This window comes from Mariniflexile sp. (genome assembly GCF_052728615.1).
On the sequence record NZ_JBFVFE010000004.1, the window covers coordinates 1 to 57671 of the forward strand.

Consider the following 57671-nt stretch of genomic DNA (forward strand, 5'->3'; position numbering starts at 1 on the left):
TATTATATTTCGCAAATCCATAAATAATATATTTATCATAAAGATAATAAATTTCTACAACATTCTAAAACATAACCTTGATAAATTAAATCCCGAAATTTTTAAAGCTAAAGTTTGAATTGTTTGTGTCAAAAAAATTTACGATTTGTGAATATTTTTGTAAAAAATATCGTAAATTCATAAAAAACACAACAACATGAAAAAAATAATTACTCTGTGTGTGTTGGTTTTCATCGGAACCAATCTACAAGCACAAATGAAAGATGTAACAGTAACATTACAACCAACTGCTAGCTATACTTGGTTCGACAACAACACAGCCATTGAAGACGGTGTGATGTTTGGAGGAAGACTAGGTTTTGGATTTGGCGAAGCTATTGAACTGAGAGGGATTTACGAAAAATCCAACGACTTAAAGAATACAGTAAGCGGCTTTGATTTTTTTTCAGACAACTTTGTAAACAACTTTAATTCTAGAAGTGTGGATGTTGAACGCATTGGCGGCGAATTTAAAGCCAATATCCCTACACGGGGCACTTTCGTTCCCTTCTTAACCTTAGGGGCAGGAGTGCAAACGTTAACTGTTGATATTGCTGCAACAGATGCCCCGAAAAACGAACAAGAATCAAAACAAATTTATGCAAACTTGGGTCTAGGCACACAAATTAGACTTGGCGATAGGTTGTTTCTTAATTTAGAAGCAAAAAACACTGTTTTTAACATGAACCCTGGCTCTGTGCTGTATCAGGAAGGACAAGATCAAAGCGATATTGAAGATTGGCTTGGTGACAATAATAAAACCAGAACGTATAACTGGTCTGTATTGGCAGGTTTACAGTTTTACTTGGGCGGTCGTACCCCTGGAGAATTCAGTGCGTTGGATAGAGCTTATTACAACAAATTTTCGGGCGGTTTAGGTGGCTTTAAGTTAATTATAGAACCTGTTGGTGCGTACATTAACTTTGATGATGACACCAATTTGGCAGATGCTTATTTTATTGGTGGCAAAGTTGGCTTTGATTTGAATCAATATGTAGGATTGAGAGGTTACTACTACCAAGCGACCAGAAATGAAAAAATATCTACCGACTGGCAAGATATGGCCATGTATGGGGGTGATTTTATTGCCAATTTAAACGTGGCGCGTGGTGTGGTGCCTTATATTACCCTGGGTGGAGGTTACTTAAATGTGTATGATAATTATGTTGGCAAAGATGGGCTAAACGGTGCCTCTTCAGGTTACTTTGCAAAAGGTGGCTTAGGTTTAAACATACCAATCAGTAGAAATTTGGAAATTTTTGGTGACGCCAATATGATGTTTACTTCCCAAAGGGCCGATGAGGATTTGCAAAACACGATTGACCCAGACGAGCTTAAACAACACACTTTGTACAGTGTAGGAGTTCGTTTAAAATTAGGCAATAGAACTAATGACACCGATGAAATTTTACAGAGAAGAATAGACCAAAGAGTAGATGATAGAACACAAGTTTATCAAGATAGAATTGATAGTTTAGAGTCTGAACTGGCTGATGCTTACAAAAATAACGATGCAAAAAAAGCAGTTGCCATTATTGAAGAGAAAAAAGATTTGGAACGCGAAAAAGACAATGCTGCTCAAGAAGCTAAATACAATGTAAGTCCAGAAGCTAAAAATGCTGCTCAAGAAACTAAATCCAGCATTAAGAAAACAGTGAAAGAATCTAGGGTTGAAATGACACCTAAAGAACTTGAAGATTTAATTGAAAAAGTGATTCAAGGTGTTGATGAAGAAACGTATAGACCTCAAACCACTGAAGAACGAATGGATCGTTTAGAACGATTGCTGTTAGAAATAAATACAGGAACTTACAGAGAAAATCTTTCGCCTGTTCGTCAAGAAGATGCTTCCCAACAAATTTTAAATAAATTAAATGAGTTGGATAGAAAAATTGACACAAACACAAATAAAATCAACAGCTTAGGTAATAATACTGGGAATAATCAAGATAAAACGTTGATTATTGGTTCAGGACAACAATCTACCACACCTGCACCCCAGATGATAGGTCAGCCATCGAATACTAAAGTAATAACCGATACTGATGGCAACACAACTGTGAAATCTGGAACTTCAAATGAAGGTGTGGCAACTGGGTGGGTAATAAATGAAGGCATGTCCATATTTACAGGAGCCGCCTTAGCGGATGATGTGGCTATGATTATTGGCATAAGAGGCAACTATGCATTTACCAATTCCCCTTTTAAGTTTATGCCCGATCTGTACTTAGCTCCAGGAAAAAATACCGGGTTTGGAGTAAATGCCAATGTTGTGATTCCTTTTGATGTAGATGCAGGCATTATTTTACAACCTTATGTGGGTCTAGGCCTTGGTTATAACGATGTTGCAGGAGAAAGCACTTTTAGTCCCAACTTTGTTCTTGGAACTTCTTTTAATGTCATGGGAGGCAAATTATTTGCAGATTATACCGCCCATAACTTTGTAGATATACATATAATTTCTGTGGGTTATAAATTTCAATTTTAAAAAGATGTTACATTTAAACACCATAAATAAATTATTATTAGTACTTACCCTATGCACATTAGTGCCTGTAGGTCTGTTCGCCCAAAGCGAAAACACTACTGAACAGGCTACTGAAAAAAGTACTATTGTAATGACAGAATCTGAACTGAACTCTTTTTTAAGTACTATAGCAGAGGCTAGACGTTACCAGCTAAAAGAAAGAGAAAATAGAAGGCGTAAACAAGATTTAGCTGATTTAAGGTTAAAATACAACCAGCGCTCAGAACAGGAAACGCGATACGATAATATTTCAAATGAGCAAATTTTAAGAGAATTACGTTATTTAAACCAAAGAATTGACAATTTAAGTTTAAATAATAAGTTACCATCTATGGGCAGGGATAATTCAACCATCATTATGCCCAGTAACCCTAACCTTGCTCCCTTGTATCCTCAAAACGACGGAAACCCAACAATGATTATTCCTTCAAACAACGATAAAATAAAAAAGTTACAAAATCAAATTGATTCGCTAAAGAATATTGAAACCAATAAACCCATTAAAAACAGCATTTCTTTAACTGATAGTTTGAATAATGTGAATATAAAGCTTAAAGGTTTAAGGCAGCATTTGGATAGTTTGGAATCAAAAATGATGCATGCTGATAAGGCAGCGGCTAAAAAGAAAGAGTCACCAGAAAAAAAATCTTATTTTAAACAACAAGTTTATTTTGGCAACAATTCAGCAACATTAAATGCCAACTATTTTAGCCGTATTCAAGATCTGACCCAGATTTTGGTTAAATATCCTGAGGCAAAAATAATGCTGGAAGGATGGGCAAGTCCTAAAGGAAATGCCAGTTACAACAAACAACTTTCCATGCGTAGAGCGGAAGCAGTAGAACAAGCATTTATTAACAATGGCATAGATCCAAATCGTATTATCACTTCTTTTAGGGGTGAAGACAAAACATCTTCAGACCAGCATGCCCGTCGTGTAGATATGGCTATAATTGTGAGGTAAAAATTTTTAATGATTTTTAGAGGCTGTCCCACAACTCGTGGAATAGCCTCTTTTTTTTGGGTTCTTGTAGGAAAAAATGTGTGTTATAAAAGATAGTTTTTTGTTTACCAACGTTTTTATTACTTCAAGTGTGCAAAATTAAACTTGTCAACCCATAAAAACACAATTACACAAAAACTTTCATGATTTTGTAAACTTAAAAGTTTAACCTAAATCAACAATTGTTACAGATAAATTGCAAAACCACTAACTTAACTTTAAGTTTTTTAGCAATCTCACAATTAAAAAAGGATATTACAAAAAAAAGCGTTTAGTCTATTTATTCTGTATATATTTGTCGATATAAATAAGAACAATGCTGAATAACAACAATAATAATTTCAATAATCCTAATTGTTAGGACGGGGAGGTTATTGTTTAAAAAATATATAAAGCCTTCCAAATACGGAAGGCTTTTTTTTGAATAAAAAATTTCTTAAAACCTAGAACGAAAATAGAAATTTTACATTCTGCCCCACCCAAAATTGCTGAACGGCAATTTCGACCTCCCCAAAAGCGAGGTTTAAGCGGAAATCCCGAGGCTTTGCCTTCGGGAAATTATTAAATTAAAAATTAAGGCATGAGCAAAATGATGACAGTGGACGTATTGTCGAGTATTAAAGGAGCACAACCCAGTGCCGCGGTGAACAAGTTGTTTGATGTGATAAAAAACGCACAATCCACAAATAATGCTTTTAATAACAATCATAATAATAGCGTGTCTTTAGATGATTTGAGAGCCGATGTGGTGATTGAAAGTTCTGCCATCGAAAAACAAATCATCATCGAAAATTTCCCGAAATCAAAAAATGGTTATTTGGTGGTTTCTAAAGTTATAGAAGAATAATTATGGAGTCTCAAATACGAAAAATCCATCAACAATTGGTAAACAAGGATATTTCTTGTACCTCCTTAATTAAGGATAAATTAAGTTTACTTAAACCGAATTCCAACAACACCGTAAATGCTTTACTGGATACGTTGGCTTTAGAATTGGCTGCCAAAGTGGATGCCAAAATTGAAAAAGGCGAAACCATTGGTTTATTGGAAGGCATTCCGTTCGGCATAAAAGATGTGTACATGGTTCAAGGTACCTATACCACAGCGAGTTCCGATTTACTTAAAAATTACAAAGCGGCTTATACAGCAACGGCCATTCAAAAATTGTTGGATGCTGGCGCCATACCAATCGTAAAGGAAAACTGCGATAGTTTTGGCCATGGTTCCTCTAGTGAAAATACCATTTTTGGAGCGGTTAAAAACGCTATACATCCTGGGTTGGTTGCAGGTGGTTCCAGTGGTGGTTCGGCAGTCAATGTTGCTAAAGATTATACGGTTTTTTCCATTGGTGGCGATACGGGTGGATCGGTGCGTCAACCTGCTGGTTATAACCATGTTTACGGATTAAAACCAACTTACGGACGTATTTCGCGTTTCGGATTGATGGCGTATGCGTCATCAACAGATTGCGTGGGCCCGATTGCAAAATCCATTGAAGATATTCGCATGGTATTGAACGTGATGAGTGGAAAAGACGTTAAAGATCAAACGACTTACGCTTCCGCGGAAATAAGCGAAGCCAGTATTCTAAATTCAAATGCCATTAAAACCATTGGATATTTCAAAAATTTCATTGAAAGTGAAGCGATTGATCCTAAAATTAAATCTGATTTTTTAAATTCTATTGAAAAAATAAAAGCCAAAGGCATTCAAGTAAAGGAACTGGATTTCTTTAAATCGGATATTTTGGTTTCTACGTATTATACCTTGGCGATGGCTGAAACGGCTTCTAATTTATCACGGTTGGATGGCAGTAATTACGGCAATCGTATTGAAGATAAAAACCTTAAAGAATCGTATGCTGTTACACGTTCTGAAAATTTTTCAGAAGAAACAAAACGACGTATTGTTGGTGGAAACCAAGTATTATCCCAAGGGTTTTCAGATGATATTTATTTAAAAGGATTGGCTTTAAGAGATGCTATTTCATCCAATTTTGAAAACGATTTTAAAGAGGTTGATATCATTCTTTCTCCCGTAACTCCGGGAACACCGCCGAAAATTGGCGACAGTTTAAAAGACCCGCATGCTATGTATTTAAGCGATGCCTATACGGTTGGTTTTAGTTTAGGCCAATTGCCTACGTTGGCCGTTCCTCAAGGCACAGAAACAGGCCTGCAAATAACGGCAGCAAAAAATAATGACGAACTCGTTTTGAAGTTTGCCAACTTCTTAAAAGACACGATATCATGAACCTGGAACAATTAGACGCCGCTTTAAAAGCCCATGATTTAGAATTGGTTATCGGACTGGAAACCCACGTGCGGTTAAACACAAAAACCAAGCTGTTCTGTTCTTGCCCAAACCAAGAAATAGACGCACCAAACCAAAACATCTGTTCTGTTTGTACTGGACAAATGGGCGTTTTACCTGCCATTAATAAAGAAGCGATTACAAAGGCGATTTACTTCGGAAAAGCGGTAAAATCGTCTTTTGAAAACGAAGTGATTTCTTGGGACCGGAAGCATTACGAATACCCAGATAACCCAAAAAACATTCAAATTACGCAGTTTCACAACCCGGTAATTCCAGACGGACAAGTGTCTTGTTTCCGTAATGACGGAAGCCAGTTTACCGTTAATTTAACACAAGTTCACATTGAAGAAGATGCGGCCAAATTGATGCATGAAAAAACGATTTCGTTGGTCGATTTTAACAAAGCCGGTGTGCCGTTAATTGAAATTGTGACCGAACCTTGTATTCGCCATATTGAAGATGCTTCAACTTATGCGCAGTACATCCAACGTATTGTCCAGAATTTAAAAATTTCCGAAGCAAACCTTGAAAAAGGCGAGTTTAAATCGGATGTATCGGTATCACTTCGCAAAAAACACAGTTACGAACTAAATCCGCGTACCGAAATTAAAAACTTGAACTCCTTCAAGTTTATGGTCGAGGCTTTAAAGGAAGAAGTTGAAAAACAATTCAACTATTTTGTGGAGCATAAAGAGTTTAGACCCGACCAAACCACTGTTCTTTGGGATGCCGATTTAAAGCAGACCAAAACCATGCGCAAAAAGGAATTTGAGGCCGATTACCGTTTTATTTCGGAACCTGATTTACCGTTTGTAAACATAAAAGCTGCTGTTGAATCCATTCAAGTGGATACCAGAACGCTTCCTTTTGCCGTAGAATCTATTTTGATAAACGGCGGCGTGTTGCCACAGGATGCAAAGTTTTTTACTGCCGATTCGTTACGTTCCAGCACATTTGTTACTATAAACAACGAACTGAAAGATCCTTCTTTTGTTGCGAAAACATTAGTGAACAATATCGGTGCCGACGAATATGCCGACATCCATAGCATCGAGCATCTTATTGAAATTTTTCAACTTTTTAAAGATGAAAAAATTACCTCGGTATTGGTTCAAAATGCCATTACGGCGTATTTAAAAGATAGAAATTTTGACTACAACGCTTATTTTGAGGAAAACACCATTTCCGAAGAAAAAATTCAGGATGCTATTGCCAAAGTCGTTTCAGAAAATGAAGCCATTGCCAATGATATTAAATCAGGAAACCAAGGAAAAGCTGGAATTCTGGTTGGAAAAGTGATTGAGATTATAGGTAAAGGGGCTTCGGGGAAAGTGATTCGTGAGGGGATTCTAATACAAGTCCAGAGTTCAGGGTTTAAAGTTCCAAGTTCCTTCCAAACGGCTAAACAACAAACAACCAACAACAAACAACCAACAACTAAACAGCAAGAAGAAGTCCTTCCACAAATTCCTATCGTAATCAAAGAGGAATACCGAACGCACGTAATCACCGTTATTTCTGAAGCTAATATTTCTGAAAAAGTAACGTTTGCAGGTTGGGTTTCCAGTGTGCGCGATCATGGTGAATTGATTTTTATCGATTTACGCGATTCCAGCACCGAGATTTTCCAAGTGCGTTTAAGCAGGGAATCGTTCCCGAATTTGGATGAACTGGTAAAATTAAAACCCGAGTCGGTTATTTGCGTTTCAGGAACCATTGTACAGCGTAGCGAAGACGATTACAACACTGCTTTACGAACCGGAAAAATAGAATTGGAAGCTTACGAACTGGATATTTTAAACCTATCGAGAACTTTGCCTTTCGAAATAAAACGTGCGACAAAAACCAACGAAAACATACGTTTTCAATACAAGTATTTAGACCACAGAAACGACGAAGTGCGACGTGTAATTGTAAACCGCCACAAGGTCATCAAATTATTGCGCGATATTCTGGACGCCGAAGATTTCCTCGAAATTGAAACCCCTATTTTAAGTGCGGGAACCGATGAAGGCGCGCGCGAATTTATTGTTCCAACCCGTAAGCAACCTGGTGCGTTTTATACCTTACCACAAGCGCCACAGCAGTTTAAACAAATGTTGATGGTAAGTGGTTACGAAAAGTATTTCCAGATTGCGCGTTGTTTTAGGGACGAAGATTCCCGTGGCGATCGTCAACCCGAATTCACGCAGTTGGATATGGAAATGGCGTATGCGAGTATGCAACAAATCATCGATTTAAACACCAAAATGTTTAATGAAGTGGTTACAAAAATATATGGCAGTAAATGGATATTGCGTCCGTTTGAAGTGATAACCTACCAAGATGCCATGGATTTTTATGGTTGCGATAGGCCCGATTTGCGTTTTGGCTTAAAACTTCAAGACATTACAAACATTGTAAAAGAAACTACCTTCCAAGTATTTAGCAAACCCATTGAAGAAGGCGGCATAGTAAAATGTATTAAAGTGTCTGCGGAAGAGCAAGGCAACAAACGTTTATCTAAAGGGCAAATTGAAAAACTGACAGGCATAGCACAACAACACGGTTTGGGTGGATTGGCTTATATTATTGTAAATGAAAACGATTTACAATCGCCCATCATTAAATTTTTGGGTGAAGATATAGCTGCGGACATTATAAAAGCCACAAACGCGCAAGTGGGCGACATCGTATTTTTCTCGGCTGCCGATTATGCCACGGCTAATAAAGCTTTGGATGCCGTACGTCAGGAACTTGGTAAAATGCTGCATTTAATCAATGCAAAAGAATTACGTCCTGCTTGGGTAGTTGATTTCCCGATGTTTGAAAAAACAGATGAAGGCCGTTGGACCTTTACCCACAACCCATTCTCTATGCCTGCGGTGTATGATATTGACAAACACATGAATGGGAAGGAAGACGACATAGGAAGCATCATTGCCCAACAATACGATTTAATATTGAACGGTTACGAAATTGGTGGTGGTTCGGTGCGTGCACACAAGCCAGAAATTTTGGAAGCTACCTATAAAAACATGGGTTACAACAAAGAGGAGATGCTAAAAAGCGTGGGCACCATGTACAAAGCCTTCCATTATGGCGCGCCACCACACGGTGGTATTGCTTGGGGCGTGGACCGATTGATGATGATTTTAGAGAAAAAAGCATCGATACGTGAAGTGATGGCATTCCCGAAAACAGGCACCAGCGACGATTTACTGTTTGGCGCACCTTCTATGCTTTCTGATAAGAAAATTGAGGAAATGAATGTGCGCGTGATGAAGAAATAAGTTTAAATGAGTTTATTTTAGTACATGAAAAAAATACTTGTTCATAAATTGAAAACTCATAATTAGTTTATCATCAAGACCTCTGTCAGGTTTTTAAAACATAAGTGTTCGGAATACATTATATTGACAAAAAAGGGATAAAATAGTTGGTAAAAACCTTTTAATTTGAAATTAAAAACGGATTAATTCCCCTCTTGGGAGGGGTTAGGGGTGGGTAAATTCTATAACCATTTTGTAAATGAGATAAAAAATATAAAACCCACCCCTGGCCCCTCCAAGGAGGAGAACGGTTTATCAAAAATTTTCAACTTCCGAACACTAATGTTTTAAAAACCTGACAGGGCTATACTTTTTTTTGAATTTAAGCATATTATCAATACCATATACTAATACTCCGTCTTTTGTCATGTATTAAGTGTGTTTATATAAAAACAAAATCCCGATGGTTTTTTTGTCGGGATTTTTGATTTTTCATAATCTGTCATCAATTTTACATATCTATACATTTATTGTAAACATATAAATTAAAAATATACATATTCTGCATACTTTTTGCATATTTGAGCATGATGGTTATCGGAAGTAGCTCGGGCAAAACACATAAAGTTGAAATAATTTCCGTAGTTGAGCAGGATTTCAGTTCTATCACAAAAACACGTTATTGGTTCCATTGGAAAGAAGAAAAAGATAATAACATCTATAAAATCCAAATAAAGGGAGAAAATGACATATTAGGTCTTGTATCCTTGGAAATATTTGAAAGTGAATCTAGAATTTCAATCAGACTTCTTGCTGTCTCGAAAGAAAATAGAGGCAAAAATAAAAAATATGATAATATAGTTGGTTGTTTAATTGCTTTTGCTGGAAAACAATCCATTAAATTGTTTGGTGAATGGGCTTGCATTTCGCTTATTCCGAAAACAACATTGGCAGAACATTACAAGAAAGGATATTTAATGCTTGAAGCAGGAAAAAGTTTGTTTTTAGATGGCATGGAATTAATTAAACTCATTAGAAAATACGATCATGGATAAAACAGTAAATAAAGAATTGGATGATTTCAAATATTTAGTTGACTCTCGTAATTTATCCAATAAGGAAAAATTATCAGAACGTGACGCTATTTTGAGCGTCCGTGAATTAAGGTTTAGAAAACGAGAAGAAAAAGAAACCATTATCGCCAAGCTTTTACAACTAAAATATCAAATGGAAGCCTATTTGGAAAATCCCATATCCAATAGACAACCTTACTTTCCTAAATTTTTAGAAAGTTATGTGGACACTTTATACGACAAAAGGAAAAATTTTGCATTGGACATAGATATAGAACCAACTACATTAAGTCATGTAATAAATAAACATCGCGAGCCAAAAGACAGCTTTATTTATAGATTAATAGTCCATTCAGAAGCCACCTATAAAAACGTATGTGATTTCGAAAAAGAATTATGGCCTAAAGTTTATTACCAAGACAAGGTTTGCGATTTTCTTTCTTCATCTGAAAAATGGAAAAAGAACGAATCGAAACATGTTAGAAGCAAAGAGATTTTCAAATAATAAGATGGATAATTATTTTCAAGATTAATATTCTGAAGTGATTTAAACTTTTAACGATTGCGGTTTTTCTCTTATCGGGCGGGAGGATAAGATTAATTACTGCCTATTTTTCGAAAGATTTTAAAATTTTGAAATAGAACGAGAGTTGTTCCTCTCCTTGGAGCGGCCAGGGGTGGGTTTTTAGTCTTTCAATTACTATTTTCAATTGATCCCAATTTTTTATTAATGGCCAACCCACCCCCAACCCCTCCCAAGAGGGTAGCGTTGCGTGTGGCATTAAAATTGGAGTCATTCAATATATGTCACTCAGGCAAAAATTCCTACTCGATTTTTGAAAGTTTAAACCTTTCCATTATTATAAATTGAAAAAGTTTAAATGAGTTCTCTGTCTTTAATAATCACATAGTGGGTTTTTAAATGTTAGAAGAAAAATAATTTCCGTAGAAGTGTCAATACATTATTGCAGAGTTTTACAATTTTTTAAAAGAAAATCGAAAAAATGATGTGTAAATGCTAAAAAAATAATGCATTTGAGTTAAACTTTAATGCTATAAAAACCATAAGCCTTATCAAAAATTAATAATTTTAAGAAAAATTAAGGATTATGGACACAAATAGATTATCAAAACAAATAGAAAACATTTTAAATTCCCAAGTCACTAAAGAGGCAGATGCGGCCCAAATATATTTATCCTATGGCTGTTGGGCAGACAGCAAAGGGTATGGAGGCATTGCCAATTATTTTTTTAGACATGCTGGCGAAGAACGCGACCACATGATGAAAGTCATGCAATACATAATGGAACGTGGTGGCGAGGTAAAAATAACGGCCATCAAAGCACCGCCAAAAAATCCTACCAACTTACAAGAATGTTTTGAAAAAACATTTAAGCATGAGGTAGATAATACAACTGCCATTTATGAGATTGTTAATTTGGCGCATGAGGAAAAAGATTGGGCTACGTATAATTTCGCACAGTGGTTTGTTAAGGAACAAATTGAAGAAGAAAAACTGGTGATGGATTTATTGGATAAATTGAAAATAGCCGGTGGACCAAAAGCCAGCGATGAATCGTTATTCAACCTTGACAACTATTTAGGAAAAGCGCCAGACGATGCCCCCTTGGCACGTGATGCTTCTATGGATAAACCAGAATAATCAGTTGTTTTAAAAAAAACGGATTAATAAAATCCCGATAGTTTCCTGTCGGGATTTTTTGGTTTTATGTAGGAAAGATTGATTATATTTACGGGGTAATAGTAACGGGAAACCAACCCTACCCAGACCTATTTACGGAGTATAAGGAAAAAAGGTTACTATAGAATGCATTGTGCGCAAGCAAAAAAACCGAACATAAAATGAAAATCGAGTTTAAGGAGGAGCAAAAATTCACACAATGGTGGCTTTGGCTGATTTTAATCGGGATTGGAATTTTACCTATTTTCGGAGTTTATAAGCAACTAATCATTGGAGAAAAATTTGGAGACAAACCAATGTCTGACGTCGGATTGATTATTTTTTCTGTATTTATTTTTGGTTTAATAGCTATGTTTTGGTTTATGCGACTGAAAACTGAAATTAACCAAAATGAAATCCGAATGAACTTCTTCCCTTTCGTTAAAAAACGAGTGAATTGGAAAGAAATAAAAAGTGCTGAGATCGTGAATTATGGATTTGTTGGAGGTTGGGGAATCCGACTTTGGACAAAATACGGAACTGTTTATAATACAAAAGGAAATAAAGGTTTAGCGATTGAGCTTTTGAATGGGCAAAAATTTCTAATCGGAACTCAAAAAGAAACTGAATTGAATAAAATAGTTGAAAAAGCCATCGCACAGCACGGCGTCCTATGAATAGCTATGGCTTGGTCTGTGCCCACTTGGGAAATCCCTGTATTTTCCATTGCCAGTTTATTTCAGAAAAGGTTTGTCCCAACCCACGCCTCAGCTCTTATACAAAACCATGGTGTGTTTTGACTCAAAACCACATCACAAAACCCTATAACCCGTGAAAATAGAACAAAGCATATCTTTAAAACCATATAACACTTTCGGCATTCATGCTACTGCTAGTTATTTTGTGTCGGTATCAACTATTGAAGAATTAAAACAAATTCTATCGTTAAAAAAATACCCAAAAAAACTTATTTTAGGTGGCGGCAGTAATATGCTGCTTACCCAAAATTTTGAAGGACTTGTTATCCACGTTAACTTAAAAGGCATCGAAATTGTTTCAGAAGATGAAAATTTTGTATTGGTAAAAGCCGCTGCCGGCGAAAATTGGCACGAGTTTGTTATGTACTGCATTAATAACGATTTTGGTGGCGTTGAAAACTTATCGTTAATCCCCGGAAATGTTGGTACAGCACCCATTCAAAACATTGGCGCTTATGGTGTAGAGCTTAAAGATACTTTTGAATCTTGCGAAGCCATTTCTGTAGAAACACAACTTTTAGAAACTTTCAACAAACAGGATTGCCATTTCGATTATAGAAATTCCATCTTTAAAAATGAAGCAAAAGGCAACTATATTATCACAAACGTAACCTTTAAACTTTCAAAACAAAACCATAAACTGCATATAAATTATGGCACCATTGCTTCAGAGTTGGAAGTGATGCACATTAAAAATCCTACCATCCAAGATATTTCAAAAGCCGTTATTTCCATTCGCGAAAGCAAACTACCAAACCCTAAAGTTATTGGCAATAGTGGCAGTTTCTTTAAAAACCCAGTAGTTTCAAAAACCCATTATCATAAATTGCTTCAAAATTTTGAGGACATGCCAAGTTACCCCATTTCAGGTGATGACGTAAAAATTCCTGCTGGTTGGCTTATTGAAAAAGCCGGTTTTAAAGGGAAGCGTTTTGGCGATTATGGCGTACATAAAAATCAGGCCTTAGTACTTGTAAACTATGGCAATGCCAAAGGCTCCGATATTTTAGATCTTTCACAATTAATACAAAAAACCATCGAACAGCTTTTCGGGATTTATATAGAAGCCGAAGTAAACATCTTATAATATCAAAGAAATCTCTAACTTTGACAACATTTTTAAATTGAAATTTTTCACTATTAAATTGAATCTGTTTTGATATCATCCATAGAAAAAGAAATAGTTGGCTTGTTGGAACGTGGCGACAAAAAAGCCATTACCTTACTTTATGACAACTATGCGGATGCCTTATATGGTGTTGTGAAAAAGATCATATCAGACGATGATACGGCGCAAGATGTACTGCAAGAGAGTTTTATTAAAATATGGAGGTACTCAAAAAAATACGATTCCAGTAAAGCAAAACTGTTCACTTGGCTTTACAGAATTGCTTACAATACCGCTATAGACAAGGTTAGATCGCAAAAAAACAAAGATGGTAAGGAAGTCCAAATGGATACATCTAACGTATATAAAATATCAGCGGACGAATTAAATCAGGATGTCATGGACATGCAAAAACACCTGGACAGTTTGGACGAGAAATACCAAATAGTGATCAATGCACTCTTTTTTGAGGGCATGACCCAACAAGAAGCCAGTGAAGAACTCGATATTCCACTGGGCACCATAAAATCGAGATTAAAAATTGGATTGCGGGAATTGAAAAAAATTTATAATCCTTAAAAAAACAGTCATGAATGCGAAAATAACTACTTTTTTAAATTCTGACCTACTAGAAAAATATCTATTGGGTACTACAACTTCTGCCGAAACGGAACTGGTTGAATCCTATATTTCAAAATATCCAGAAGTTCAGAATGCATACAATACATTACAGTACAACTTAGAAATTGTTGCAAAAAGTAATGCTGTTGAAGCCCCTAAAAGCATCTTAAATACTATTTTAGATGAACTTGATGATGCCCCTGTTGTGAAATTGAATACTACAACAAGACAAAAAATATGGTACAAATTTAGTGTAGCTGCCAGTGTAGCTGCCTTAATATTTGCAGGAAACTCGTATTTTTTACATTTGAAAAACCAAAAATTAGCTGATGAAAACCAAGTGGTTGTAGATGAAATTTTTGATTTACGTAGCGATATTGAAGCCAACAACAAAAAACTGGACAACATAATGGACCAATTTAGGGAACTTAATGACCCTAATACCTATAAGTACATTATGCAAGGCAATAGCAGAGCAAAAGATTTAAAAACTGTAGCTTATATAAACCCAAAAGACAAAACATCGATGATCGATGTGGTGTCTTTGCCAAAATTACCGGAAGATCAATGTTACCAAATTTGGGCAGAGCTACAAGGTAAGATGGTCAGTTTAGGTATTTTAAGCGAAGCAGATAGACAACTTAGGTTTATTCCTTACACTGAAAATGCACTGGCCTTAAACATCACCATAGAGCCTAAAGGTGGAAACACAAGAGCCTCCTTAAACAATATGGTGGCAGAAATTGATTTACAATAGATTAATAGCAAACAAAATCCCCCATAAAAAAGCCTCATTTTGTACTTTAAATGAGGCTTTTTTTATTATGAATGCGAATCAAGGGTTAAAATATTATAACTATCCAGCCGAGTGAAAATTGGAGAGCGCGCTTAACTTAGGGGCGTTAGCCCTGTAGTCTTATTAGCAAAATGAGCCATGATGATGAATTAGGGGCGTTAGCCCTGACATCTTTGATAAAATAATTGTGTACGTGTTTGCCATGTTTATTAAATTTCAGGGCTATATCTTTTTTGTTCATTATCGTGTTATTTTATGGAGATAACAGGGCTACGCCCCTTTTTATTTAATTAACGTTTGTATCTACGACGATTTTAGGTCCAACGCCCACTAACATTGTCTTATAATTCGTAATGGGTTTTAATCTTTTCAACACTTGATTCACATTATGAGTAGTTATTGTCTATTATTTATTCTTCGTATTTCATACTTTGTAACATGTACTTCTCTATTCTCTATTCTCTATTCTTTTTTCTTTCGTGCTTTATTCTTTATCGGATAATAAATGCTTCACAGATCACCAAAGATATTTAAACAATCGGTACATGATTTTTTAGAAATTAATGGTTAAATTCTTTATCTTTGCAGTAAATAATAAAGACAAATGACACTTCTTTTAATAACATTCGTATTATTAGGAATAGGAATTGCAGGTATTGCCATAAAACTTTGGGCGAAAAAAGACGGCAAATTTTCTGGAACTTGTGCCAGCCAAAACCCAATGCTTAATAAAGAGGGGGAGGCGTGTAGTTTTTGCGGAAAAACCCCCGATGAATTTAGTACTTGTGATGAACCTAAGCATTCCTAATATTTTATGACCCTACTTGATGTTGTTTACTACGGTTTTATTGCCGTGGTTTTTATTCAAGTTTTTTTTTACATCCTTTTCTTCGGAAAATTCGCCTTTATCAAACCCATAAAGGAATCCCATAAAAACACAGGAGTATCTGTAATTGTATGCGCAAAAAACGAAGCAGAAAATCTCCAAGATTTTTTGCCCTCAATCATAGCACAAAATTATCCTAATTTCGAAATTGTTTTAATCAATGACGCTTCAACGGACGACACGCTTGAAGTCATGGAAGCATTTGTGGCACAACATAAAAACATAAAAATTGTTGATGTTAAAAATATTGAAGCCTTTTGGGGGAACAAAAAATACGCATTGACCCTTGGCATCAAAGCATCAAAAAACGAGTATCTTTTATTTACCGATGCCGATTGCAAACCCCTTTCAGAGTATTGGATACGCGATATGTGCTCGCATTTTAATGATGACATTAATATTGTATTAGGTTATGGCGCTTATAGTAAGGACAAAAAATCATTCTTGAACAAATTGATACGTTTTGAAACCTTGGTTACTGCCATCCAGTATTTTTCGTTTGCAAAAGTGGGCATCCCATATATGGGGGTTGGCAGAAATTTGGCATATACCAAAACAGCCTTTTTTAAAGCCAATGGATTTGTCAATCATATAAAAGTGCGTTCTGGCGATGATGATCTGTTTGTAAATCAGACAGCAACAAAAAGCAATACCGCAATTTGTTTTACTGAAAATAGTTTTACCGAATCTAAACCAAAACCCACTTTTAAAAGCTGGTTAAAGCAAAAAAGACGCCACATTTCAACAGCCAAATATTATAAAACCCACCATAAAGTTTTGTTGGCATTACTATATTGCAGCCAATTGTTGTTTTGGCTATTCGCCATCATACTTTTAATTGCAACTTTTAAATGGTACATCGTAGTGGGCTTGTTTTTAATTAAGTTTATAATACAGTACACTGTTTTTGCTGCCGCATCAAAAAATTTGGGAGAACAAGACCTCATCATTTTAATTCCAGTACTTGAAGTTTTTTTAATTGTTGCACAATTGACTATCTTTATAAATAATCTGATCTCAAAACCCAATTATTGGAAATAAATGACGCCATTAAACGTGCCAGGGAAAACGACCAAAAAGCGTTTAACTTTTTATTGGACACGTTTTGGGACGATGTGTATGGCTTTCAGCTTAAACGCATTAAAAATGAAAATGATGCTGAGGATATTACCATTCAAACATTCTCTAGGGCTTTCGATCGCATTGAAACGTTTGACGACTCCTTTAAATTCAAGACTTGGCTCATCACCATTTCAAAAAATATCCACATCGATTTATTGCGGAAGGAAAAAAACTCCATTTCCCAAATTATTTCCAATGATGACAAATCGGTTTATCAGATCTTGGATGAATCGCCCAGTCCTGAAGACGAACTTATCACTGAACAGCATTTAGCAAAATTACTTCGAGATGTAAAAAAATTAAAGCCCCATTATCAAGAAATTATAAACCTCCGCTATTTTCAAGAGCTGAGTTATAAAGAAATTTCTTTTCAGCTTAAAGAGCCCATTAACAATGTAAAAGTAAAGTTATTGCGTGCTAAAAAATTGCTTGCTGGAATTATTCAGGAAAAATAAATGACTAAACTCAAAAACCTTGGTCCTGGATTATTATTTGCCGGAGCAGCCATTGGCGTTTCGCATTTGGTACAATCTACACGTGCCGGTGCCGATTTTGGTATGGGTTTATTATGGGCATTACTTTTAGTGAACTTATTCAAATACCCATTTTTTCAATACGGCCCCCGTTATGCCACAGCAACTGGCGAAAGTTTATTGGAAGGTTACAACAAATTAGGGAAAGGCGTTTTGGCGAGCTATTATATACTGAATTTAGCCACCATGTTTACCATACAAACCGCGGTAACCATTGTAACGGCTGGTTTAGCATCCAATCTTTTTGGCGATTTTGAAACATTTCATATTGGGAGCAAAACAATCTCAAGTACTGAAATTTACACCGTTATTATTCTCGCTATTTGCTTATTTCTTTTAATACTTGGCAAGTACAAACTATTGGATAGATTAATGAAGATTATTGTAATCACATTAACCATCAGTACCCTAATAGCCGTAAGCATGGCACTGTTAAAATACCCGGAACCACTTTCCTTTAAACAAATAATACCAGCCAACGGATTGGAAATGGCCTTTTTAATTGCTTTTATGGGGTGGATGCCCGCCCCATTGGATGTCTCGGTATGGCAATCGCTTTGGGCCATAGAAAAAAATGAGGAGACAAAATTATATTCACCTAAATCGGCTTTATTCGATTTTAATATAGGTTACTTAAACACCATAATCATCGGCATTGGTTTTTTGTTTTTAGGAGCTTTGGTGATGTTCCATAGCGGGGAAACCTTTAGTAATTCTGCATCTGTTTTTTCTGGACAGTTAATTAACATGTACACAAAAAACTTGGGTAATTGGGCCTACATCATCATTGGTATTGCCGCTTTCACCACCATGTTCAGTACCACGTTGACCACTTTAGATGCCTCACCAAGAGCTATGGCTAGAACCACTACGCTGTTATTCAAAAAATCTTCAAGATTCAATTACAGTTTCTGGATTGCCTTATTGACCGTCGGCACTCTATTTATATTTTTCTTTATGGCTTCGGAAATGGGATTGCTAATAAAAATAGCCACTATTTTATCGTTCATCACAGCACCTTTTTATGCTATTATCAATTATGTTTTAATTTCCAGCAAACACACGCCCAAGGAGTGGCATCCATCAAAAAAACTACACGTTTTAAGTTGGTTAGGCATTGTCTTTTTAATTGGGTTTAGCTTGTGGTATTTAGTTGTTATTGTTAATTCATAATTCTGAATTCTGAATTATGCTTTGTATCTTTGTGCTTTATTTTAAAGACATGGATTCAGAAACCGTTTCAAATATTCTACCGGAAGAACGTCAAGCAAAACCTAAATGGCTGCGCGTAAAACTTCCAACGGGAAAAAAATATACCGAATTAAGAGGGTTGGTTGATAAGTATAAGCTTAACACCATCTGTACTTCAGGCAGTTGCCCAAATATGGGAGAATGTTGGGGAGAAGGCACTGCAACTTTTATGATATTAGGAAACGTCTGCACGCGGTCTTGTGGGTTTTGCGGTGTAAAAACTGGAAGACCAGAAACTGTAGATTGGGATGAACCCGAAAAAGTGGCACGCTCCATAAAAATAATGAACATTAAACATGCGGTGTTAACGAGTGTTGATAGAGATGACTTAAAAGACATGGGAAGCATTATGTGGGCTGAAACCATAAAAGCGGTTAGAAGAATGAACCCAGAAACCACGCTAGAAACCCTAATACCCGATTTTCAAGGCATAGAACAACATATTAACAGGATTATTGAGGTGGCTCCGGAAGTGGTATCACACAATATTGAAACCGTGAGACGCTTGACCAGAGAAGTGCGCATCCAAGCGCAATACGACCGAAGTATGGGCGTTTTAAAATATTTAAAACAACAAGGACAACGACGCACTAAATCTGGCATCATGCTAGGTTTGGGTGAAACCCGTGAGGAAGTTATTGAAACCCTTCACGATTTAAAAGCGAACGATGTGGATGTGGTAACCATTGGACAATACCTTCAACCTAGTAAAAAACATTTACCTGTAAAGCAATTTATCAATCCAGACCAATTTAAGGAATATGAAGAAATAGGACTGGAATTAGGCTTTCGTCATGTTGAAAGTAGTGCTTTGGTCCGTTCTTCATACAAAGCGCAAAAACACATTAATTAGTGATGATTAATATAGCTATCAATGGTTTTGGTAGAATAGGAAGACGTGTTTTTAGACTTCTCGAAGATTATAAAGACATTCAAGTAGTGGCCATAAATGATTTGGCCGATGTTAAAACATTGAGCCATTTACTTAAATATGATAGCGTTCATGGTGGGTTTAATGGCAGTGTTTCCCATGATGCTAACCATATTATGGTCAACAATAAAAAAATTGCTTTACTCAATCATAAACACCCTAAGGATATTGATTGGAAACCTTTTAATATCGATTTTGTTATTGAAGCCACTGGTAAATTTAAGACCAAATCCGATTTACAAAACCACATAACCAACGGTTCAAAATGTGTTATTTTAAGTGTCCCAGCGCTTGAAGATGATATTAAAACCATTGTTATGGGCGTGAACGATGAAAGTATAGACGGCACGGAAACCATCATTTCCAACGCTTCGTGTACCACAAACAACGCTGCACCCATGATTGATATCATAAATAAACTCTGTGGCATCAATCAAGCTTACATTACAACGGTCCATTCCTATACAACCGACCAAAGTTTGCACGATCAACCGCATCGCGATTTACGTCGTTCGCGTGCCGCTAGTCAATCCATAGTGCCAACAACCACCGGAGCTGCAAAAGCACTGACTAAAATATTCCCAGAACTATCACAGGTTATTGGAGGTTGTGGCATTCGGGTGCCCGTTATAAATGGTTCATTGACCGATATTACTTTCAACGTAAAAAAGACCGTATCCATTGAAACTATCAATACAGCTTTTAAAGAAGCGTCCCAAAACTATTATAAAGGCATTTTAGAATATACCGAAGACCCCATCGTTTCCATTGATATTGTTGGAAACACGCATTCGTGCATTTTCGATTCTGGCATGACTTCCGTAATTGGAAATATGGTAAAAATTATAGGTTGGTATGATAATGAAACTGGCTACTCAAAAAGAATAATTGACCTAATATGTAATTTGTCGGCAAAAAAGTGTGTTTTGTCGATAAAATAATTATATTTGTCCGTAACATTTAATGAAATGTCCCCAATTAAACACTATATATATATCATCATCATGCTGTTCAGCATCAGCTTGTCCTCGCAAACAACGATAGACAATGATCCTGAACTGCTTCAAAACAGCATTGATTACCGTATTTCACAATCGCAAACGGAGTTGGAAAATTTCAACTATTATAAGGCACAAAAGAACTTAGATGAAGCTTTGGATCTAGCTGAAAAAGCGGACAACAAAAAAAGCATCGGCATTATTTATGCCACCAAAGGAAAACTACAACTTTTAATTGAAGAAGAAGACAGGGCCATAAAATCGCTCACAAAAGCAATTGAAGTGCAGCGCCTTATAAATGACAATGTAAATATAGGAAAGTCATATAAAATATTCGGAGATGTTTTTATAGCCAAAAAAGATTTCAATCAAGCCCTAGATTCATACACTGCCGCAAAATCCAAATTTGAAGAAGAAGGGTTGAATGCCGATTTAGCTGATGTACTTTTATGCGAGGGCAAAACGTATTTAAAGTTAAAAGATTACAAAAAAGCACGAGATGTTATTGAGCAGGCTTTGGCACTGGCTAAAAAAGGCGGTTTATTAAAAACCCAAAGCGACGCTTTAATTTCACATGGTGTTGCTTACAGCCAATTAGGCAACAATGAGAAGGCGTTGATCAGTACCATAGAAGGCGTCAATATTGCAAAGCGAAAAAATTATGTGAGCATTCTTAATGAAGGGTATTTGGTGTTGAGTGACATATATGATGCCACCGAAAATTTCAAACCATCTAGAGATTATTTAAAAGCGCATCTTCAACTATCAGATTCTTTGTCCAATTTAAAACATGCAAATGCATCAAGAGACAACGAAACTGAATATATTTTAGAGAAAAAAACCGAGGAAATTACAGAATTAAAGATAAAAGCCAAAGAAGACGAAGATGACAAAAGCTTAAGTACGTTAATCTCTATTTTAAGTGTGGCGTTAATTACGATTCTTTCTTTGTTAACCCTATCGCTCTACAAAAACAATAACATCAGGCTGAAAACTAATAATATGCTCCACAAAAAAAATGCGGAACTTATTATTGCCAAAGAAAAAGCAGAACTCGCATCAAAAACAAAAGCCAATTTTCTTTCTACTGTAACACACGAGTTACGAACACCTTTGTATGCCGTAACAGGTTTAAGCAACATGCTCTTGGAAGAAAACCCAAAACCAGAACAAGTACAACATTTAAAATCGTTGAAATTTTCAGGAGACTATTTATTGACCTTTATCAACGACATCCTTCAAATCAATAAAATTGAAGCGAATAAAGTAGATATTGAACCCGAACCTTTCAATTTAAAAAAGAAAATAAACAATATTGTTCTGGCTTTAAATAATTCAGCAAACGACAATAATGTTAAAATTCATTTTGAATATGATAAAGATTTACCCGAAAACTTTCTTGCTGACCAATTAAAGATTTCCCAAATACTTATCAATTTAATAGGAAACTCTATCAAATTCACTAAAAACGGCGATATTTGGATTCGTGTTTACAAAATAGAAGCAAACGATAAAATCTATACGCTGCGTTTTGAAGTAGAAGATAATGGTATTGGAATTAGCCAAGAAAAGCAAGACAACATGTTTGAAAGTTTTTCCCAAGGATCTATTCAAATTAACAGAAAATATGGCGGTACCGGTTTGGGCCTTTCCATTGTAAAAGGGCTGATAAACATTTTAAAAGGAAAAATATACGTGAAAAGTGAGATTGATAAAGGAACTACTTTTTATTTTGAAATTCCTCTGGAATATACCTCGGTGCAAGAAGCGAAAGAAAACAAAGTTACTTACTTTAGCGGAAATACCGACGAATTGAATTTAGAAAATGTTAAGATTTTAGTGGTTGAGGACAATAAGATCAACCAAATGATTACCAAGAAAATCCTAACGAAAATGAACCTTAAATGCGATATTATAGATAACGGCGAAGATGCCGTTGATATGATAAAGGCAAACAAATACGATATTATTCTTATGGACATTCACATGCCAGGAATAAGTGGTATAGAGGCAACCAAAATAGTGCGTTCGTTTGATAAGGACCAAATTATTTTTGCACTGACCGCTGTTACCATCGAAGATAAAATGCATGAGTTTGAAGAGGCTGGTTTTACTGATATTATTCCAAAACCGTTTAAGCAGGAGGAATTCGAGAAAAAACTTTACAACGCTTTAGCTTCAAAACGGGACAAATCGGCTACTTCTTAAACTTTTACAAAATCCTTAATATGTTTATTAACGGCAGCTTCATTGCCAATACGCACTTTTATTGGCAAATAAAATAATTTATCTTTTAAAACAACGTGGTCTTTTAAGCGCATAAAATCCTTTTCAGTAGTTATAATCAGGTCTCGCTTATTGATTTCCAGGATATCCTGTTGCGAGAATTCATGATGGTCGCTAAAATTCAAATGCTCGAACTGTAAATTTTTCTTCTTTAAAAAACCGACCAAAGGATTTGCGTTTGCAATACCCGTTACCAACGTAAAATTATTTACAGAATCCATACTTTTTTTGCTTTTTGCTGAAATGATTTCATTTGAATAGTCAATGGTACTAAAAAAAACAGACTGGTTTCCTTTAGGGTTAATTTGTTTTAAAAAACGTGTTTTTTTCGGCTTCACTTAAATGGTATGGACATTTTGTAACAATAATAATATCGGCTCGTTTTGCACCATTTCTGGGCTCACGCAAATTTCCCGTAGGCAACACAAAATCATCAAAATACGGATTGCTGTAGGTTGTTAGTAAAATATTTAACCCTGCTTTAACTTTTCTATGCTGAAATGCGTCATCTAATAATATAACATCTGGTGCATTATCGAGTTTCCTTAATTGTTCAATGCCATGCGTTCTATCGGCATCAACCGCTACCAAAATATCATTTTTAAATTTACTGTAAAACTGAAAGGGTTCATCGCCTAAAGTTTCAGCGGAAGAAGAAGCATCAGCCAATTGAAACCCTGTGGTTTTTCGTTTATAGCCCCTACTTAAAGTCGCTATTTTATAATCGTCCTTCAACAACTCAATCAAATACTCAATCATAGGTGTTTTTCCCGTGCCACCAACACTTAAATTACCAACACATATCACAGGCAAATCATACGAAGCCGATTTTTTTATGCCCAAATCGTACAACTTATTTCGCAAACTGGTTACCGCATAATATGCGGGCACAAAAGGAAACGATATGTTTCTGATTAATTTCATTTGAACGAAAGTATAATATTTTATCTTTGATACAAACAAATTAATTCATGATTGTTCAAGATGTTATAAATCACTTAGAAGAATTGGCGCCATTGGCTTACGCCGAGGATTTTGATAACGTGGGGCTTTTGGTAGGTGATAAAAATACAGAAATAACTGGTATTCTGGTCACTTTAGATACTTTGGAAGCTGTTGTTGACGAAGCCATTAAAGAAAACTGTAACCTAATTGTTAGCTTTCACCCGATTATTTTTAAAGGATTGAAAAAGCTTACCGGTAAAAATTATGTGGAACGCGTAGTGATGAAAGCCATTAAACATGATATTGCCATTTACAGCATGCACACCGCTTTAGACAATGCGCTGAATGGTGTAAACGATATGATTTGCAACCAGTTACAATTAAGAAACAAACACATTTTAATTCCGCAAAGCGAAACCATAAAAAAACTGACCACCTACGTTCCAAAAGAAGAAGCAGAACAACTTCGAAACGCTTTATTCATTGCAGGTGCCGGTAGTATTGGAAATTATTCCAATTGCAGTTTTAATGTAGAAGGCTACGGAACGTTTAATGGCAACGAAAACACCAACCCAACAAAAGGGCAAAAAGGGACATTACATACCGAAAATGAAACCAAAATAACCGTAACCTTTCCCAAACATTTAGAATCGCAAGTACTTCAAACACTTTTTAAATCACATTCTTATGAAGAAGTGGCTTATGAGGTGGTTACTTTAGAGAATAAAAACCAGCATATTGGCATGGGAATGGTGGGCGAATGGGAAGAGTCAATGAGCGAATTGGATTTTTTAGTCTTTTTAAAAGACAAAATGAACACCCAAAGCATTCGGCATTCCGCATTTTTGGATAAAAAAATAAAAAGAATTGCCGTGTTGGGTGGTTCCGGTAGTTTTGCTATTGAAGCTGCCAAAAGTGCTGGTGCTGATGCATTTGTGACTGCCGATTTAAAATATCACGACTTTTTCACAGCCGAAAACAACATCCTTTTAGCCGATGTTGGGCATTATGAAAGTGAGCAATTCACAAAAAATCTTTTAGTAGCCTATCTTACAAAAAAAATCACTAATTTTGCAATCATTTTATCAAAGACAAATACCAATCCTGTTAAGTATTTTTAAAGTATGGCTAAAAGTAAAGAATTAACTGTTGAAGAGCGTTTAAGAGCGTTATACGATTTACAACTTATAGATTCCCGTATAGACGAAATTAGAAACGTACGTGGAGAACTTCCGTTGGAAGTTCGTGATTTAGAAGATGAAGTTGCTGGACTAAACATTAGATTAGAAAAATTAGTGTCCAATTTAGAGGTTATCGATCATGATATTATTTCTAAAAAGAATCTCATAGAAGAATCAAAATCCTTAATTAAAAAATACAGCGAACAACAAAAAAATGTTAGAAATAACAGGGAATTCAATTCTTTAACAAAGGAGGTTGAATTCCAGGAATTGGAAATTCAATTGGCCGACAAGCACATTAAGGAATTTAAAGCGCAAATTGAGCAGAAAAAAGAAGTGATTGCTGAAACCAAAGAGCGTGTAAAAGAGCGTGAAAACCATTTAAAACATAAAAAAGGAGAGCTTGATGCTATTTTAGCCGAAACTGAAAAAGAAGAACAGGCTTTAATTGGAAAATCCAAAGAATACCAAGAGCAGATTGAAGAGCGTTTGGTAGCTGCTTATAACCGAATTCGTAAAAACGTGAAAAATGGTTTAGCCGTTGTAGCTATTGAAAGAGGTGCTGCTGGAGGATCTTTCTTTACCATTCCACCACAAATCCAAGTTGAAATTGCAGCCCGTAAAAAGGTTATTACCGATGAGCACAGTGGGCGTATTTTAGTGGATGCCCAATTAGCCGAAGAACAAAAAGGAAAAATGGAAAAATTATTTGCTAAATTGAGCTAAATAATTTCAAACATATCAGTCTAAGCCTTCACGTTTGTGAAGGCTTTTTTTTTGAACTCGTATTGACTTTTTGTTTTTAACCGAAAATGAGTTGAAATTTGTTCAGGTGAGACTGTTTTTGATAGGCATAGAACCGCTACGCATAAGAAAACAGGCGAAATATGGACGAATTTCAGCCATTTTTTAGGAAATAGAAAAAGCCAATATGAGTTCTATCATAAACTTTCGTTAATTCCATTAAGGTCTGGAACTTGGTTTCGTCTAACTTAGTACATAAAAACAAGAAAATGAAAAATATAATTCTCGCATCTTTAGTTACATTACTTTTCAGTTGCCAAAACAATGCCCAAGCAAACAAAAACCAAGAAGCGGTTATAAATGGAGACCCTATTCAAGTGCCTTTGCAAAACGGAAAAGCCAAAGCCTATTTTGCCAGTGGCTGTTTTTGGTGCGTTGAAGCCATTTATGAAAGTGTAAAAGGTGTGGATGAAGTCATTAACGGCTATTCTGGCGGACATACCAAAAACCCAACTTATGATGCCAGTAATACCGGTAGAACAGGACACGCCGAAGCGGTTGAAGTTATTTACTACCCTAAAGTGGTAAGTTTCGAAACTTTGGTAGACGTTTATTTTGCATCGCAAGATGTTACGCAAGTCAACGGACAAGGAAACGATAGAGGTTCACAATACCGTTCCATTATTTTTTATCAAAATGAGGCACAAAAGCAAATTATCACTAAAAAGAAAGATGCTCTTGCTAAAAAGCTAAATACCAAAATTGCTGCCGAAATATATCCATTTCAAAAGTTTTGGGTAGCTGAAGATTATCATCAAAACTACGAGCGTCTTCATCCAAACAATAGCTATATTCAAAATGTTTCTGTACCTAGATTGAATCGGTTTAAGTCTGTTTTTCCCAAAGAATTATTGAAAAGCGAGCATTGATTAAGCTAGTTTTTTTGTTTGATTTTGTAGATAATTTCAGGTATCTTCGTTTGACTTTGGATATAATTCATTATAATGGAATTGTATTCGCTGTACGTCAATAGCAATTTAAATAAAATATGAAAATACCAGAGATAAAACTAACTCCCACTCCAGAAACAGAGGAGGCGAAACTTGCAGTTGGATTTAAATGGAATGACAAAGCAGGATACAGACATAAACTGGGAGGAGAACCAGATAGACTTAGTAGCTCAAATTTTCCAAAATGCACAGATTGCGGAATTAAAATGACTTTTTACGCACAAATTGATTCTATTGGAGAAGGTTATAATTTGGCAGACTGCATGGTTATTCATCAGTTCGTTTGTTTTGATTGCTTTACTGTTGAAAGTCAACTCAATCAAATTTAAGATATTTTTAAATCTAATATTTAATCACTTTTTAAGCAAAAAAACAAAACGACATCTATCTTTAAAAAATACGTTATCTTAGCCTTATGGACTTGAAAGAATCAATTAAATATAAAATGGCGGAGTTTCTATCATTATGTAAATCCCATAATGTAAAAAACTTATATGCATTTGGCTCTTCTATTACCAACCAATTTGATGAGGATTCGAGCGATATAGACTTACTAATTGAAATTGATAATGACGACCCCATTGAACGGGGGGAAAACCTTATGAGCATTTGGGATAAATTTGAACAGTTCTTTCAAAGAAAAGTAGATTTGTTGACGAATTCATCCATCAAAAATCCTGTGCTTAGAAAAAGTATTGATTCGACAAAAATTTTAATCTATGACGGAAAAGAGCAAAAAATATCTATCTGACATTTTTATGGCTATCGACTTGATAGAAAAATTTACAGTTGACATTACGGATTTTAATAGTTATCAAAATGACTTAAAAACACAAAGCGCGGTCGAGAGACAATTAGTCATTATTGGAGAAGCTTTAAATCAACTTAAAAAAGTGCAACCCCATTTAGAAATTGAGAATGACAAACAAATCATCGCATTCAGAAATAGATTAGTCCACGCATAAGATAGTATCGATAATTCTATAGTTTGGGCTATTATAAACCGTCATTTAAAAAAATTAAAAGAAGAAATGAATATTATAGAATAAAAGTCAAGTGATAACCTCATGCTAAGCTAATTGTCCACAAACAATTTAAGTTACTTTCCAATCTAAAATACACTCGACTTCTAAGTAAAAATCAAAAAAATACCTATGAAAAAATACATCCTTTTACTTCTTATAGTTATTATAAGTGTTTCATTCAAACAAATTAATTCTACTGAAAAAGCGGACAAACAATTATCCATAGCAGAAAAAATTGCCAATGCGCATGGTTTTGAAAAATGGCAACAGGTAAAAGAAATTGCTTTTACTTTTAATGGGAAAAGAAGCTGGGTATGGAAACCCAAAACCAGTGATGTTACTTATATTATGGATGGCGACACCATTCATTACAATACAGGAAAAATAGACTCTTCACTTGTTAAAATTGACAGAGGATTTATAAACGATAAGTTTTGGCTGCTCATCCCTTTTCAGTTGGTTTGGGACCAAGGTACCAGCGTTTCTGAACCCATTAAAACGGAGGCGCCCATTAGTAAAACCATAATGAATAAAATCACTTTGACATATCCGAACGAGGGCGGTTACACCCCAGGCGATGCTTATGATATATATTATGGAGATGATTTTATAATTAAAGAATGGGCATACAGAAAAGGCAATCAACCCAAGGCTTCCCTGGTGAATACCTTTGAAAACCACCAAGATTTTAACGGTATAAAAATTGCCTTAGAGCATAAAAAAGCAGAAGGCGATTGGAATCTTATTTTTTCTAATGTAAAAGTTACTTTGGATTGATTTTTTCGAATATTTATAAATTGAATATTTCAAATGCCTATTCACACTCACTTAAAGTCGAATGGCTTCAATTTTTTAATTGAAGCCATTTTTCTATCCAATAAAATGCTCTTTGGCATGAGTGCCATCGCAAAATGGTTTGTTGTTCGAAGCACCACATCGGCAAAATGCTGTTGTTTTGTTCTTAATTTCCTTGGAACCGTCTTTATGGGTAACATGAAGCGTTCCATAAACCAATAAAGGCCCATTTTCCAAAACTTCCACCTTCGTCTCTAAAACCTCGGTGGTTTTATCTTTTTCATTGTTCATATAAAAACCCAAAGCACCCGAGGGACAATGCTTTACTTGATTGATTAAATCCTGGGTTGAGGCTTTGTCAATTCTAATCCAAGGCCTAACGGTTGGTCTAAATACTTCGGGCAAACCTTTTACACATATTCCAGAATGAATGCATGCTTTTGGATTCCAAACAACGGTTACCTCTCCATTGGTATATTCTCTTTCTTTCATACTGATAAGTTTTTACTAAAGATACAAAAAAAGTGCCATCAAACTATCTAGACTTTTAGTGATCATTTCTAACTTTAGAATTCTTATTTTTGTTGGAAACCGAAAACAAAAACACGTTGTACAACTATAGATCAGGTGTGGATTTTGCTTTAGAACAAGATCAAAACGACCCATTGGCAGCTTACAGAAGCCAATTCCTTTTTCCAAAAGACAAAAATGGCGAGGACTGCATTTACATGACAGGAAACTCCCTGGGGTTGCAACCAAAACAAACAAGAGCATACGTTGATGACGTGTTGAGTGATTGGGCAAACTTAGGAGTTGAAGGTCATTTTAATGCTAAAAACCCCTGGTTGACCTACCATGAAAATTTAGGGGACATTATGGCGAAAATTGTGGGAGCAAAACCCATTGAAGTGGTTGTGATGAACACTTTAACCACCAATCTCCATTTTTTAATGGCATCATTTTACAAGCCCACTAAAACGCGCTATAAAATTTTAATTGAAGCGGATGCTTTCCCTTCAGATAAATATGTAGTTGAATCACAACTACGTCATCATGGTTTTGATGATACCGAAGGATTAGTTCTTTGGAAACCACGAGCACATGAAGCATTAGCCAATTATGAAGATTTAGAAGCTATTTTAGAAACACAAGGTGATGAAATTGCGTTGATACTCATTGGCGCGATTAACTATTATACGGGACAGTTTTTTGACTTAAAACGCATTACCGAACTCGGACATAAACACGGATGCATCGTAGGTTTTGATTGCGCCCATGCTGCAGGAAATGTGGCACTAAATTTACACGATTCAGGTGCCGATTTTGCGGCTTGGTGCACTTACAAATATTTGAATTCTGGTCCAGGCAGTATTGCGGGTTGCTTTGTACACGAACGCCATGCCTATAACAAAAACCTCAACCGGTTTGCAGGTTGGTGGGGACACAATAAAGAAACCCGATTTGGAATGCGTGATGCATTCGACCAAATTCCAGGTGCTGCAGGTTGGCAAGTTTCAAATCCGCCCATATTGTCCATGGCTGGCATAAAAGCTTCTTTGGAAATCTTTAACGACGTTGGCATGGATAAATTAATTGAAAAATCTAAAAAACTCACAGGGTACTTGGAATTTCTTTTGAACCAATTAGGTGAAGATACCATTAGAATCATCACACCCGCAAATCCTGATGAACGTGGTTGTCAACTTTCTATTTTAGTGCAAAACACAGATAAAACATTGCATGATAAATTTACTGAAGCAGGTGTTATTTCAGACTGGAGAGAACCAAACGTGATACGCTGTGCCCCTGCGCCGTTGTACAATTCATTTCAAGATGTGTATTATTTGGTGGAACGGTTAAAAAAAATATTGAATTCCTCTCCCTAACCCTCTCCAAAGGAGAGGGAACTCAGCAGGATATAAAAACAAAATTTGATGGATAAACAGTACAAAAAAGTCCTCTCCTTCGGAGAGGATTTAGGAGAGGCACAACAAAACATACTCATTATTGGCGGTGGCCTTTGCGGTTCGCTCCTCGCCTTGCGTTTGGGGCAACGTGGTTATCGGGTTTCGGTTTATGAAATGCGTCCCGATATCCGTAAAGTGAATATGGATTCTGGGCGTTCCATAAATCTGGCATTATCGGACCGTGGCAATAAAGCCATTAAATTAGTTGGTATTGAAGATAAAATAAAAGCATTATGTGTCCCAATGACTGGACGCATGCTACATGACAGGGATGGCAACACCACGTTTTCGGCTTATAGCGGTCGTGAACATGAATATATCAACTCCATTTCGCGAGCGGATTTCAATGCGTTGTTGGTAAATGAAGCGGAAAAACATAAAAATGTCTCCTTCTATTTCAACAGAAAATGCCTTTCGGTAGATTTTGAAAAAACCACGGCATTGTTTAAGGATTACGATAGCAATACAGAATTTGTAGAAGATGCCGATGTCATCATTGCCACAGACGGCGCTGGCTCCGCATTGCGAAAAAGTTACTTTTTAGGCAGAAAATTCCTGTTTAGTTATTCGCAAGACTATTTAACGCATGGTTACAAAGAGTTGCATATTCCGCCAGCAGAAAATGGTGGTTACAAAACCAACAAAAATGCATTGCATATTTGGGGAAGAGACCATTTTATGCTAATTGCATTACCAAATTTAAATGGCAGTTTTACGGTGACCTTGTTTTTAAGTTATGATGAAGGCGAATATAATTTTAACAATCTCACTACCAAAGACCGCGTTATAGCATTCTTTGGCACCTATTTTGAAGATGCTTTGGAAATGATGCCAAACCTTGTTGATGATTTTTTCAAAAACCCCACATCGCCACTGGGGACCATACGCTGTTCGCCTTGGCATTATAAAGGCAACACCCTTTTAATGGGCGACGCTGCCCATGCTATTGTGCCTTTTTATGGTCAGGGGATGAATGCTTCATTAGAAGATATTGTGGAATTTGACAAAGCTTTAGATGCCCATGTAGGCCATTGGGAAACTGTTTTTAAAAGATATGAAGCGTTGAGAAGAAAAGATACCGATGCCATTGCAGACTTAGCGATTGATAATTTTCATGAAATGAAAGGTCATGTTAACAACGATATTTTTAGGGAAAAACGCACCATTGAAATGGCTTTAGAAAAGAACTTTCCAAATGAATATTCGTCAAAATATTCGTTGGTTACTTTTAATGAACATGTAGGTTATAGAGAAGCCATGCTACGTGGGCGTGCACAAGACAAAGCTATTTTAAATATGCTCGCAGATGGAGAATTGGATTTGAAAAATAATTTAAAAAGCATTTTAGAACAAGTTCAAAAAGCAACTGAAGCCGTTTTAGAGGATGATAGAATAGCACAAAACATGAAACATTAAGAACTCCTTCCCTTAAAAATTGAAAAGCTTGTGCCAAATTTATTCCGGTATGGATTCATCCTAAAAATGTGGGATGAAGACGGAAGGGTTTTCAAAAGAAAGATTAAAAACTTAAAACAAGGGATTCCCGTTTAAGTTTATACTGGGCGCTAGTTGAAAGGCGGGAATAAAGAAATTTTGGTATATACATGGGTTTTTGAAATACTATATTCATCAACAAGGTTTGCATCGCTAAATGCATTAAGCAAAATGTAAGCACTCAATCAGCCTCTTTTTTTTTCTAAAAACCACGAGTGTAAATACGCACCAAATCATTAACTTTGCAACTTAAATTTTTAATCATCAAGCAGACTGAGAGCTGTGTACTGCTTACTGAATACTTAAAAAACTATGTTCAATAATTTAAGCGAGAAATTAGATAAAGCCTTACACGTACTTAAAGGCCACGGAAGTATTACCGAAGTAAACGTAGCGGAAACCTTAAAAGAAGTGCGTCGCGCCTTACTTGATGCCGATGTTAATTTTAAAATAGCAAAAGATTTTACCACTACGGTAAAGGAAAAAGCATTGGGCCAAAACGTATTAACAACGTTGCAACCTGGGCAATTACTGGTTAAGATCGTCAAAGATGAATTGGCCGAACTTATGGGTGGCGATGCCGAAGGTATTAACCTTTCGGGTACACCCAGTGTTATTTTAATGTCTGGGTTACAAGGTTCTGGTAAAACCACCTTTTCCGGAAAACTGGCACATTATCTTAAAACCAAGAAATCAAAAAAACCGTTATTGGTAGCCTGCGATGTGTATCGTCCTGCCGCCATAGATCAATTACATATTGTTGGAGAACAAGTAGGGGTAGATGTTTTTAGCGATAGAGGAAATATCGATCCGGTAGCCATTTCAAAGGCAGGTATTGCTCATGCCAAAGCTAATGGGCACAATGTGGTTATTATAGATACCGCAGGTCGTTTGGCGGTTGATGAGGTGATGATGACCGAAATATCAAACATCCATAAAGCCATCCAACCACAAGAAACCTTGTTTGTTGTAGATGCTATGACGGGGCAAGATGCTGTAAACACCGCAAAAGCGTTCAACGATGTGTTGAATTTTGATGGGGTTATACTAACCAAATTAGATGGTGATACCCGTGGTGGCGCAGCCATTTCCATTAAATCGGTAGTCAACAAACCCATTAAGTTTATTGGTACAGGCGAGAAAATGGAAGCCATTGACGTGTTCTATCCAGCACGTATGGCAGACCGTATTTTGGGAATGGGGGATGTGGTATCGTTAGTAGAACGTGCACAAGAGCAGTTTGATGAAGTAGAGGCTCGTAAACTTCAGAAGAAAATAGCCAAAAACCAATTTGGATTTGACGATTTCTTAAAGCAGATTCAGCAAATCAAGAAAATGGGGAACATGAAAGACCTTATGGGCATGATTCCTGGTGCTGGAAAAATGTTGAAGGATGTTGATATTGATGATGATGCGTTTAAAGGTATTGAAGCCATTATTCATTCCATGACGCCCAAAGAACGCAGCAATCCATCTGTTATCAACGCAAGTAGAAAACAACGTATCGGCAAAGGTTCTGGAACATCAGTCCAACAAGTCAACCAGCTTTTAAAGCAATTCGACCAAATGAGCAAAATGATGAAAATGATGCAAGGTGGCGGCGGTAAAAAGATGATGCAGATGATGAAAGGGATGCAGTAGGTTTCAATCTAGTCGCAGTCGCAGTCTCGGTTTTCAGTATTAAAATTAAACTTTTATGGATTTCAAAAAACTATTAGCTTATCAAAAATCTTTTGAATTGGCTATGTTTATTTTTGAAATATCCAAATCCTTTCCAAAAGAAGAAACATATTCCTTGACCGATCAAATAAGACGAAGTTCTAGGTCGGTTTCTGCAAACATTGCTGAGGCGTACAGAAAAAGAATCTATCCAAAACATTTTACGAGCAAACTTACGGATGCTGACGGCGAAAATTCGGAAACTAACTCATGGTTGGATTTTGCTTTAGCATGCAACTATTTAGATAAAGAAAAACATTTAGAGTTGACTGAACTAGGAATAGAAGTAGGGAAGCTTATAAATTATATGATTAACAATCCAAGCAAATTCGGAGTAAAAGTTGAGTAAACTGAAAACTGCGACTGAAAACTAACATAAAGCAAGAGTAAGTCGGCAGAGTGATAAACTGCGACTGCGACTGCGACTGAAAACTTATAAAGATGACCATTTTAGACGGAAAGAAAATCAGTAACGATATTAAAGATGAAATCGCAGAACAGGTAAGCGCTATGATTTCAAAAGGCGAAAAAGTGCCACATCTGGCAGCCATTCTTGTGGGAACCGATGGCGCCAGTATGACCTATGTAAACGCAAAAGTAAGAGCCTGTGAAAAAATAGGTTTCCAATCGACTTTAATGGATTTACCCGATTATACTTCCGAAGAAGAGTTATTGGCAAAAATAAATGAACTGAACACCAACAATGATATCGATGGGTTTATAGTTCAGCTGCCATTACCAAAGCATATTGACGAGCAAAAGGTTTTAATGGCGGTACACCCTGATAAAGATGTGGATGGGTTCCATCCTATAAATGTTGGTAAAATGGCTTTGGATTTGCCGACTTTTTTACCAGCAACCCCTTATGGCATACTCGAATTATTGGAACGCTACCAGGTTGAAACTTCTGGGAAAAATGTAGTGGTTATGGGACGGAGCCACATTGTGGGGCGTCCCATAAGTATCTTGATGAGCCAGAAACGAAAAGCTGGTAACGCCACTGTTACTGTGGTTCACAGTCGTTCTAAAAACTTAGCTGAAATAACTAAAGCGGCGGATATTATTGTGGCTGCGATTGGTATCTCGGAATTTTTAACGGGCGATATGGTCAAGGAAGGCGTTGTCATTATTGATGTCGGCATCACACGAGTACCGGATGCCACAAAAACAAGTGGCTACCGACTTGCAGGTGATGTTCATTTTGAAAGTGTGAGTAAAAAAGCCAGTTACATCACGCCAGTTCCAGGAGGCGTTGGCCCCATGACGATTGCTATGTTATTGAAAAACACGTTGTTGGCTAGAGAGCAACATAAAAAATAATCTTTTTTAATTTAATTTGCTATTAAGGTGTAGGCGTGTCTTTTCTATATTTAAGCATGGAAATACCTGCAATAAAGAAAACGCCTCCTAGGATGGTTAATGCCCAAGGACTCAAGGAAACCATGTTATTTCCAAAAATACCTAAAACGCCTATAATTAGGGCTATCATTCCGCCTAAAGTCAATACCATAGCTAAAATCCGTATCATTTTTTTTATTTTAAAGTTGTTTCGCTAAATTAATGTAAGTTAAAGGGTTTCAATTATAAAATTTCTAAATAGGTTATCATAATTGCCATTTTAAATCATCGATTTCAACCTTACAATCTGATTAAGTGGAAAAAAAATGTTGAAGTAATTTATTTGGCGAATAACTGCCCAATATCCTTAAATGCTTTAAATTCCAATGCATTTCCAGATGGGTCATAAAAAAACATGGTAGCTTGTTCTCCAACCAATCCTTTAAATCGGATATAAGGCTCAATAACAAACGTGATGTTTTTTGATTTTAAATTTTCCGCGAAAGCGTGAAAAACATCCCAATTGAGTACAACCCCAAAATGTGGTACAGGAACATCTTTTCCATCAACAGTATTTGTATGAAGCGATTTATTTTCTTCTTTGGGTTTAAAATGAATGACCAATTGATGACCGAAAAAGTTAAAATCTACCCAATGGCCACTGCTTCTGCCTTCTTCACATCCTAAAATATCTCTGTAAAAAAGCTGGCATTCGTTTAAATTGTAAACTGGTATGGCTAAATGAAAAGGAGAAACGGTTTCCATAATTCTATTTTCTATTTTCTATTTTCTTTGTTCTTTGTCTTTCCATCTTCGGTTTAAATACTTTAGCAGATTCACTTATCAAATTATTCAATTCCCTAAACTCTTCTTTGGTCAGCTCTCGGTATTCGCCAACAGGCATATCCAGTTTAATGTTCATAATCCGTACACGTTTTAAAGTTTGGACTTCATAATTCAAATACTCGCACATGCGACGAATTTGTCGGTTCAACCCTTGGGTCAGGATAATTTTAAACTCATAAGTGCCCAATTTTTCAACGGTACATTTTTTGGTCACTTTATTCAAATCCTCTAACGGAATGCCGCCAGCCATCCGTTCCACAAAGGTTTGCGAAATGGGTTTACCAACCGTTACCATATATTCTTTTTCGTGGTTATTGCTGGCACGAAGAATCTTGTTTACAATATCACCATCATCGGTCAGGAGAATGAGGCCTTCGCTGGGTTTGTCCAATCGTCCAATAGGGAAAATACGTTTTGGGTAGTTTATAAAATCAATGATATTGTCTTTTTCCACAGAGGTATCGGTCGTGCAAACAATACCAATGGGTTTATTAAAAGCCAAATAAACAAAGGCTTCGTTGGAGGCATTAATTTGTTTTCCGTCAACATGTACCACATCATGGGGCGCTAATTTTGTACCCATTTCTGGAATAACACCGTTGATGGTCACCCTGCCAGCTTCAATAAGTTTATCGGCTTCCCTACGCGAGCAATAGCCAACTTCACTCAAAAATTTATTGATACGTTTTAGTTCTATTTCCATGTGAATAAAAAATCAAAAACCATTTATAATTCTTTTGTAAATATGATAGTACATGATAATTTTTTTAAGGAAATATAAACAACATACTTTTAACAAATTTAAGCTTGTTGTCCGTTATGTGGACCTCACAGGTTTTCAAAACTGTGAGGTCTTGATTGCCTTGAAAATTGCAAGTGGTTTATTTCTCAAAATTAATTTGTCATGTACTTCAAAAAAATATAGTAATAATAAAGGTTTTGTTGCTAAATGCCCAATATGGGCTTCATGGTTCAAAAATACAACAAATCTAAGCGTTTAAAAACTCTAAAATATGATTGTAAACCGTTTCGTTTTTTAAACCATGACCGAGGCCAACCGTTTTTATGAGTTTGGAATTTTTATAGTATTTTGAAATGTGCAGAGCATCTTTATACGAAATGATTCGGTCTTTTTTATCGTGTATGATGAGTCCTTTTGCATGAATGTTCTTTGAGAAATTTTCAACGGTATAAAATTCAGGAAAATAACCAAAATGCTTTAAGTAATAGTTGTTAATGGCTTTGATAACCTTTTTGTTGTATCCCATTATTTTGACGTAATTATCAATCACTTCATCAAAATTTGACGGAGTACCCAACAATATTAATTTTTCGGTAGCAAGTGTATGGTTGTTAATGGCAAGGGCAGAAGCGGTGCCTCCAATGGAATGTCCGATGACAACCGAAGGATCAAACTGTTTAATAACCGCATAAATGCACTCCGAATACAAAACCGCATTGAAAATTTTACTTCCAGAATCGCCATGTGCAGGCGCATCAATAGCCATGATGTTGTAATGTTCGGACTTTAAAATTTCAATTAAATCTTTCCATCTAAACGCATTGCTTTCCCAACCATGGACCAGTAAAATAGTATCTTTTGTTCCGCTCCAAAGATATGTCTTTATGGAGACATCTTCATAAATAATAGTCTCTTGAATGGCAGATCTCAGATAGTTTTTTTCTTCATCATTCAGTTTGCCTTTTCGAGGTGTTGAAAATATTTTAACGGCCATTTTAGCGGCGTAATGGGGGAAAAGATAACTTGTGAAATTGATGAGTTTCCCAATGGTTTTTATAAGTTTTTGATTCATTTAATGCTCTCTGTTTACTGAATCCATAGAAAAGGCTGGGGTGCACACAGCAATATATTCGCAAACTTCGGTAAACGGATTGGAATATTGAACACGGGTATTTTTATTGATTTTAATGGATTGGCCAGCTTCTAAAACAACGGTTTCATTTTCTATAATAAACTGTTTTTTACCGCGGATTATAAAAGTATATTCGTCAAATTCCGGTGTTTGAAAAGGTTCGCTCCAACCAGCAGGAGCTATCATGTGGGCCATACTGAGTTGCGCGTTTCCATTGGTTGCCATTCCAAAATGTTCCTTTATAAGCTTCCCATCTGTAGTTGGAACCACAAAAGGTTTATTTTGTATGATGTAATTTTTTTTATTCACGAATTTCTAATTTTCTTCTAAACTTCTAAACTTCTAAACTTCTAAACTTCTAACATTGAACTTGAAACTTGAAACTTGGAACATTTTACTTCTAACTTCTAACTTCTAACCTCCAACCTACTTCAACGGTTTCTTCTTGATCATCCCTCCTTTTAAATCCTTCACAATACCCATGACTATAAAGGCTTTTTTATCAATTTTGTCAATTTCGGTTTGGAGTTTAGCAAGTTCCAAGCGGGTAACAATAGTGTAAATAATGTCTTTGTCATAACTTTTTCCGTGGGCACCAAATCCACCTTTACCAGCATAAATAGTACAGGCTCTTCGTAATTTTTCGATGAGCATGATCCGTAAGGCGTCGTGTTTTTCAGAAATGATGGTCACACCCACATATTCTTCAACGCCATCAACAACAAAATCGACGGTTTTGGCTGCGGACAAATAGGTTAAAATGGCATAAAGAGCGGTTTCCATCGAAAGAATATAGGCCCCCACAGAAAATATTAAAATGTTAATCAACAATAGCACATCACCAATCGTTAATGATAATTTTTTGCTTAAGAAAATAGCCAATACCTCGGTCCCATCAATAACGCTTCCACCTCGCATGGACATACCAATTCCCAAACCTAAAAAGAAGCCTCCGAAAACGGAAATCAATAATTTATCCTCTGTAATAGTAGGGTATTCCACAAAGTGGACCACAAATGCCAATAGCGCAATGGCGGCAATGCTTCGGATGGCAAATTTTAACCCGATGGTTTTGGACGCCAAAATTAAAAATGGCAAGTTGACCAATATCAAAAAATAACTTAAATCCAAATTTGTGACGTTCTGGAGTAAGAGCGAAATACCGGTGGCACCACCATCAATAAATCGGTTTGGCAACAAAAACCCTTTTAAACCAAAACCTGCTGAAAACACGCCAATGATGATAAAAATATATTCTTTAACCGCATGCGATATTTCCACCTGGAATCTTCTAACCAAAGGCACTATTTGCTTTTTGCTAACAGGTTTGTTCTTTTGTTTAGATTCAAGTCTTTTACGGGCAATGTCAACTAATATTTTTGAAAATATGGGATTCATTAATTTGTTTTGTATTTATAAAAAAGACACTATATTGATTTTTTCTTTATCTGAGCTGTTATCCATGACACCACTTTGTGTACCTCTTTGCTACTTTGTGCGCCTCTGTGCTATGGCTATTACACAAAGTTACACAGAGTTTTACACGAAGTTGCACAGAGCACTTAAAACAAAAAAACAACCTTTTACAGTATTATTTCTTCATAACCTTCGTTAAAATACCAAAAACACTACGGATAAAAGTAGCACTGGTAAGCACTTTTATCACAGGGTTCATTGCGGTGCTTCTTCTTGTGGAAGATGATGTGTTGCGTTGTTTGGATGCTGCTTTTTCAAGAGCTTCTTTTTCCAATATGGCTTTCTTCTTGGCATCTTCAGCTTCGGCTAAATCGATTTTTTTATTCAGCATTTCATAAGCACTTTCCCTGTCAATGGTTTCGTTGTATTTTTTAACGAGCTTCGATTTAGAGTTCAATGTCTTTAACTCATCATCGGTTAAAATATCCATTCGGCTCATAGGGGCACGCATCATGGTGGCGGCCAATGGGGTAGGACGCCCTTTTTCGTCCAAAGCAGAAACCAACGCCTCACCAATACCGAGTGATGTTAATACTTCGGTGGTATTGTAATAGTCGGAATCTGGATAATTTTGTGCCGTCAATTTAATGGCTTTTCTATCGTTTGCCGTAAAAGCGCGCAGGGCGTGTTGAATTTTTAAACCTAACTGACTTAAAACCGCTTCTGGGACATCGGTTGGGTTTTGGGTAACAAAATACAAGCCAACACCTTTACTTCGTATTAATTTTACAATGCTTTCTATTTGGTTTAAAAGGGCTTTGGATGCTTCATTGAAAATTAAATGGGCTTCATCAATAAAAATAACGAGTTCTGGTTGTTCGCTATCGCCTTGCTCCGGAAAGGTGGAATATATTTCAGCCAACAAACTCAACATAAATGTTGAAAACAATTTGGGCCGGTCTTGAATATCGGTCAATCGGATGATGTTGATATACCCTTTTCCTTCATTGTTGATTCTTAACAAATCTTGGGTGTCAAAGGAGGTTTCACCAAAAAATAAATCGGCACCTTGTTGTTCCAATTCCACCACTTTACGCAAAATGGACCCTGTGGATGCTGTTGAAATGTGTCCGTAATCATCACTAAACTCTGCTTTTCCTTCTTGGGTGGTGTACTGTAATATTTTTTTAAAATCCTTTAAATCCAGCAAAGGCATTTTGTTGTCGTCGCAGTATTTAAAAATAACGGCAACAACGCCTGATTGTGCATCCGATAAATCCAGAATCCTTGATAATAACACCGGGCCAAACTCACTAACGGTGGCACGTAATCGCACCCCATTTTGTTCCGATAAGGTTAAAACTTCCACAGGAAACCCCTTCGATTCAAATGGGATTCCAATTTTTGCATGGCGCTCCTCAATTTTAGGATGTCCAGCACTAGGTTGTGCCAATCCGCTTAAATCACCTTTAATATCCATTAACAAAACAGGAATACCTTTGTCACTTAGGTTTTCTGCCAACACTTGCAGTGATTTTGTTTTTCCGGTACCAGTTGCGCCAGCAATCAAACCATGGCGATTCAGGGTTTTCAATGGAATTTTAACCAAGGCGTCTGTTATGGTTTCACCATCTAACATGGCAGCTCCCACAGCAATAAAATCGCTTTTGGTAATATTGCCTTCATTTATATAGTTAAAAAAGGTTTCTTTCTTGCTCATATAGTTCTGTAATTTTTCATAAAAATACAGGAAATATAAAGAAGAAAAAAATTGGTTTTTTAATTAAAAAACAGTCGGCACTTTTTTAATGGGGATAAAGAAAATCAAACTATGGTTTGCTTATCTGTAAGCTTCATAAATTACAACAATATTATCTGTGCGGTTGGTTACATTAATTGTAAAACCTGTAGCATTAAAACTTGTTAAAGAAGCTGTTGTGAGTCCTAAAGAATCTCCATTGTTGTTACAATATCTTATGCCAATGCACTGGCTGCTAGAAGCATATCTTGATATATCATTAATAGAGGCTCCACTACCTCCATTAAAGATAACTTGCTGGTCAATAGTGCCACCATAATTGCTGGCAAATCCATTCATAGATCCGAAAACATTTTCAAATGTGTTATTATTGTTTGCAATACCATTATCAGAATTTAGATTATAGGTTTCTACATTGGCATACGCCACAAATTTAATTTGACGTGGTTGAAACGGCAATCCCGTAATGGTTTGAGTGCCAGTGGCAGTAATAATAAATTTTCCCATATAAGTAGTAGAAGCTAAATAGGCTCCAGAATCGGTGCCTGTTGAAATTAAATTTCCAGTATCGGCACTAACAACAGGATTTGTGGCAACGGTGGACCAAACAGGGGCACCCGATGTGCCGGAATTGTATTGAAATTTATTGGTGCTTGCATTATAAACGAGCAAGCCATTTGCAGGATTCGAAATCCCATTTCGCTGTGCCGTTGTTAATCGGGGTACCAAAACCCCTTGGGTTGTGGATTCTACATGTAGTATCGATGAATTATCTGGGGTGGTTGTGCCAATGCCTACTTGTGAAAACATATAGGAATAACAAAATAGCATGACTAAAATTAAGCGTGTTTTTTTCATTTGAGAGCGTTTAACAATTTACATTTATCGACCAAAGATACAAAAAATAAGATGAAATGCAAATTTAATCGATAAAAAGTATAAAAGTGTAAAATACGAAGGTTTCAATCTATAATTTAAATTGTTTGATTTCTTTAAATAAATGTACCTTTGCAAACTAATTATTTATAGATGAATCAAGACGTATTGACATTGGTTAATAAAGGAACCATGTTGCCTTTAATGGAAGCGTTTTACACCATACAAGGGGAAGGTTTCCATAAAGGTACAGCAGCATATTTTGTGAGGATAGGGGGTTGTGATGTGGGTTGCCATTGGTGTGATGTAAAAGAAAGTTGGAATGCCAATTTACATCCACCTACAGAAATTTCAAAAATTGTTGAAAACGCTAAAAAATACAGCAATACCATTGTGGTTACAGGTGGGGAACCCTTAACTTGGAACATGACGCCGCTTACCACTCAATTAAAAGCCGAAGGCTTGCAGATACATATAGAAACCTCGGGGGCTTATAAACTAACTGGTATTTGGGATTGGATTTGCTTGTCGCCTAAAAAAATGAAACTTCCCACTAAGGAAGTGTATGCAAAGGCCCACGAGCTTAAAATGATCATTTATAATAAAGACGATTTTCGCTTCGCGGAAGCACAAGCGGCAAAAGTGAATAAAAATTGTATCTTGTATTTACAACCGGAATGGAGCAAACGCGATAAAGTGATCCCTGAAATTGTAGAATACGTTATGGCAAACCCAAAATGGAAAGTATCGCTACAAACACATAAGTATTTGAATATTCCTTAAAACAAAATGATTAAAAAATGAAAAATCTATTAAGAATTATAGCGGCCGCTTGGGGTGCAAAAAAAATTGGTGGCGGCAAATGCGGATGCATCGGCACCATCTTTGTTTTCTTGATTTTATATTGGCTATTGGGCTATGTATTCAACGTTATTTAAATAATTTTTTCAACTATAAAAAGCATATAATTTGCGTTTCTATTGGTTTCTTTTTGAATGTTTTTTTTTTGAACTAGACACAACGGAAAACTACCAAAACAAAAAAATAATGTATTTTTATAGGTAAATAGTTGCACATGAAACGCATTTTGAAAACACCACTAGGAATAAAAAAGATCAACCTCTTGCGGTTTGGTCGTGATTTTAAGCCAGAAGAGGCCATTATTTTAAGGGACTATCTAGCCATAGAACGCACCCGTTTGGCAAACGAGCGCACGCTTTTGTCTTACATTCGTTCGTCTTTATACCTGTTGTTGGGAAGCATTGCGTTTTTTCAGTTAAAGGATTTTTCTAATTTTAAATTTTTGGCTATCTTGTCTTTGGTGTTCAGCGCTATATTTTTTATCATAGGCATCTATCGGTTCACCATGCTTAAAAAGAGTTTAAAGCGGTTGTATTATATTTCAGAAAAAGGAGAGTAACCCAATGGTAAGTAATTATTTATTGGTGTGCGTTAACAGCAAAAAAATAAGCCATCCTTAATAGGCTAGCTCTAGATTTTTTATTGAAAACCATAAACTGATTCACTTTGTAAACGGAACAGCGACCCTAACCGTTCCCCAGCCTAAATACATCGTACCATCATCGGTAAAGGCAATCGAAAAGGCATCTAAAGATTCTCCCGAACTTACAGGTGCCAAAACCCTAACAACATCGTTGGTTTCGTTATACGAATAAGCGCCCCAAACATTAATATCTTTATTTAAAATAATAGTCCATTCTTTATCTCCAGGAATCGTAAACAGCGAATATTCACCAGCTTTAACCGCTTTTCCTCCAATTTTCATGTCTTTGTATAAAGTAATGTTGGTGGCTTCGTTAGCACCAGTACGCCATATTTTGCCATTCGGCGCCAAAGTACTTAATGCTCTATCTTTAAGTAGCGGTCTGCTATACACAACTTTTACCAGTTTGTTTGGTTCTTTGCTGCTGCTAGGGTAAACGGTAGCGTCCATCGGGCTTTGATCTAAAGCGTTAAATTTTTGTGCTTCCATGTTAATAGATAAAAGCATGATAAAAACGCAAGCAATGCTTGTAATAAAGGTTGGTTTTTTCATAGTAAATAGTGTTTTTTTTTATTTCCACGAATTCAGATAATTATCGGAAGGAAATAAGTTCATTAATAATAGGGTTAAATATAAGTCTAAATAATCTTAAACTTTTTGTAAAAGTTGATATGGAATGTTAAAGTTTGCATTTTTTAGGATGAAAAAACATTCGTTTGTTTGGTCGCCTCCGGCAGGTTACCACAAGGGGCGGGCTTTTAGCTATACCTGCCGGCAGGTCTTTTGGTTTTTTGTCATTCCTGCCAAATCGAAGATTCACGAATTCAATATTATAAAAAAATGAGTTAAGTACATGACAAAATTTTAAATAAGAAGTTCAAATCATTAAAAATGAGTACCTTAATAATTCCTCCCCTTTTTTTAAGGGGTAGAGCCTGTACCGATTTTTCGGTATGCCGATAGGCGGAGGGGGTCAACGATAGAAGCTATTAAAATATCAACGAACTGTTTTTGTCATGTGCTAAAAAAAATGAGAGTTAATTGGTAATGCAGGAATCCACATCAAAGTTAGGGGGTTTGCCTTTAAGTTAAGTCTCTTTTCAAAGAAAAACCAAAAGGATGCCGCTGCAATCCCTAACGCGGGCATTCAAACAACAATTAATGTTTTAGGATTTGTAGAAGTTTTTTATGTAAAAATTTAAAAAAGCTTAAATGGGTTCCATATATACAATAATTAAGTTCAAAAGTTCTTCATTGATATTTCAGATGTTTTTTATTTTATAGGTATGGGTATTTAGGTCGCAATAAATTATCTTTGTTTAATGACAGAGCAAAATATTTTTATAGGAGTGAATTCAATAAAATTTAATCAGCGTTTTAAGGAAGTTCATGATATAAGAATTTTTAAAAGACTAATGTTGTCTGTTCGTCCCGATGATCTATCGGGAGCAGTCGAGGACTAAATTATTATATAAAATTTTGAACTTAAAAGACCTACAAAATACATTCCACAAGAAATTGGATCATTTATATGAAAAAGAAGAAGTTGACAGTTTCTTTTTTATGTTGATTGATGCATATTATAAAGTGTCCAGACTTGAATTGGCAATGAACCCCCAATATTCAGTAGATCATGATGATGCTCTTTTAAGTGCTTTGGAATTATTAAAAAAAGAACAGCCTATACAATATATATTAGGGGAGACCGATTTTTTCGGATTGCCTTTTAAAGTGAATGCGCATACGTTGATTCCTAGGACCGAAACCGAAGAACTTGTTGAGTGGATCATTTCTAAATTCAGAATTCAGAATTCAGAATTCAGAATTTTGGATATAGGAACGGGGAGTGGTTGCATCGCCATTTCTTTAGCGAAAAACTTACCGAATACAAAAGTTTATGCATTGGATGTTAGTAAAGAAGCATTAAAAATCGCTCAACAAAACGCCAAATTAAATAATGTGAACGTTGTGTTTATAGAGGCTGATATACTAAACCCTGAAGCTTGGAATTTGGATTTTAAACATTTGGGTTTTGATATTATAGTATCAAACCCTCCGTATGTTCGAGAAAAGGAAAAACTGCTCATGAAACCAAATGTTTTAGATAATGAACCACATTTGGCATTGTTTGTAAATGATGAAAATCCGTTACTTTTTTATAAATCCATTACACAATTTGCTATTGTTAATTTAACCGATCATGGGATGTTGTTTTTTGAGATCAATGAGCATCTTGGACAAGAAATGATTCGGTTATTGGTCGATAATGATTTTAAGGACATCATATTAAAACAAGATATTTTTAAAAAGGATAGAATGATTAAAGGGGTTTGGAATTACGATTAACGAGTTACGATTTTTGATTAACGAACTAGGGGGCTTTATGGCGCACAGTATGAATATAGAACAGCAAATAAAAAATTTACGCAACGAGTTAAACCAACACAATTACAATTATTATGTGCTTGATAATGCCACCATTTCCGATTACGACTTCGATATAAAACTAAAGGAGCTTCAAGATTTAGAAGCAAAGCACCCCGGGTTTTTCGATGCCAATTCCCCAACGCAACGTGTAGGAGGTGAGGTTGTGAAGAGTTTTGAAACCATTCCGCATGAATACCGCATGTATTCGTTGGAGAACTCCTATTCCAAAGAAGATTTACTAGACTGGGAAACACGAATAAAAAAGCTGATTGACGGTAATATCCAGTACACTTGCGAGTTAAAATACGATGGCGCTTCCATTAGTTTAACCTATGAAAATGGGTTTTTGGTAAAAGCCGTAACCCGGGGCGATGGATTTCAAGGTGATAATGTAACCAGCAATATTAGAACCATAAAATCGGTGCCACTTCAACTAAAAGGTGATTATCCACCAAAATTTGACATTCGCGGGGAAATTATTTTGCCGTTTGAAGGGTTCATTAAAATGAACGAGGAACGTATTGAAATTGGCGAAGAACCTTATAGAAACCCTCGAAACACCGCATCGGGAAGTTTAAAATTACAGGACAGTGCCGAAGTTGCAAAACGCCCCTTGGAGTGTTTGCTTTATAATTTAACAGGTTCCAATCTTGGGGTCAATTCGCAGTTTGAAAGTTTAGAAAAGGCCAGAAATTGGGGATTTAAAGTTCCCCATGCAGCTAAACTTGCCCATTCCATGGACGAGGTTCTTGAGTTTATTGATTATTGGAACGTCCATCGCCATGAATTGCCTTATGAAACCGATGGGGTGGTTATAAAAGTAAACAATTTACAGCAACAGGAAGAGTTGGGCTATACCGCCAAAGCACCGCGCTGGGCCATGGCGTATAAATTTAAGGCAGAACAGGTTTCAACAAAACTGAACAGTATTGCCTATCAAGTGGGGCGCACGGGTGCCATTACACCTGTTGCCAATTTAGAGCCTGTTGAACTTGCCAGTACAACCGTAAAAAGAGCGTCTTTGCATAACGCCGACCAAATCGAAAAACTGGATATTAGAGTGGGCGATGAAGTATATGTGGAAAAAGGCGGAGAGATTATCCCCAAAATATTGGGCGTCGATTTAAGTAAAAGACCGTTAGATTCTAAACCAACTGCATATATAACCCATTGCCCCGAATGTGGAACAGAACTGGTAAGGCAAGAAGGTGAAGCACAGCATTATTGTCCCAATTATAATGGATGCAACCCTCAAATAATTGGGCGTATCCAGCATTTTATTTCGAGAAAAGCCATGGATATTGAAGGTTTGGGAGGAGAAACCGTGGCGCTTTTGGTCAATGAAGGATTGATTTCCAATTATTCTGATTTATATGAATTGACCAAAGAACAAGTGATTCCATTGGAGCGGATGGCCGAAAAAAGTGCCGATAATTTAATACAGGGTATCGAACAATCCAAAAACATTCCTTTTGAACGTGTTTTGTATGCTTTGGGAATTAGATATGTGGGTGAAACCGTTGCCAAAAAATTAGCGAAGCATTACAAAAGTATGGATGCCATTCAAAATGCTTCGGAAGAAGAATTAGTGCATGTTGATGAAATTGGAGTAAAAATAGCTGAAAGTGTAAAAGCGTTTTTTTCTTCAGAAGAAAATATTCGTATTATTGATAGATTGAAAGCATTTGGGGTCCAGTTGGAAATTTCTGCGGATCAACTTATTGGGCAAACCGATAAATTAAAAGGACAGAGTATCGTGATTTCAGGGGTTTTTGAATCGCTTTCCCGTGATGAGTTAAAAAAACTCATTGAAGATAATGGGGGTAAAGTAAGCAGTTCCATTTCATCAAAAACAAGTTTTATTGTAGCGGGAGATAATATGGGACCCAGTAAAAAGAAAAAAGCGGATGATTTGAATATTTCTCTAATAAACGAAAATGAATTCTTACAAAAAATAATATAATTCGTTATTTCATCGATTAAATGTAATTTTTTAACGTTTAATAGTAATATATTGTTATATTTGTTTATTAACCAAAAAATGCTATTATGTACAAGTCGAAAGCCTTGGTTGGTTTATTGTTAGTAGTTTATATACTTTGTGTGATATTCCAATTTTATGGAAATGGCTATATGTTTGTTTCACTAAAGTCAATTATTCTGCCCATAATTACTTTAATATATTTTTTAAATGTAAAAAAGAAAACCTTGTTTTTTACACTTTTCTTAGTATTTTATTCTGTTTCAGACTTGTTGGTGTTTTTAAAACCCTATACCTCACAAGCAATTGATTATTATTTAGGGAATTCGTTGTACATTCTGTCTTACATTTGTTTATTGATTGAGATATCCAAGTCAGTAAGTTTACCTTACATACTAAGACATTTTAAATTGCATATACTGGTGTTAACAATTTTAAACGTTTACATAATATATGTTTTGCAGGTTATTGTTTATTCCCGTGCTTTAATAACCAATGCTTATTATCTGGAATTGATGTACAATATTGTGGTGCTAATGCTTTTATCGGTGTCACTTATAAATTATTTTTATAGAGATAATATCAAGTCTTTATATTTGTTTTTAGGCGCTCTGTGCATTGTGTTTGCAGAAGTCATTTGGGTAGCCTATACCTATATTTCAGAACGTAGTTTGCTTAATATTGTCTATATTACACTGTATGTTTTAGCCTTTTATTTTTTCTTCAAGCAATCTGAAATTCTTTATGAAGAAAGAGATAATTCAAATATGTTACTCCAATAATCTTTCATTGGTCGCAGGCGCTATTTGAAACTATGCACTTATAATGGTACACTTTTATTTACTATTTTATAATCTCTGTGGTTATTAGGGGTGCACGACAAATTTTCCTAAAACTGGAATCTTGACCTGCAAGTCCCGATGGCAATCGGGATCGAAAACCTTGTAGGTCTTGAAGGATAAATCCTGAGCCCAAACCATATTTGTTATCGGATGAATTCCGAAAAAGGGAAATTTGTTGTACACCCGGTTATTAGTTGACTATTGGATTTTTAAGAAATTTTTACCAAATAATGCGAATCAAGTGTTGAAAAGATTAAACCCCATTACGATTTTTAAGACAATATTAGGGGCGTTGGCCCTAAAATCGTCGCAGATAAACGTTAATCAAATAAAAAGGGGCGTAGCCCTGCTATCTTCGTAAAATAAAACGATAACGAGCAAAAAAGATATAGCCCTCAAATCTAATAAACATGGCAAACACGTACACAATTGTTTTATCAAAGATGTTAGGGCTAAAGCCCTAAGCCATCATCATGGCTCATTTTGCTGCTAAGACTACAGGGCTAACGCCCCTAAGCCAAGCGCGCACTCCAATTTTCACTCGGCTGAATAGTTACAATATTTTAACCCTTAATTCGCATAAATAACAAACCTGTCTGCCGTCAGGTAACTTATTGACCTAATAACCGTTTGCAATTCCATTTCTTTTCAATCCCGATCTATCTGGACTATGGATTTTAAGTATAGTGAGGGAAAAATATCATTTTGCAGCCAATTGAAAAAAGTTTAAACCAGTTCATATAGTGGTTTAGTTTATAAAAATCAACATGGATCTTTAGGCGATTTTTGTTATCGTTGCTTAATGATTTTTTTAAATAATCCGACAAACGACATGTTTTAATGATTTTAATCGATAAAAAGACAGATTAAGACGTTGAAATGAACTTTATTTTTATATTTGATGCAACCTACTTATGTGAATATTGTGAAAACTTGGTTTAAACTTTCTTTTAACAGCGTATTTCTTGGAGCTTTTATCTTATTGATAGCCATTAATATCATAGGATTTGTTAAGCAAGATGCCTTGATTATGCAAACGGCCATGCCATTATTTATACCAGTTTTATTGATTTTCTTTTTTGTTAAGTATAGATCGTTAGGGATCATGTTTGTTTCTTTCTTGGTGTTTTCTTTTTTAGGAGATATTTCCTCTATGTTTTTGGCAGAGGACAGTTTAATTCAGACCTCCAGTATTTTGTACTTATTGAGTTTCTTGTATTTAATACTTATGGTTGTCCCTAAATTTAAATTCCATCATCTCGATAAAATAATAGGTATCTATTTATTAGTGGTTTTAAGTATAAATCTATACTTTCTGTACACTTTGTATATAGTAATGAAGGCTGTAATTCCAAATCCTACCGAAGTACTTTTATTCGGAATTAAAAGTTTGACATTGATTGTTCTTGGTTTTTTGGCTTTTGCCGTGTATTTAAATACGCAAACCAAACAATCGGTGTTGTTTTTAACCGCTGTGCTTTTCTTTAGTTTATCGGCTATGTTGAATTATATAGGTATGTATTACTTTTACAATTGGAGCTTTGATTTGTTGCAAAGAATTTTATACGCCATTGGGCTCTATGTGATGTTTAAATACATCATTGTGCAAAATGCAAACAAACAACCTAGGCAACCAGTATTGATTAATGAAAGTTACTCATCCGAGAATTTATTGGCCTAAACGATAATAGAAGTGCCGTTTGCGGATTTATTTTTGTCGGTATCAAAATAAAAATCGATTTTACCCAAATAAATACCATAGCATCCTACTTGGTTTACAAGCATGTTTTTGCCTTCTATATTTTCAACAATGGTCGGTTTTTTTAAAAAAGTATGCGTGTGCCCACCAATAATCAAATCAATGTCTTTTGTTGCAGCGGCCAATTTTAAGTCACATATTTTATTTGATTCGTTTCTATATTCATATCCTAAATGCGACAAACAAATAATCAAGTCGCACTTTTCATCATCCTTTAAAATTTTGGCCATTTCTTGAGCCATTTCAACCGGATCCAGATATTTAGTTTCCTTATATAAGCTTTTAAGTACCAAACCTTCCAATTCAATACCCAATCCAAAAACACCAATTTTAATATGGTCTTTTATAAATATTTGGTAAGGTTTTGTGTGGGTGTTTAAAATAGTGTTTGAAAAATCGTAATTGGCAATTAAAAAAGGAAAATCCTTATGGGGGTATTGTGCCAATAACCCATCTAAGCCATTTGCGAAATCATGATTTCCTATAGTTGATGCATCATATTTTAGTTTGCTCATCAATTTCAACTCTAGTTCCCCACCATAATAATTGAAATAAGGAGTGCCTTCAAAAATATCGCCGGCATCCAATAAAAGTGTGTTAGGGTTTTCATTCCTAATGGATTCTATTAAACTGGCTCTTCTGGCTACACCGCCTTTGTTGGCATTTCTACCTTCATTTGGTCCAAAAGTATCAATGTAGCTATGTACATCGTTTGTATGTAAAATGGTTATTTTTGATATTTTCGTTGAGGTTGTAAATGATGTAAGTCCAAAACCACCTATTGCTACTAAGGCGCCTGCAGACGTTTTTTGTATAAAATCCCTTCTTTTCATGTGTTTATATTATTGTTTTTTAATTGTCACATGGTGCTTCCATATAATCATTATCTTGGGTATTGAAAATTCGTTATGGAAGTTTCATGAATTAATCTATTTGGACAAACCTATCATCAATAGCAGGCTTGATGGTATCAATTTTTTTAACGTAATCAATTAAGATATTTCGAATGTGGTAATTTAACGGATAAACGCCTTCATTTGGTATCCAAGAATCAAGTCTTGAATTGTACATATAGTCGCTAATAGCCAAATAATATGTTTTTGAAGTATCTATTTCCTTATTATTTATAGTTGTTTCAACCAAGTTGTAATTTTTGTCAATTACAATTTTGATTTTGGAAATAGGATGCGCTTGTTTATTTTCGACTATTTCTTTGACAAGACCCATTATTTCATTGCCCTTATAAGCAATAATATATATGTCATTATCAAAAGGCATTATTTCAAAAATGTTTCTAGTCGTTACATTTCCTTTTGGTATTATAGAACGGATGCTTCCGAAATTGAGAAATACAAAATCGATATTTTTACCAGTTCTACTTTTAAAAATGGGGTTGGTTTCTTCAAAAACGGCATCCGCCATAAAGTTTCCAATAGCTGTGTTAAATTCGCCATCAGTTTTAGAATACGTACCAATGGAATACGCCAAAACACTGTCTAGATCTTTTTCAATATGGTCCCTATATGGTTTTATAAAAGCATCTATGTCATTATTTATGGATAAGCTATCTGAAATAGAAATTTGTTTCCCTTCAATTTTGGTCAAATATTCTTTGGGATGCTTACAATTGAAAAAAAGTAATATATATAACAAATAAATTAAATATGTAAACCGCATCTTTTTAATGGAATTTTTTAAATGTACTTTTGCTACCTTTGCCCAAAGCATAAAGATAAATGATTTTAAAAGGTTTTAAACAAAAATCTATTAAAAAGCGCATCAATAAATTGTTATCTGTTGAACACGAAAATGTTAACAACGATACCATTGAAAGCATTGGCGTTATCTTGAATATTGATGAAATTGACGACTTTGAATGGTTTAATGGATTAGCAACCCATTTAAATGTGCATCTTAACAAGTTAAAGATTATTGCCTTTTCGGCAAACAAAAAAGAGACCCTAAAATCTTGGGATGTTTGCTTTGACCCTAAAGATTTTGGCTGGTTTGGAGCCATTAAAAACAGCGAGCTACAAGCTTTTTTAGATACTAGGTTTGACGCCTTGATAAGCTATTATGAAGCAGATGTAACAGAGTTGAAATTACTAACGGCTTTATCAAAGGCTAAATTTAAGATCGGGATTTCAGGTTGTGATGAACGTTTGAACGATTTGATCATCCATACCAACTTAAAGGAATTTGACGTGTTTAAAGCGGAAGTTTTTAAGTACCTAACCATATTAAATAAAATTAAGAATGAATAGTAAGTTTCTAGGAACTGGAGTTGCTTTGGTTACACCTTTTAAAAACGATTTAAGTGTAGACCACGAAGCCCTAGCCAATATCGTGAATTTCAATATTGAAAATGGCGTAGAGTATTTAGTGGTTTGTGGTACCACTGGCGAAAGTGTTACCATTACAAAACAAGAAAAGAAAGCCATTATAGCAACTATTTATAAGGCTAATAACGGTCGCGTTCCTATGGTTTTGGGTATTGGTGGCAATAATACGGCTGAGGTTATAAATGAAATAAAATCAACCGATTTAAGTAACATTGATGCCATTTTATCAGTGTCTCCATATTATAGCAAACCTACGCAAGAAGGTATTTATCAGCATTTTAAAGCCATTGCGGAAGCGTCGCCTATTGATGTGGTTTTATACAATGTTCCAGGACGTACTTCTAGAAATATAGAACCGGAAACTACCTTAAGACTAGCTAACGATTTTAAAAATGTGATAGCTGTAAAAGAAGCGGGAAACAATGTGTCGCAATATTTACAATTGATAAAAAACAAACCAGAAGACTTTTTAATAATTTCTGGTGATGACGATTTAGCTTTAGGCATTGTTTTAGCTGGTGGTGCTGGGGTTATCTCTGTTATTGGGCAAGCATTCCCTAAAGAATTTTCCAATATGATTCGTTTAGGTTTAAAGGGCGATGCCAAGGAAGCTTATAAACTTCATTACAGGTTAATGGATGTTATCGGTTATATTTTTGAAGAAAACAATCCTGCCGGAATCAAAGGTGTTTTTGAAGCTTTGGGTTTATGTAAAGACCGTGTAAGATTGCCATTGGTGCCAGCATCCAATCAACTAAAGGAAAAAATCAAATCATTTGTAAATAAGTTTTAGAGCAAATGTTAAATGTGTATTCTGTTAAATATTACTTAAACCTTAAAATACCTGCATTTAAGCCATTATTTTAGCGGTGAAATAATATTTTTAAAATCCATATTAATAACTTAATTTCGCATCTTGTTAAAAATTTATGAAAAATTTTATTTATATAATAATTTTACTACTAACTTTAAGTTCTTGTAGCGAATATCAAAAGGCTTTAAAGTCTGAAGATATTGCTGCAAAGTTTAAACTAGGGGATTCATTATATAGCCAAGGTAAATATGCTAAAGCCAATAAATTGTTTGCGCAGATAGTGCCTAACTATAGAGGGAAACCACAAGCCGAAAAACTGATGTATTTATATTCACATTCATTTTACAAAATGAAAGATTATTATACTGCGGGTTATCAGTTTGAGCGTTTTGCTTCCAGTTACCCAAAAAGTGAAAAGTTGGAAGAAGCTTCTTTTTTAGGCGCAAAGAGTTATTATATGCTGTCTCCCGTTTATACAAAAGATCAAAAGGAAACTAAGGAAGCTATTGAGAAACTTCAAAACTTCATCAATGTATTTCCGGAATCCGAATATTTGTCCGAGGCCAATAAATTAGTTCAAGAATTGGATTTTAAGTTGGAAAAGAAAGCGTTCAGTATTGCGAAACAGTATAACACCATATCAGATTATCCGGCTTCTGTTAAGTCGTTTGATAATTTTATTATTGATTTCCCTGGTTCTTCATTGCGTGAGGAAGCCCTATTTATAAGGTTTGATTCTGCATACAGGTTGGCAGTTAACAGTGCAGAATTAAAAAAGACGCCAACAGGAATCGTTTATTTGAAAAAAGATCGCCTAAAACAGGCAAAAGAATTTTATACGTCGTTTAAAAAATCATTTTCTAACTCCAAACATATTGAGGAAGTCGATAAAATGGCGGCAGTATTGGATGAAGAAATTAAAAAATACAGCACTAAAAGTTAAATTACAATGAGAATGGATTTAAAAAAAACCAATGCACCTGTTAACACCATTACGTACGACAGAAATCAAATTGACGAACCAACAGAAAACATTTACGAATCAATTTCAATCATCGCTAGACGTGCAGAACAAATTAACACAGAGATTAAAAAAGAATTGATCGATAAGTTAGAGGAATTTGCTACTTACAACGATAGTTTAGAGGAAATCTTTGAAAACAAAGAGCAAATTGAGGTTTCTAAATTTTACGAAAAATTGCCTAAACCACATGCTTTGGCTGTTCAAGAATGGTTAACGGATAAAATTTATTTTAGAAATACTGAGGAAGATAATCAGGAATAATTTCTAAAATTTCAATGTTATTTATTAAACTCCAAAACGATATAAATATGTGGTTTTGGAGTTTAATTCGTATAAACCATAAAAATTCTGAAAACTGTTTTTTATGAGTATTTTAAGCGGAAAAAATATATTATTAGGAATAACTGCTGGTATTGCCGCTTATAAAACCGCTTCATTGGTTAGGTTGTTTGTAAAATCGGGCGCCCATGTAAAAGTGGTTATGACGCCTGCATCAAAAGATTTTATTACTCCTTTAACCTTATCAACACTTTCAAAAAATCCTGTTTATTCATCTTTTGTAAATGAAGATGATGATAACGCTGTTTGGAACAGTCATGTAGATTTAGGACTGTGGGCAGATCTGTTCGTCATCGCGCCGGCCACCGCCAATACCTTATCAAAAATGGCGAATGGTGGTTGCGATAATTTACTATTGACAACTTATTTATCGGCAAAGTGTCCCGTATATTTTGCGCCAGCCATGGATTTGGACATGTACAAACACCAGAGCACATTACATACTTTTAAAGTGTTAAACAGCTATGGAAATATCATGGTTCCCGCAACAAGTGGGGAACTGGCAAGTGGATTGGTAGGCGAGGGCAGAATGGCAGAACCTGAGGACATCGTATCTTTTATAGAAAATGATATTCTACAAAAACTCCCATTAAAAGGAAAAAAAGTGCTTATTACGGCGGGTCCAACGCATGAAGCCATTGATCCGGTTCGGTTTATTGGCAATCATTCCAGCGGAAAAATGGGTTTTGAAATTGCTAAAGCATCGGCAAATCTGGGTGCAGAGGTCATTTTAATTACTGGTCCAACCCATCAAAAAATTCAACATAGTCTTATTCAAGTAATTCCTGTTATTAGTGCTTCCGACATGTATAACGAAGTGCACAAATATTTTGAAAATAGCGATATCGCCATACTTTCTGCTGCCGTTGCCGATTATAAGCCAAAAGAAGCAGCTTCCCAAAAAATAAAAAAGAACGAGACAACGTTAACTATAGAGTTGGAAAAAACGAAAGATATTTTAGCTTCTTTAGGAGCGATTAAAAAAAATCAATTTTTGGTTGGGTTTGCTTTAGAAACGAATGATGAACTTGAAAATGCAAAAGACAAACTAAAAAGAAAGAATTTAAATTTAATTGTTTTAAATTCGTTAAATGATACCGGTGCAGGTTTTAAAAGTGATACCAATAAAGTTACTTTTATTGACGATGAATATACCGTAACAGTATTTCAATTAAAGTCCAAAGCAGATGTTGCCAACGATTTACTTAATAAAATTTTAGAACAGATCAATGCGTAATATTCTCATATTTTTAATGTTTGGTTCTGTGGCGATTGGGTTTTCACAAGAGCTAAATTGTAACGTGGTTGTGGATGCACAACAAACAGGTAATGAGAACTTCCCCATCTTTAAAACATTGGAAAAGCAATTAAAGGAGTTTGTTAACAATACCAAGTGGACCAACAAAACCTTTACTGCCCAAGAGCGCATAGACTGCAGTATGGTTATAAATATTGTAAATTATAGCGGGGAAGCGTTTCAAGCCTCTTTGCAAGTACAATCTTCAAGACCCGTTTTCGGCTCCTCTTTTACTACCCCGATTTACAATTTTAATGATAAGGATTTTAATTTCAGGTATATAGAATTTCAAAATCTCATTTTCAACCCAACCCAATACGAATCTAATTTGGTGTCGGTTTTGGCATTTCATATTTATATGGTTTTAGGGCTGGATGCTGAATCTTTCGCTGAAAATGGGGGTGAACCGTATTTTAAACAAGCACAGACCATAACCAATTATTCGCAACAAGAGAACTTTAAAGGTTGGAAACTTGAAGATGGTTTACAGAGCAGATTTGCACTTATAGATAACATTTCATCGCCCACTTTTAAGGAATACAAACAAGTATTGTACATGTACCACCGAAAAGGGTTGGATGTGATGAGCGGGAATGTGAAAGACGGAAAAGAGCAAATAGCAGCCTCTTTAAAATTGTTCCAAACTATGAATGGGCGCCGACCAAATTCCTTTTTACTGCGTACATTTTTTGATGCCAAAGCAGATGAGATTGAGCAAATTTTTAGCGATGGCCCTAACGTAAACATTGCCAGCGTAAAAGAAACACTTCAAAAAGTAGCGCCCATGCACAGTAGCAAATGGCAAAACATTAAGTTTTAGGTAGGAAGGAGATAGAAGCCCGAAGACGGGAGACCGAAGACCAATGCAACTGAAAACTGAGCCTGCAATTGAAAATTACTGAGACTGCGACTGAGAACTTGAAACTTTGAACTTGAAACTTTGAACTTAGAACTTTTAAATGTTAACATCCCTTTCCATAAAAAATTATGCCTTAATCGATACTCTTCAAGTAGATTTTAATGATGGTTTTTCAATAATTACAGGTGAAACTGGTGCGGGAAAATCCATTCTTTTAGGTGGCTTATCATTGATCCTGGGGAAGCGTGCCGATTTAAGCAGCTTAAAAAACACCGAGGAAAAATGCGTTATTGAAGCGGTTTTTAATATTTCA

At 35.6% G+C, this 57671-nt stretch carries 59 protein-coding genes (1 of these 59 running past the window's edge); 45 read left to right on the forward strand and 14 right to left on the reverse strand.

Annotated elements, in window-relative coordinates; translation table 11 throughout:
- Nucleotides 1-196 precede the first annotated feature (196 nt).
- The 19 genes from ACU1LP_RS02765 (at nt 197) to ACU1LP_RS02855 (ending at nt 23103) form a co-directional block, all read left to right on the forward strand.
- Entirely contained in the window at nt 197-2527 is a 2331-nt protein-coding gene (locus ACU1LP_RS02765) for an outer membrane beta-barrel protein (RefSeq protein ID WP_445735495.1), read from the forward strand.
- A 4-nt stretch (nt 2528-2531) separates the two neighbouring features.
- On the forward strand, nt 2532-3530 hold the full coding sequence (locus ACU1LP_RS02770; protein ID WP_445734513.1) for an OmpA family protein: 999 nt from the start codon (nt 2532-2534) through the stop codon (nt 3528-3530).
- Nucleotides 3531-4149: 619 nt separating this feature from the next.
- Nucleotides 4150-4416: a hypothetical protein gene (locus ACU1LP_RS02775; protein WP_445734514.1), complete on the forward strand. Its 267-nt coding sequence runs from the start codon at nt 4150-4152 to the stop codon at nt 4414-4416.
- Between the two features lie 2 nt (nt 4417-4418).
- Nucleotides 4419-5822 (forward strand): amidase family protein, encoded by a 1404-nt coding sequence (locus ACU1LP_RS02780; protein ID WP_445734515.1) that lies wholly within the window; start codon nt 4419-4421, stop codon nt 5820-5822.
- Nucleotides 5819-9157, forward strand: coding sequence for a bifunctional amidotransferase subunit GatB/aspartate--tRNA ligase AspS (gatB/aspS, locus tag ACU1LP_RS02785; protein WP_445735496.1), 3339 nt, complete (start codon nt 5819-5821; stop codon nt 9155-9157). Before ACU1LP_RS02780 ends, gatB/aspS begins: the two co-directional genes overlap by 4 nt.
- A gap of 566 nt (nt 9158-9723) precedes the next feature.
- Nucleotides 9724-10191 carry an N-acetyltransferase gene (locus tag ACU1LP_RS02790; RefSeq protein WP_445735497.1) on the forward strand — a complete coding sequence of 156 codons (468 nt, stop codon included), beginning with the start codon at nt 9724-9726 and terminating at the stop codon, nt 10189-10191.
- A complete protein-coding gene (locus ACU1LP_RS02795) occupies nt 10184-10714 on the forward strand; it encodes a hypothetical protein (protein WP_445735498.1) in 531 nt (176 codons plus the stop codon). The genes ACU1LP_RS02790 and ACU1LP_RS02795 overlap by 8 nt, the downstream gene beginning before the upstream one ends.
- Before the next feature lie 604 nt (nt 10715-11318).
- Nucleotides 11319-11873: a ferritin gene (locus tag ACU1LP_RS02800; RefSeq protein ID WP_445735499.1), complete on the forward strand. Its 555-nt coding sequence runs from the start codon at nt 11319-11321 to the stop codon at nt 11871-11873.
- A 200-nt stretch (nt 11874-12073) separates the two neighbouring features.
- Nucleotides 12074-12568: a hypothetical protein gene (locus ACU1LP_RS02805; protein ID WP_445735500.1), complete on the forward strand. Its 495-nt coding sequence runs from the start codon at nt 12074-12076 to the stop codon at nt 12566-12568.
- 154 nt (nt 12569-12722) lie between these two features.
- Nucleotides 12723-13736 carry a UDP-N-acetylmuramate dehydrogenase gene (gene murB / locus ACU1LP_RS02810; RefSeq protein ID WP_445735501.1) on the forward strand — a complete coding sequence of 338 codons (1014 nt, stop codon included), beginning with the start codon at nt 12723-12725 and terminating at the stop codon, nt 13734-13736.
- Nucleotides 13737-13805: 69 nt separating this feature from the next.
- Entirely contained in the window at nt 13806-14336 is a 531-nt protein-coding gene (locus tag ACU1LP_RS02815) for an RNA polymerase sigma factor (RefSeq protein WP_445735502.1), read from the forward strand.
- A 10-nt stretch (nt 14337-14346) separates the two neighbouring features.
- Complete coding sequence (locus ACU1LP_RS02820) at nt 14347-15135, forward strand: anti-sigma factor (protein ID WP_445735503.1); 789 nt, start codon at nt 14347-14349, stop codon at nt 15133-15135.
- A 643-nt stretch (nt 15136-15778) separates the two neighbouring features.
- Nucleotides 15779-15982 (forward strand): membrane or secreted protein, encoded by a 204-nt coding sequence (locus tag ACU1LP_RS02825; RefSeq protein ID WP_445735504.1) that lies wholly within the window; start codon nt 15779-15781, stop codon nt 15980-15982.
- 6 nt (nt 15983-15988) lie between these two features.
- Nucleotides 15989-17101 carry a glycosyltransferase gene (locus ACU1LP_RS02830; protein WP_445735505.1) on the forward strand — a complete coding sequence of 371 codons (1113 nt, stop codon included), beginning with the start codon at nt 15989-15991 and terminating at the stop codon, nt 17099-17101.
- Entirely contained in the window at nt 17092-17637 is a 546-nt protein-coding gene (locus ACU1LP_RS02835; protein ID WP_445734415.1) for an RNA polymerase sigma factor, read from the forward strand. The genes ACU1LP_RS02830 and ACU1LP_RS02835 overlap by 10 nt, the downstream gene beginning before the upstream one ends.
- Complete coding sequence (locus ACU1LP_RS02840) at nt 17638-18888, forward strand: NRAMP family divalent metal transporter (protein ID WP_445734414.1); 1251 nt, start codon at nt 17638-17640, stop codon at nt 18886-18888.
- 49 nt (nt 18889-18937) lie between these two features.
- Nucleotides 18938-19819, forward strand: a complete 882-nt coding sequence (gene lipA / locus ACU1LP_RS02845; protein ID WP_445734413.1) for a lipoyl synthase — start codon at nt 18938-18940, stop codon at nt 19817-19819.
- A 2-nt stretch (nt 19820-19821) separates the two neighbouring features.
- Entirely contained in the window at nt 19822-20838 is a 1017-nt protein-coding gene (gap, locus tag ACU1LP_RS02850) for a type I glyceraldehyde-3-phosphate dehydrogenase (RefSeq protein ID WP_445732538.1), read from the forward strand.
- A gap of 27 nt (nt 20839-20865) precedes the next feature.
- Nucleotides 20866-23103, forward strand: a complete 2238-nt coding sequence (locus tag ACU1LP_RS02855; protein WP_445735506.1) for an ATP-binding protein — start codon at nt 20866-20868, stop codon at nt 23101-23103.
- On the opposite strand, the gene ACU1LP_RS02860 is transcribed toward ACU1LP_RS02855, so the two are convergent.
- Nucleotides 23100-23519: a tetraacyldisaccharide 4'-kinase gene (locus tag ACU1LP_RS02860; RefSeq protein WP_445735507.1), complete on the reverse strand. Its 420-nt coding sequence runs from the start codon at nt 23517-23519 to the stop codon at nt 23100-23102. The genes ACU1LP_RS02855 and ACU1LP_RS02860 overlap by 4 nt on opposite strands.
- Nucleotides 23482-24105 (reverse strand): tetraacyldisaccharide 4'-kinase, encoded by a 624-nt coding sequence (lpxK, locus tag ACU1LP_RS02865; protein ID WP_445735508.1) that lies wholly within the window; start codon nt 24103-24105, stop codon nt 23482-23484. Before lpxK ends, ACU1LP_RS02860 begins: the two co-directional genes overlap by 38 nt.
- Before the next feature lie 47 nt (nt 24106-24152).
- Between lpxK and ACU1LP_RS02870 the strand changes: the two genes are divergently transcribed.
- From ACU1LP_RS02870 to ACU1LP_RS02900, 7 genes are all read left to right on the forward strand, one after another.
- Complete coding sequence (locus ACU1LP_RS02870) at nt 24153-25247, forward strand: Nif3-like dinuclear metal center hexameric protein (RefSeq protein ID WP_445735509.1); 1095 nt, start codon at nt 24153-24155, stop codon at nt 25245-25247.
- A gap of 3 nt (nt 25248-25250) precedes the next feature.
- On the forward strand, nt 25251-26033 hold the full coding sequence (locus tag ACU1LP_RS02875) for a zinc ribbon domain-containing protein (protein WP_445735510.1): 783 nt from the start codon (nt 25251-25253) through the stop codon (nt 26031-26033).
- Nucleotides 26034-26320: 287 nt separating this feature from the next.
- Nucleotides 26321-26980 (forward strand): peptide-methionine (S)-S-oxide reductase MsrA, encoded by a 660-nt coding sequence (gene msrA, locus ACU1LP_RS02880; protein WP_445735511.1) that lies wholly within the window; start codon nt 26321-26323, stop codon nt 26978-26980.
- Nucleotides 26981-27099: 119 nt separating this feature from the next.
- Nucleotides 27100-27390, forward strand: a complete 291-nt coding sequence (locus ACU1LP_RS02885) for a hypothetical protein (RefSeq protein ID WP_445732532.1) — start codon at nt 27100-27102, stop codon at nt 27388-27390.
- Between the two features lie 86 nt (nt 27391-27476).
- Entirely contained in the window at nt 27477-27812 is a 336-nt protein-coding gene (locus ACU1LP_RS02890) for a nucleotidyltransferase family protein (protein WP_445735073.1), read from the forward strand.
- Nucleotides 27781-28026 (forward strand): HepT-like ribonuclease domain-containing protein, encoded by a 246-nt coding sequence (locus tag ACU1LP_RS02895; protein WP_445735074.1) that lies wholly within the window; start codon nt 27781-27783, stop codon nt 28024-28026. Before ACU1LP_RS02890 ends, ACU1LP_RS02895 begins: the two co-directional genes overlap by 32 nt.
- Nucleotides 28027-28215: 189 nt before the next feature.
- Entirely contained in the window at nt 28216-28863 is a 648-nt protein-coding gene (locus ACU1LP_RS02900) for a hypothetical protein (protein WP_445734775.1), read from the forward strand.
- A gap of 93 nt (nt 28864-28956) precedes the next feature.
- Here ACU1LP_RS02900 and ACU1LP_RS02905 read toward each other — a convergent pair whose 3' ends face one another.
- Nucleotides 28957-29373 (reverse strand): (4Fe-4S)-binding protein, encoded by a 417-nt coding sequence (locus ACU1LP_RS02905; protein WP_445734776.1) that lies wholly within the window; start codon nt 29371-29373, stop codon nt 28957-28959.
- Between the two features lie 89 nt (nt 29374-29462).
- On the opposite strand from ACU1LP_RS02905, the gene kynU reads away from it, so the two are divergent.
- The 5 genes from kynU to folD all read left to right on the forward strand — a co-directional run bounded on the left by kynU (nt 29463) and on the right by folD (nt 35381).
- Nucleotides 29463-30767: a kynureninase gene (kynU, locus tag ACU1LP_RS02910; protein ID WP_445735512.1), complete on the forward strand. Its 1305-nt coding sequence runs from the start codon at nt 29463-29465 to the stop codon at nt 30765-30767.
- 48 nt (nt 30768-30815) lie between these two features.
- Nucleotides 30816-32264 (forward strand): FAD-dependent oxidoreductase, encoded by a 1449-nt coding sequence (locus ACU1LP_RS02915; protein ID WP_445734392.1) that lies wholly within the window; start codon nt 30816-30818, stop codon nt 32262-32264.
- Between the two features lie 390 nt (nt 32265-32654).
- Nucleotides 32655-33983, forward strand: coding sequence for a signal recognition particle protein (gene ffh / locus ACU1LP_RS02920; protein WP_445734393.1), 1329 nt, complete (start codon nt 32655-32657; stop codon nt 33981-33983).
- A 55-nt stretch (nt 33984-34038) separates the two neighbouring features.
- Entirely contained in the window at nt 34039-34410 is a 372-nt protein-coding gene (locus tag ACU1LP_RS02925; protein ID WP_445734394.1) for a four helix bundle protein, read from the forward strand.
- Nucleotides 34411-34502: 92 nt separating this feature from the next.
- The gene (gene folD, locus ACU1LP_RS02930) at nt 34503-35381 is read left to right on the forward strand and encodes a bifunctional methylenetetrahydrofolate dehydrogenase/methenyltetrahydrofolate cyclohydrolase FolD (protein WP_445734395.1); all 879 of its coding nucleotides are present in this window, start codon (nt 34503-34505) and stop codon (nt 35379-35381) included.
- Nucleotides 35382-35403: 22 nt separating this feature from the next.
- On the opposite strand, the gene ACU1LP_RS02935 is transcribed toward folD, so the two are convergent.
- The 8 genes from ACU1LP_RS02935 to ACU1LP_RS02970 form a co-directional block, all read right to left on the reverse strand.
- Nucleotides 35404-35589 carry a hypothetical protein gene (locus tag ACU1LP_RS02935; protein ID WP_445734396.1) on the reverse strand — a complete coding sequence of 62 codons (186 nt, stop codon included), beginning with the start codon at nt 35587-35589 and terminating at the stop codon, nt 35404-35406.
- Nucleotides 35590-35738: 149 nt separating this feature from the next.
- Nucleotides 35739-36164, reverse strand: coding sequence for a VOC family protein (locus tag ACU1LP_RS02940; protein WP_445734397.1), 426 nt, complete (start codon nt 36162-36164; stop codon nt 35739-35741).
- 4 nt (nt 36165-36168) lie between these two features.
- Nucleotides 36169-36948, reverse strand: a complete 780-nt coding sequence (gene rluF / locus ACU1LP_RS02945) for a 23S rRNA pseudouridine(2604) synthase RluF (protein WP_445734398.1) — start codon at nt 36946-36948, stop codon at nt 36169-36171.
- A gap of 286 nt (nt 36949-37234) precedes the next feature.
- Entirely contained in the window at nt 37235-38059 is an 825-nt protein-coding gene (locus ACU1LP_RS02950; RefSeq protein WP_445735513.1) for an alpha/beta hydrolase, read from the reverse strand.
- Entirely contained in the window at nt 38060-38428 is a 369-nt protein-coding gene (locus ACU1LP_RS02955; RefSeq protein ID WP_445735514.1) for a cupin domain-containing protein, read from the reverse strand.
- 117 nt (nt 38429-38545) lie between these two features.
- Nucleotides 38546-39517, reverse strand: coding sequence for a YitT family protein (locus tag ACU1LP_RS02960; RefSeq protein ID WP_445735515.1), 972 nt, complete (start codon nt 39515-39517; stop codon nt 38546-38548).
- A gap of 193 nt (nt 39518-39710) precedes the next feature.
- Nucleotides 39711-41255, reverse strand: a complete 1545-nt coding sequence (locus ACU1LP_RS02965; protein WP_445734481.1) for a helicase HerA-like domain-containing protein — start codon at nt 41253-41255, stop codon at nt 39711-39713.
- A gap of 120 nt (nt 41256-41375) precedes the next feature.
- Entirely contained in the window at nt 41376-42152 is a 777-nt protein-coding gene (locus ACU1LP_RS02970; protein ID WP_445734480.1) for a hypothetical protein, read from the reverse strand.
- Between the two features lie 171 nt (nt 42153-42323).
- On the opposite strand from ACU1LP_RS02970, the gene ACU1LP_RS02975 reads away from it, so the two are divergent.
- The 3 genes from ACU1LP_RS02975 (at nt 42324) to ACU1LP_RS02985 (ending at nt 43590) form a co-directional block, all read left to right on the forward strand.
- Nucleotides 42324-42953, forward strand: coding sequence for a 7-carboxy-7-deazaguanine synthase QueE (locus ACU1LP_RS02975; protein ID WP_445734479.1), 630 nt, complete (start codon nt 42324-42326; stop codon nt 42951-42953).
- A gap of 17 nt (nt 42954-42970) precedes the next feature.
- A complete protein-coding gene (locus tag ACU1LP_RS02980) occupies nt 42971-43108 on the forward strand; it encodes a hypothetical protein (RefSeq protein ID WP_445734478.1) in 138 nt (45 codons plus the stop codon).
- Nucleotides 43109-43245: 137 nt separating this feature from the next.
- Nucleotides 43246-43590 (forward strand): DUF202 domain-containing protein, encoded by a 345-nt coding sequence (locus tag ACU1LP_RS02985; RefSeq protein ID WP_445735516.1) that lies wholly within the window; start codon nt 43246-43248, stop codon nt 43588-43590.
- A gap of 102 nt (nt 43591-43692) precedes the next feature.
- Here ACU1LP_RS02985 and ACU1LP_RS02990 read toward each other — a convergent pair whose 3' ends face one another.
- Nucleotides 43693-44226 (reverse strand): DUF2911 domain-containing protein, encoded by a 534-nt coding sequence (locus ACU1LP_RS02990; RefSeq protein ID WP_445735517.1) that lies wholly within the window; start codon nt 44224-44226, stop codon nt 43693-43695.
- 927 nt (nt 44227-45153) lie between these two features.
- Here ACU1LP_RS02990 and prmC point away from each other — a divergent pair.
- The 4 genes from prmC (at nt 45154) to ACU1LP_RS03010 (ending at nt 50605) form a co-directional block, all read left to right on the forward strand.
- The gene (gene prmC, locus ACU1LP_RS02995) at nt 45154-46020 is read left to right on the forward strand and encodes a peptide chain release factor N(5)-glutamine methyltransferase (RefSeq protein WP_445734793.1); all 867 of its coding nucleotides are present in this window, start codon (nt 45154-45156) and stop codon (nt 46018-46020) included.
- Between the two features lie 49 nt (nt 46021-46069).
- The gene (gene ligA / locus ACU1LP_RS03000) at nt 46070-48064 is read left to right on the forward strand and encodes an NAD-dependent DNA ligase LigA (RefSeq protein WP_445735565.1); all 1995 of its coding nucleotides are present in this window, start codon (nt 46070-46072) and stop codon (nt 48062-48064) included.
- 86 nt (nt 48065-48150) lie between these two features.
- The gene (locus ACU1LP_RS03005) at nt 48151-48864 is read left to right on the forward strand and encodes a hypothetical protein (RefSeq protein ID WP_445735518.1); all 714 of its coding nucleotides are present in this window, start codon (nt 48151-48153) and stop codon (nt 48862-48864) included.
- 976 nt (nt 48865-49840) lie between these two features.
- Nucleotides 49841-50605 carry a hypothetical protein gene (locus ACU1LP_RS03010; protein ID WP_445735519.1) on the forward strand — a complete coding sequence of 255 codons (765 nt, stop codon included), beginning with the start codon at nt 49841-49843 and terminating at the stop codon, nt 50603-50605.
- On the opposite strand, the gene ACU1LP_RS03015 is transcribed toward ACU1LP_RS03010, so the two are convergent.
- Nucleotides 50602-51516: a bifunctional metallophosphatase/5'-nucleotidase gene (locus ACU1LP_RS03015; protein WP_445735520.1), complete on the reverse strand. Its 915-nt coding sequence runs from the start codon at nt 51514-51516 to the stop codon at nt 50602-50604. The two genes, ACU1LP_RS03010 and ACU1LP_RS03015, sit on opposite strands and share 4 nt — an antisense overlap.
- 91 nt (nt 51517-51607) lie before the next feature.
- A complete protein-coding gene (locus tag ACU1LP_RS03020) occupies nt 51608-52411 on the reverse strand; it encodes a 5'-nucleotidase C-terminal domain-containing protein (RefSeq protein WP_445735521.1) in 804 nt (267 codons plus the stop codon).
- A gap of 8 nt (nt 52412-52419) precedes the next feature.
- Between ACU1LP_RS03020 and ACU1LP_RS03025 the strand changes: the two genes are divergently transcribed.
- From ACU1LP_RS03025 to recN, 7 genes are all read left to right on the forward strand, one after another.
- Nucleotides 52420-52947, forward strand: a complete 528-nt coding sequence (locus tag ACU1LP_RS03025; protein ID WP_445735522.1) for a DUF6913 domain-containing protein — start codon at nt 52420-52422, stop codon at nt 52945-52947.
- The gene (dapA, locus tag ACU1LP_RS03030) at nt 52940-53818 is read left to right on the forward strand and encodes a 4-hydroxy-tetrahydrodipicolinate synthase (protein WP_445735523.1); all 879 of its coding nucleotides are present in this window, start codon (nt 52940-52942) and stop codon (nt 53816-53818) included. The genes ACU1LP_RS03025 and dapA overlap by 8 nt, the downstream gene beginning before the upstream one ends.
- A 136-nt stretch (nt 53819-53954) precedes the next feature.
- Nucleotides 53955-54782: an outer membrane protein assembly factor BamD gene (locus tag ACU1LP_RS03035; RefSeq protein WP_445735524.1), complete on the forward strand. Its 828-nt coding sequence runs from the start codon at nt 53955-53957 to the stop codon at nt 54780-54782.
- Nucleotides 54783-54794: 12 nt separating this feature from the next.
- On the forward strand, nt 54795-55124 hold the full coding sequence (locus tag ACU1LP_RS03040) for a DNA-directed RNA polymerase subunit omega (protein WP_308992127.1): 330 nt from the start codon (nt 54795-54797) through the stop codon (nt 55122-55124).
- A 103-nt stretch (nt 55125-55227) separates the two neighbouring features.
- Nucleotides 55228-56439 carry a bifunctional phosphopantothenoylcysteine decarboxylase/phosphopantothenate--cysteine ligase CoaBC gene (coaBC, locus tag ACU1LP_RS03045; RefSeq protein ID WP_445735525.1) on the forward strand — a complete coding sequence of 404 codons (1212 nt, stop codon included), beginning with the start codon at nt 55228-55230 and terminating at the stop codon, nt 56437-56439.
- On the forward strand, nt 56432-57319 hold the full coding sequence (porD, locus tag ACU1LP_RS03050) for a type IX secretion system protein PorD (RefSeq protein WP_445734894.1): 888 nt from the start codon (nt 56432-56434) through the stop codon (nt 57317-57319). The genes coaBC and porD overlap by 8 nt, the downstream gene beginning before the upstream one ends.
- A gap of 139 nt (nt 57320-57458) precedes the next feature.
- On the forward strand, nt 57459-57671 hold the 5' portion of the coding sequence (recN, locus tag ACU1LP_RS03055; protein WP_445735526.1) for a DNA repair protein RecN. It continues 1440 nt past the right edge of the window; the window shows 213 of its 1653 coding nt (coding positions 1-213); it begins with the start codon at nt 57459-57461; its stop codon lies off the right edge, out of view.

Excerpts from the sequence above, each read along its gene's own strand:
- ACU1LP_RS02960 (WP_445735515.1), bottom strand. The coding sequence starts at position 39,517 with ATGAATCCCATATTTTCAAAAATATTAGTTGACATTGCCCGTAAAAGA.
- ACU1LP_RS02985 (WP_445735516.1), top strand. The coding sequence starts at position 43,246 with ATGAAACGCATTTTGAAAACACCACTAGGAATAAAAAAGATCAACCTC.
- gap (WP_445732538.1), top strand. The coding sequence starts at position 19,822 with ATGATTAATATAGCTATCAATGGTTTTGGTAGAATAGGAAGACGTGTT.
- ACU1LP_RS02820 (WP_445735503.1), top strand. The coding sequence starts at position 14,347 with ATGAATGCGAAAATAACTACTTTTTTAAATTCTGACCTACTAGAAAAA.
- ACU1LP_RS03040 (WP_308992127.1), top strand. The coding sequence starts at position 54,795 with ATGGATTTAAAAAAAACCAATGCACCTGTTAACACCATTACGTACGAC.
- ACU1LP_RS02980 (WP_445734478.1), top strand. The coding sequence starts at position 42,971 with ATGAAAAATCTATTAAGAATTATAGCGGCCGCTTGGGGTGCAAAAAAA.
- ACU1LP_RS02805 (WP_445735500.1), top strand. The coding sequence starts at position 12,074 with ATGAAAATCGAGTTTAAGGAGGAGCAAAAATTCACACAATGGTGGCTT.
- ACU1LP_RS02965 (WP_445734481.1), bottom strand. The coding sequence starts at position 41,255 with ATGAGCAAGAAAGAAACCTTTTTTAACTATATAAATGAAGGCAATATT.
- ACU1LP_RS02885 (WP_445732532.1), top strand. The coding sequence starts at position 27,100 with ATGAAAATACCAGAGATAAAACTAACTCCCACTCCAGAAACAGAGGAG.
- ACU1LP_RS02800 (WP_445735499.1), top strand. The coding sequence starts at position 11,319 with ATGGACACAAATAGATTATCAAAACAAATAGAAAACATTTTAAATTCC.
- ACU1LP_RS02895 (WP_445735074.1), top strand. The coding sequence starts at position 27,781 with ATGACGGAAAAGAGCAAAAAATATCTATCTGACATTTTTATGGCTATC.
- ACU1LP_RS03035 (WP_445735524.1), top strand. The coding sequence starts at position 53,955 with ATGAAAAATTTTATTTATATAATAATTTTACTACTAACTTTAAGTTCT.
- ACU1LP_RS02840 (WP_445734414.1), top strand. The coding sequence starts at position 17,638 with ATGACTAAACTCAAAAACCTTGGTCCTGGATTATTATTTGCCGGAGCA.
- ACU1LP_RS02765 (WP_445735495.1), top strand. The coding sequence starts at position 197 with ATGAAAAAAATAATTACTCTGTGTGTGTTGGTTTTCATCGGAACCAAT.
- ACU1LP_RS02940 (WP_445734397.1), bottom strand. The coding sequence starts at position 36,164 with ATGGAAACCGTTTCTCCTTTTCATTTAGCCATACCAGTTTACAATTTA.
- folD (WP_445734395.1), top strand. The coding sequence starts at position 34,503 with ATGACCATTTTAGACGGAAAGAAAATCAGTAACGATATTAAAGATGAA.
- ACU1LP_RS02900 (WP_445734775.1), top strand. The coding sequence starts at position 28,216 with ATGAAAAAATACATCCTTTTACTTCTTATAGTTATTATAAGTGTTTCA.
- ACU1LP_RS02795 (WP_445735498.1), top strand. The coding sequence starts at position 10,184 with ATGGATAAAACAGTAAATAAAGAATTGGATGATTTCAAATATTTAGTT.
- ACU1LP_RS02915 (WP_445734392.1), top strand. The coding sequence starts at position 30,816 with ATGGATAAACAGTACAAAAAAGTCCTCTCCTTCGGAGAGGATTTAGGA.
- dapA (WP_445735523.1), top strand. The coding sequence starts at position 52,940 with ATGAATAGTAAGTTTCTAGGAACTGGAGTTGCTTTGGTTACACCTTTT.
- porD (WP_445734894.1), top strand. The coding sequence starts at position 56,432 with ATGCGTAATATTCTCATATTTTTAATGTTTGGTTCTGTGGCGATTGGG.
- ACU1LP_RS02780 (WP_445734515.1), top strand. The coding sequence starts at position 4,419 with ATGGAGTCTCAAATACGAAAAATCCATCAACAATTGGTAAACAAGGAT.
- ACU1LP_RS02830 (WP_445735505.1), top strand. The coding sequence starts at position 15,989 with ATGACCCTACTTGATGTTGTTTACTACGGTTTTATTGCCGTGGTTTTT.
- ACU1LP_RS02870 (WP_445735509.1), top strand. The coding sequence starts at position 24,153 with ATGATTGTTCAAGATGTTATAAATCACTTAGAAGAATTGGCGCCATTG.
- ACU1LP_RS03015 (WP_445735520.1), bottom strand. The coding sequence starts at position 51,516 with ATGAAAAGAAGGGATTTTATACAAAAAACGTCTGCAGGCGCCTTAGTA.
- ACU1LP_RS02950 (WP_445735513.1), bottom strand. The coding sequence starts at position 38,059 with ATGAATCAAAAACTTATAAAAACCATTGGGAAACTCATCAATTTCACA.
- ACU1LP_RS02905 (WP_445734776.1), bottom strand. The coding sequence starts at position 29,373 with ATGAAAGAAAGAGAATATACCAATGGAGAGGTAACCGTTGTTTGGAAT.
- ACU1LP_RS02790 (WP_445735497.1), top strand. The coding sequence starts at position 9,724 with ATGATGGTTATCGGAAGTAGCTCGGGCAAAACACATAAAGTTGAAATA.
- ACU1LP_RS02825 (WP_445735504.1), top strand. The coding sequence starts at position 15,779 with ATGACACTTCTTTTAATAACATTCGTATTATTAGGAATAGGAATTGCA.
- ACU1LP_RS03020 (WP_445735521.1), bottom strand. The coding sequence starts at position 52,411 with ATGCTTTGGGCAAAGGTAGCAAAAGTACATTTAAAAAATTCCATTAAA.
- lipA (WP_445734413.1), top strand. The coding sequence starts at position 18,938 with ATGGATTCAGAAACCGTTTCAAATATTCTACCGGAAGAACGTCAAGCA.
- coaBC (WP_445735525.1), top strand. The coding sequence starts at position 55,228 with ATGAGTATTTTAAGCGGAAAAAATATATTATTAGGAATAACTGCTGGT.
- ACU1LP_RS02935 (WP_445734396.1), bottom strand. The coding sequence starts at position 35,589 with ATGATACGGATTTTAGCTATGGTATTGACTTTAGGCGGAATGATAGCC.
- ACU1LP_RS02925 (WP_445734394.1), top strand. The coding sequence starts at position 34,039 with ATGGATTTCAAAAAACTATTAGCTTATCAAAAATCTTTTGAATTGGCT.
- gatB/aspS (WP_445735496.1), top strand. The coding sequence starts at position 5,819 with ATGAACCTGGAACAATTAGACGCCGCTTTAAAAGCCCATGATTTAGAA.
- ACU1LP_RS02890 (WP_445735073.1), top strand. The coding sequence starts at position 27,477 with ATGGACTTGAAAGAATCAATTAAATATAAAATGGCGGAGTTTCTATCA.
- ACU1LP_RS02855 (WP_445735506.1), top strand. The coding sequence starts at position 20,866 with ATGTCCCCAATTAAACACTATATATATATCATCATCATGCTGTTCAGC.
- ACU1LP_RS02975 (WP_445734479.1), top strand. The coding sequence starts at position 42,324 with ATGAATCAAGACGTATTGACATTGGTTAATAAAGGAACCATGTTGCCT.
- ligA (WP_445735565.1), top strand. The coding sequence starts at position 46,070 with ATGAATATAGAACAGCAAATAAAAAATTTACGCAACGAGTTAAACCAA.
- rluF (WP_445734398.1), bottom strand. The coding sequence starts at position 36,948 with ATGGAAATAGAACTAAAACGTATCAATAAATTTTTGAGTGAAGTTGGC.
- ACU1LP_RS03005 (WP_445735518.1), top strand. The coding sequence starts at position 48,151 with ATGTACAAGTCGAAAGCCTTGGTTGGTTTATTGTTAGTAGTTTATATA.
- msrA (WP_445735511.1), top strand. The coding sequence starts at position 26,321 with ATGAAAAATATAATTCTCGCATCTTTAGTTACATTACTTTTCAGTTGC.
- ACU1LP_RS02970 (WP_445734480.1), bottom strand. The coding sequence starts at position 42,152 with ATGAAAAAAACACGCTTAATTTTAGTCATGCTATTTTGTTATTCCTAT.
- ACU1LP_RS02770 (WP_445734513.1), top strand. The coding sequence starts at position 2,532 with ATGTTACATTTAAACACCATAAATAAATTATTATTAGTACTTACCCTA.
- lpxK (WP_445735508.1), bottom strand. The coding sequence starts at position 24,105 with ATGAAATTAATCAGAAACATATCGTTTCCTTTTGTGCCCGCATATTAT.
- ACU1LP_RS02775 (WP_445734514.1), top strand. The coding sequence starts at position 4,150 with ATGAGCAAAATGATGACAGTGGACGTATTGTCGAGTATTAAAGGAGCA.
- ACU1LP_RS03025 (WP_445735522.1), top strand. The coding sequence starts at position 52,420 with ATGATTTTAAAAGGTTTTAAACAAAAATCTATTAAAAAGCGCATCAAT.
- ffh (WP_445734393.1), top strand. The coding sequence starts at position 32,655 with ATGTTCAATAATTTAAGCGAGAAATTAGATAAAGCCTTACACGTACTT.
- ACU1LP_RS02875 (WP_445735510.1), top strand. The coding sequence starts at position 25,251 with ATGGCTAAAAGTAAAGAATTAACTGTTGAAGAGCGTTTAAGAGCGTTA.
- ACU1LP_RS02990 (WP_445735517.1), bottom strand. The coding sequence starts at position 44,226 with ATGAAAAAACCAACCTTTATTACAAGCATTGCTTGCGTTTTTATCATG.